Genomic DNA, 45,496 nt, shown 5'->3' with positions numbered 1-45,496 from the left:
GGTCATCTTCATCAAAGGTCGATTTACGACCTTTGGTTGCCCTAAAGGGCAACTACATTCAGTCATTCAAAAATCTTTTCCGTCATCATAAAACGTAAATCGTATTATTCGCCACTATAGTTTTATCATATCATATATGTTTTATACGAAATCCATTTAATGATTAATAAGCTCACCCATCTACGACACGGTGGTGAACGAGCTAAATCTTTTCCGTCATTATAAAATGTAATTTGTCTTAAACAATAAGATATCTACTGCCTGGCAGGGTCTTGACAATGCCCTTGAGTTCGAGTTGGAGCAAGGCAGTGGCGATTTCCCCATTGGAATAGGGCAAATCGGCTAGTATTTCTTCGATGTGGAAGGCTTGGTTTTTGGTATAAGATTCTAAAATGATTTTTTCCAATGTTGTAAACTCGTGAAATAGGCTGGTTTGAACCAAGGAATTTCTTTGGATTTTGTCCCAGGACATAGCTTTTAACAAATCCTGAGCTCCCATGATTAATTGAGCTTTGTGCTCTTTGATCAATTTATTGGGCCCGCTAGAATAGATATCATTGGATCGTCCGGGAAAGGCAAAAATGTCCTTGTGGTAACCAAAGCCCAGATTGGCTGTGATCATGGCACCGCCCCTGGTCTTAGATTCCACAATCAGTAGGGCATCGGACAAGGCGGCAATTATCCTGTTGCGAGCGGGGAAATGATATGATTCAGGAAGGGTGTCGATGCCGAGTTCAGTTATTAGTCCCCCATTCTTCTGCATCTTTTGGGCAATCGATCGATTGATATTGGGATAGATGAGGTCGAGTCCAGTTCCCATCACGGCTATGGTTGAGATTCCATTCTCCAACGCAGACCTATGGGCCATAGTATCGACACCATAGGCCAATCCACTGATGATGACAATGTTCAGTCCCTTTAAGTCTTGAACGAATTTTTCTATATTAAATTTGCCGTAAGTCGTCATTTTCCTAGTACCGACAATGCCTATCATTCTATCGGCGTTGAGGTTCATTTGTCCCTTGGTATACAATACAAGGGGGCTGTCATCAAAGTGTTTAAGTCGATATGGATATTTGCTGTCGAAGTAGGTAACAATCTCGCAATTGTTTTTTTGTGCATAAATCATCTGTTTTTCTGCCCATCTTAAGCCGAATTCAATATTTTTATAGTTGCAAAGTTGTTTCAGTGTTACTGGGATATCTGAGGATTGTGATCTACAGAGTGAAAAAAAATCATGCACGGAACCATATGTTTGAATTATTGCTTTTGCTTTTACAGATCCGATTCCCTTTATTTGAGTTAGGGCAATGAGTTGCTGGACTTGATTTTCCATAACGGGAAAGTTGTTGTGGATGGGGCGGCTCGAAGGTGATTTAAACGAAAATCATCTATAATTAACGGTAATCTTTCGATTTGTTGTCGAGGTATGACGCATTCAGTCATTGTAAAATGCATTTCGTATAAAATACAAAAAAAACTGGTCTTGGACCTAGAAATAAAATATAATAATGAGTAAAAAGTCTAAATATTACGTGGTTTGGGAGGGATTGAATCCAGGCATATACGATTCATGGAGTAAATGTCAAGAAAATATTAAAGGATATCCCAATGCCAAATACAAGTCTTATCCCGATGCTGAGTCAGCTACTTTGGCTTTTAGAGAGGGGTGGAAATCTTCTTTTAAAGCAGAACAAAAGAAAGTCAGCGCCAAGCCCTCGTCGTCTCAAGGTATTATTATGAATAGTATCAGTGTGGATGCGGCAAGTTCGGGCAACCCCGGCAGGGTTGAATATCAAGGAGTTTGGACCCATAATAAGCAGTTGATCTTTCATCAGGGGCCATTTGAGCAGGGTACCAATAATTTGGGAGAATTTCTGGCTTTAGTCCATGCATTGGCTATGTTGGACAAGAAAAAAGCCTATCAAATACCCATATATTCGGACTCGAAGACGGCACAAGCTTGGGTTCGGAATAAGAAGATCAAAACTACTTTGGAGCGTAATAATAAAAATGCAGCCCTATTTGAATTGGTGGATCGAGCGGAAAAGTGGTTGAAAGAGCATGAAGTGCGCAACCCAATATTGAAGTGGGATACGGTCAACTGGGGAGAAATACCAGCTGATTTTGGTCGAAAATAGGATGAAGTTTTCTCTTTATTTTTCTCATAAACTAAAGGTGTTTTATAGTATAATACAAATAGTTTGTTATATTCATCTGTGAATTTCGGGTTAAATACCACGAATATTCTGGATGATGAAAATTTAGAATTATATTGTATTTTGTTAAATACTAAAAATCATCGTATCTTTTACGTCTTGAAATTATAAATAAAATGATGGATTATGGGAAATAAACCTTGGTTAGAAAATTATCCGACTGGAGTGGCGGCGAATATAGATATATCGGCTTACGATAGTTTAAATCAATTTTTAAGCGATAGTTTTAAAAAATACAGTAAACTGACAGCTTATTCCTGTATGGGGAAAGACATGAGCTATCACGAGATAGAGGTTACAGCTACTTATATTGCAGCCTATCTACAGTCTCGAGGCTTGGTCGCTGGGGATAAAGTGGCCTTGGTCATGCCTAATATCTTACAATTTCCCATCGCAGCCTATGGGGTAATAAAGGCGGGAATGGTTTTAGTCAATACCAATCCACTATATACTTCACATGAGATGAAGCATCAGTTTGTAGATTCAGATGCAAAAGCCTTAATTATCCTAGAAAATTTTGCAGCAGAATATGAGAAGATAGCGGCTGAAACCGATATTAGAGTGGTTATCAGGACGAGTATTGGAGAGTTGCTAGGTCTCAAAGGTCATATGGTAAACTTTGTGGTGCGCAAGGTTAAAAAAATGGTTCCCAAATATCAATTAACGAATTCAGTTACCTTTAGTGAAGCTTTGGATGCGGGTAAGAAATTTACTATGCAGCCCGTAAAATCCCATCCCGATGATGTAGTGGTATTACAGTATACCGGTGGTACGACAGGAGTGTCTAAGGGAGCTATGTTGACCAATCGAAACTTGGTGGTCAACGGTTTGCAGGTAAAAGAAATCATGAGTCCATTTTTGGAAGACGGCAAGGAGATTGCCATCTGTCCACTACCTCTATACCATATATTTGCCTTTACGGTAAATTTTATCGCCCTATCCGCCTTGGGTATGAAAAACGTCTTGGTTACCAATGCCAGAGATATTAATTCCCTGGTAAAGGTGTTCAAGAATGAAAAAATATCGGTATTCCCCGGTTTAAATACCTTGTTTAATTCACTGACCAATAATGAGGATTTTAGAAACTGTGATTTTTCCAGTTTGAAAATTACCGTTGGTGGAGGTATGGCCGTGCAAAAAGCAGTAGCTCTGAAGTGGAAGGAAGTCACCGGTTGTGTATTGAGCGAAGGTTATGGTTTGACAGAGGCCAGTCCTGTAGTCTGTGTGAATCCATTTAACGATTCAGCTCGACTGGGAACTATAGGTATTCCCATCCCTTCTACCGATATGCGTATTGTCGATGATGAAGGCAATGTTTTGGGTTTTGATCAGGTGGGAGAAGTCCAGGTCAAGGGAGCTCAGGTAATGAAGGGCTATTATAAAAGACCTGATGAGACGGCTAAAGTACTTCAGGACGGTTGGCTGAAGACGGGAGACATGGGATTGATTGAATCCGATGGTTTCTTTAAAATAGTGGATCGCAAAAAAGATATGATTTTAGTCTCGGGATTCAATGTATATCCCAATGAAATAGAAGATGTGATCGCTATGAATCCAAAGGTTTTGGAGGTAGCTGCCATTGGTGTACCGGATGAACATTCGTCTGAAGTGGTCAAAGTCTTCGTGGTTAAGAAGGATAATAGTCTAACGGAAAAGGAGTTGAAGGAGTTTTGTAAAAAATATTTAACTGGATATAAGAGACCTAAGTATGTAGAATTTAGGAAAGAATTGCCGAAAAGTAATGTTGGGAAGATTTTAAGAAAAGAATTGCGAAGTTAAAACCTCGGGAATGCTTTTTTTAAAGAGGGATGCCAGTATATTTGCACTCTCTAATGTCTGTGTAATGAATAGAAGCTGTGTTTGGTCTGTCATCATTTTGTTGTTTTTTGGAAAACTCGTTTTGGGTCAAGATCTCTCGTCAAAGCTTCAAAAGCTTCCAGGTTTTGTTAATGGACCTAATACCGATGAAATAGCTCCTATCCTTACTTGGGATGGCAATACAATGTATTTCACTAGGATGAAGGATGCCAGGTTCAACAGAACATTGTATTACAATGGAGAGGATTTGTCCAAAATATTGGGTTTTGCGGATTATCTCGAAAAAATACAGGAAGTTTACTTATCTCTGGGCGATAAGAAGCACAGTGAGTTGTATCTATCTCCTTTTAATCAAGATATTTTTATAGCGAAAAAGGTCGATGGAAAGTTTGCTAAGCTCCATCACCCCGATCATCCTCTCAACAATGCCCTACCCAATTCTGTCTGCGCCATAATGCCGGATCAGACTACTTTGGTCCTGCTCAATCAATTCTATGAGAATGGCAGTATGTATAAGGGCTTTTCTTTTGCTGAAAAGGCAAGTGAAAATGAATACGATTTTCCCCAGCCCCTATTTATTTATGGATTTGATGATATGCTGGTGGGACAAGCCAATATTTGTTTGTCTCGAAATGGTGAAATTATGATCATCGCTTTGGCCAAGGAGGGGCAGAACGACACGGATCTGTATTTGTCTACCAGGGTAAATACCAATATTTATAGCCAACCGGAATTACTGCCCGGTCTAGTCAATAGTCCTTATCGAGAGTTTAGTCCAGCCTTAAGTGAAGATGGAAAATTTTTGTTTTTTTCGTCCACTAGAAGTCCAGGAATGCATCAAAGTGATATATATGTATCGCGGCGATTGGACAAAAGCTATCTGCATTGGAGTGAACCTCAAAGATTAAATGAACCGATTAATTCCCCTTCTCATGAAGGCCACCCTTTTGTGGTGGGTAAAAAATTGTATTTTAGTTCTGATCGCGATGGTAGTTGGGATATATTTTCTTATGATTTTAAGGCAGAAATACAAGACGAAATAGTTAAAGAGGAAAAGGCTTTGTCTAATAATTCAACGGAGATAGATGAAAGTGTAGTGAGCCAAAAGGATGATTTGGTCCTGGCGAATCGTTCGGTCAATGTGGAATCCAAACCTGTGGCCCAACCTAAAGAACAAGTCCAAGCTAAGCCCCGTATTAATAAGATTAAATTGAAAGTAGTCGATTCACAAACCCAACAGCCCTTGGCTTCAATCGTACAGATGAGACCTCAGGAAGGCGGACTAAATTTGAATGTTGATGTTGGCGCAGATGGTGTTATATTGGATATTAACGATGCGAGTTTGGTTACTTTTCAAGCCCAATTGGATCAATATATTTCAAAACCAATTACTCAAAATTTGGCCACTTTGTTGCAAAATGCGAAGACCATACCTGAGATTATTGTCCGAGTAGATCCGGTAAAAGTCGACAGTAGAATTACTTTAGACCCAATATATTTCAATAGGGGAAAGGATCGTATATTGTCTGTTTCCTATCCAGAAATTCAACGGTTGGTCGATGTTATGAAAAAGTACAAAAATATTAGCATTTTAATAGAAGGTCATACCGATAATTTTGGTGATGAAGAAGCTCTGCGCGAGTTGTCAGAGAAACGCGCCTATGCTGTTAAAAGATTTTTGGAAAGCCAAGGCGTGTCGAGTGACAGGATGAGAACTATAGGATATGGAAGAGCTAGACCGATTTCAGACAATTCCAATGAATTTAATAAGGCCAAAAATCGACGGGTAGAAATCGTGATTACCAAGACTTAATCGAGGAATTATTACCTTTGAATAAATATTTCTATGATAGCAAAAGTAAGTGAGATCGTTGCCAAGGCAATGTCGGTTGTATTTCATCCCATATTTTTACCACTGTATATATTGGTGATATATTTAATGGCCAATCCCTATCAGTTTGGATATAGCAGTCCTTTTGAAGATGTTGTTTTTTTGGTACAGACTCTCTTTATTTGTGTGATGATGCCATTGATTGCCGTATTTATGATGGCTCGATTAAATCTGGTTTCCTCTATTCATTTGACACAGAGGATGGATCGAATAGGTCCTTATATTGTTACCGCTATATTTTATATATGGTATTATTTAAATATTCAGAATTACGGTGTCGCCCTGATTTTTGAAATTTTTATTTTAGGTAGTTTGATTACCTTGTTTTTGTGTTTTTTTATCAACAATTTCTTTAAAGTCAGTATGCATAGTGCTGGGATAGCCAGCCTCATCGTCAATTTAGCTATTGCTAATCTCGCTTTTGAATATGGAAGTATCACATGGCATCAAGGTGGGCATTTTTATTATTTGCCCTTGGCTTTTGTTTTAGTAGCGACTTTAATAATCGGTTTTTTAGTGGTAATTTCGAGGTTTTATTTAAAGAGTCACAGTTGGCTAGAGCTTTTTGGAGGGTTATTATTGGGCGTTGCTGGACAGATATTTGCGCTAAAATTAGTTTATATCATATAAAAATTAACGAATGAATATTCAAAGGTTACAACAGATTATTGAAAAATCTTGGGAAGACCGATCCACTTTAGAGTCTGCTGAAACATTGGAGGCTATAGAGGCGGTGGTAGAATTATTGGATCAGGGTGCTCTTAGAGTTGCAGAACCACTTGCCGACGGAACTTGGCAGGTCAATGATTGGGTAAAGAAAGCCGTAGTCTTGTATTTTCCTACTCGTAAAATGGAGACCATTGAGGTCGGGCCATTCGAGTTTCACGATAAAATTCCATTGAAGAAAAATTATGCAGAGAAAGGCGTTAGAGTCGTCCCTCATGCTATAGCGAGATATGGATCCTTCCTCGAGCCCGGGACCATTATGATGCCTTCATACGTCAATATAGGTGCCTATGTAGGTGCTGGATCAATGGTAGATACATGGGCCACAGTAGGTTCATGCGCTCAAATAGGTAAAAATGTACACCTCAGTGGTGGTGTAGGTATAGGCGGTGTTTTGGAACCACCTCAAGCGGCTCCAACAATTATTGAAGACAACTGTTTTATCGGATCAAGATGTATCGTTGTCGAAGGAGTAAAGGTAGAAACAGAGGCGGTATTGGGTGCCAATGTCGTACTTACTCAGTCTACTCATATCATCGATGTTACGGGTTCGGAACCTGTTACCTACAGAGGAGTTGTTCCCGCCAGAAGTGTGGTAATACCTGGAACCTATGAGAAAGATTTTCCCGCTGGTAAGTATCAGGTTTCTTGTGCTTTGATCATCGGTAAGAGAAAAGAAAGCACGGATAAAAAGGTGAGTTTGAATAGTGCTTTGAGAGATTTTAATGTAGCAGTTTAAAAATTATTTATATGAAGTATGTAGTATTTTGTATTGTCTTATTTCAATTGGTCGCGTGTTCGGGGAGTAAGAAAATCGTCAAATCTGGAGATGAAAATATTCCCAGCATTGAACAGCGACAATTGGATACAATGGTGGTTACAGCACCTAAATTGGACACTTTGAAGGAGGAGATGCCTGTCGTTCAAACGGAAGAAGTCCCCAATGAATTAGAGGTGTATCGAGCCACTTTTGAAAGAACAATCGATATACTACATACTACTTTAAAGGTAGCCTTTGATTGGGAACGCGAAGCGGTGTTGGGCCAGGCTGAAATTACCCTTAAACCCCTATTTTATGCAACCAATACCATTGTTTTGGATGCCAAAGGTTTTGAAATTCACGATATCAAAGTGAATAATGGCGAGATAGGGATGGACTATACCTACGATGGTCAATTGTTAACCGTGATATTGGACGCGGTTTTAACTCGTCAAAATAAGGTTAAGCTGACCATTGATTATACAGCCTTTCCAGGAGAAACTGGTGGAAGTGCTGCCATTACTTCAGACAAGGGTTTGTTTTTTATCAACGCTGATGGCTCTGAAAATAAACCTCAGCAAATATGGACTCAAGGAGAAACAGAACACAATTCAAAGTGGTTTCCCACAGTAGACAAGCCCAATGAGAGAACAACGGCTGATATCTATATTACGGTACAGGACAAATTCAAGACGCTGTCTAATGGTTTATTGCTCAGTTCCAAGGACGAGGGCAACGGTAAGAGAACCGACCATTGGAAAATGGATCAACCCCATGCACCCTATTTATTTATGTTGGCTGTAGGAGAGTTTGCAGTAGTTGAGGATAGTTGGAATGGTATTCCACTCGGATATTGGGTAGAGCCAGAATTTGAAAAAGATGCCAAAGCCATTTTTGATAATACCCCTGAGATGTTATCGTATTTTTCTGATTTGCTAGGTATTTCATTTCCGTGGCAGAAATACGATCAAATTGTAGTTCGAGATTATGTATCTGGAGCCATGGAAAACACCACTGCTGTTATCTTTGGAGAGTTTGTACAACGTCGGAGCAGAGATTTAATCGACAACAACAACGATAGAATTGTAGCCCACGAACTTTTTCATCATTGGTTTGGTGATTTAGTAACTACAGAGAGTTGGTCTAACTTAACCCTCAATGAAGGTTTTGCCAATTACAGTGAACATTTATGGCGGGCACATAAGTATGGAAAATACGAAGGTCAAGCTCAATTGTTTGAAGAGAAATTTGGATATATTTATTCAACATCTACCGAAATTCATCCCTTAATTGATTTTCAATATGCCGTAGACGAAGACATGTTCGATGCGCATACCTACAACAAAGGGGGAATGGTATTGCATATGTTGCGTCATCATTTGGGTGATGAAGCTTTCTTTGCCGGCTTGAATACCTATCTTACTCAGCATGCTTATTCTTCTGTAGAAGTACACGATTTGCGTTTGGCATTTGAGAAAGTAAGTGGACAGGATTTAAATTGGTTCTTTAACCAGTGGTATTTAGGTGCCGGTCATCCAGAATTGGATATTGAGTATAATTATGATAGTTCGAATCAATCCTTGGAGGTAAATGTAAGTCAGACTCAGGATCCGAATATTTCGGTAGCCATTTTTGAAATTCCCGCCGTATTTGATGTCTATGCCCAAGATGGCAGTAAACAGAGATTTGAGTTTTGGTTGAATCAACGCAATCAGACTTTTACTATTACCGATATCGATAGTGAGCCAGCCGTAGTCAATTTTGATCCGGATCACGTTCAATTGGTGGTGACCAATCAAAATTATTCTGGACTGCAAGCCAGTTTTTTGATCAACCATACCGATCATGTAGCCGATGTATTGTTGAATGCTAGAAATGCTGATCCCATGGCTATCGATGTAGATCGATTATTAAGTCATCCTTCTAAAGATCTTAAATTAATGGCCCTCGATATTGTTTCACCGATGAGCCCAGTTTCTCATAAAGAAAAGGTGATGGAGATGGCAATGAGCGATAAAAATAGTTTTGTGAAAGCTAAGGCTATTGGCGTATTGTCTACCATTGGCACTCCGATGTCGGATGTTAAATTAATGGCTATGGTACAGTCATCATCTCTTCCATATCGAGTGGTTGATGCTGCGCTTAAGGCATTGTACGAGTCCGATGAAGAAAAGGCGATTGAAGTTTTACACACTATAAATATAGAGGAGTCGCCTACATTGGTGGCCAGTGCAGGTAATATATTGAGCCATTCGAGAGATGCAGCCAATTTGCCTTTCTTTGAGAATAATGCTCATAAAATCACAGGAGAAACGGCATTAGATTTTTATGGTGGTTATATGCGTTTGATGTCTGGTATAGAGTACGATAGTGTGGAGTCAAAATGGGATACATTAATTGAAAATATATCATCATCCAGTGATCTTTATACTAAATATGGGGCCATTAAAGGAATAGGAGATGTATTGTCATCGGGAGAGACTTTAGAGATCGGATCAGGAGTTCTAAGGAATTACGCGGCTAAAATTATTTCCACTGTGGATAATCCACAATACAAAGTTTATTTTCAATCGCTGGTAAAGTAAGAGAATATTAAAAGAGGTAAATTTGATGGGGAGTCACTGTAAGGGTGACGGTGAAATTGAAAAAATATTATGGCAGATTTTATAAATGGGTTGAATCCGATTCAAAAACAAGCAGTTACCCAATTTCAGGGGCCTGTTATGGTTGTGGCAGGTCCGGGATCAGGTAAGACAAGAGTACTTACTTTTCGGATAGCTTATATGTTGACTCAGGGGGTAAAGCCTCATGAGATTCTTGCGCTTACTTTTACCAATAAGGCGGCCAAGGAGATGAAGGAGAGGATAGAAAAGGTAACCAACGGTTCTATTAATTCTTTGTGGGCCGGTACTTTTCACTCCTTGTTTGCCAGAATATTGCGGATAGAGGCCAATCATATTGGTTACCCCAGTAATTTTACAATTTACGATTCCGATGATTCAAAGAGTCTGTTGCGGACCTTAATCAAGGAAATGAGTTTGAATAAGGATGCCTATCCTCCTAATCAGGTATTGTCCAAGATTTCGGCGGCCAAAAGCAATTTAATGACGCCGAAGGCCTATGTAATGGACAAGAATAATATGCAGGCGGATCAAATAGCGAATCGTCCTCATTTTCACGAGATTTATAAGAAGTATGTAGATCGATGTAAGGCGGCAGGAGCAATGGATTTTGATGATTTATTGTTTCGACTGTACGAGTTGTTTCAGAAAAAGCCAGAAGTCTTAGATAAGTATCGCGCGCGATTTAAATATCTTATGGTAGATGAGTTTCAGGACACCAATTTCTTGCAATATGCCATTATTCGCAAATTGACCAAGTATGCCAACAGTCCAGAGAATATATGTATTGTTGGGGATGATGCCCAGAGTATATATGGATTTAGGGGGGCGACCATCGATAATATTTTAGACTTTGAAAAAGATTTTTCAAATGTCAAGGTCTTTAAGTTAGAGCAAAATTATCGAAGTACCTTACATATAGTTGCGGCAGCCAATGAGGTTATTGGGTATAATAAGCGGCAGATAAAGAAGGAGATTTGGACGGATCAGCAGGAGGGAGAAAAGATCAAGGTACTCAAAGCGGTGTCAGATGGAGAGGAAGGTAAGCGAGTGGCCGATTTGATACTGGAATATAAGAATAGGCACCATGTGCCCAACAATGAGATCGCTATATTGTATCGGACGAATTCACAGTCAAGGGTTTTTGAAGAACATCTTCGACGGTACAATATCCCATACAGGATTTACGGGGGGCAATCATTCTATCAGCGCAAGGAGATAAAGGACATGATGGCTTATTTCAGATTGGTTATTAATCCCAATGATGAAGAAGCTTTTAAACGGGTAGTCAATTATCCCAAGCGAGGGATAGGGGATACGACCTTAGCCGGAATTTTGTCTTATGCTGCGGCCAATAATATTTCGCTTTTTGAAGCGGCAAAGCAGGCTCCACTCAGTGCGAGAGCTAGAACACAGATCAATAATTTCATATCTATTATTGAGTCCGGTATTGCCAAAAATCAACCTGATGCGGCTTATGCTACTGCTGATTATGTAGCCAATGCCAGTGGCATCATTAAGTCATTGAAGGATGAGAATACGGTGGAGAGTTTGGGTCGATTGGAAAATATTGAAGCATTGCTCAATGGGATCAAGGATTTTGTAGAGGCTGACGAAGTTGTAGAATCCGATGATGAAGAGGAAGTGGATAGAAGTTTGGCTAGTTATGTTCAGAACATAGCGTTATTGACGGATCAGGACAATGAGAATTCGGAATTTGAGCAGGTGACATTAATGTCTGTTCATGCGGCCAAGGGATTGGAGTTTGACGCGGTATTTGTAGTGGGGATGGAGGAGAATTTATTTCCATCGTTTATGTCCATGGAGAATGAACAGGATGTGGATGAGGAGAGGAGGTTGTTTTACGTTGCGATTACGAGGGCACGCAAGTATTTGACTTTGGCATTTGCCACTTCAAGGTATCGATTTGGCAAATTGGTATACAATCGATCCAGTCGATTTCTTGAAGAGTTGTCGGCACAACACCTTGAGAATCCCAATGTATTGCACGGAGTTCCACAGACTACTGTTGCCAGTTCTAGGGCTACGGTCACAGGTATAGGGAAGTCGAGGTCGGCGCCAAAGATGGTGACCAGAACAGCGCCTGCTGATTTCAAGCCATGCAATCCCGATGATATTGAAGTGGGCATGTATGTTTTACATTTAAAATTTGGTAAGGGTAAGGTATTGAATATTGACGGAAAGAATAAGAGCAAGGTCGCTACGATATTTTTCAAGGAAATCGATAGTCCACAACGGCGAATAATGTTAAAATTTGCTAAGCTTCAAATTTTAACCGATGGCGAGTAAAGGAGGTTGGGTATAGAGATTTTGTGTTTTGATTTTTAGTCATGATCAGAATTTAGCGGATTGATTGGGTGGCGATTACGGGATTTGATTTTGTTGTGATGAGGTTGTGGTTTTCGATATAATTAGATCAATTTGTTTATCATGAGGTTAAGGATAGGTAATTCAATTCAATAGTTTTTGTGATGAGAAGCAATTGATGTCGAATGAAATTTCGGTATTGATTTCATTTTTAGTTGAGGAAGCGATATTGGAGATTCGGTTGATGCTGTTGGAAATCGGCGAGAATTTTTGTCATTGAAAAAATTACTCGGTTTTTCAGACTAAAGGCGCTTTAGGCTTATAGGTCACAATGTCTTTGTAAGTTCTCGCTTCATGTTTTATCATCCGTTCTATAAGGTGGAGGAAAATGCCATCTTCCATATCACATCTATTAAGCCTAAAGAAGTATTCGTCTATATAATACTGCAAATGTTCGGCATGTCCGTGAATTCCCCTGAGCCACTGCAATAGCCCACAACCGATACGATAAGACATCACTAGGGGACGTTTCCCTTTATTGGGTTTGAAAGGTTTCATTTTTCCATATACATTTTGTAATGGGGCAAAGCCAGACCATCCCGTCGTTTTTATAGTTGCTGTTTTGTCAATATGATTTAGAAAAATTACGCTCAATTCTTTGGAACTCAGGTTTTTTATTCTGTGACCATATGTGTTGCCTCTACCACTGCCTTTTTTTTCATGAGCAAGAACAGCTAGTTTTTTCTTTACCACCTTTTCTCCATTTTCTATAACATGGTTGATTCCCAGTTCCAATGGCAAAATTTCTACATCGGTGGTTATGGAATAAATCTTTCTACTCCCCATAGCTTGCATGGTCTTTTGTTTAAAAAGCCAACAAGTTTTTTGTCTTAAACCCAGTTTTCGACTGAGTTCCGTAGATGAAATCCCTCGTTTATTGGTCGATACAAAGTAGACAATGGTAAAGGCTTTTAGTAAACTAAATTTCACTTTGTGGAATAAAGTGTTGGCAGTTGGTGATTCAATATATCCACACTTAGTACATCGACGATGGTAATTCTTTACAGTATTACAATATTTTTCGTGCTTACATCGATGGCACTGATATCCATTTTTCCACTTTTTGTTTGATAAGTATTTCAAACAACTTTCATCGTCGGGGAATTTTTTCTGAAAATCAGACAAAGTTAGGCTTTTTGATATTGCTTTCATTTTTTTAAATTTTAAATCAGCTATACTTGAATTGTGTTCTGATGGCTAAGCGCCTCATGCGCCATTGGTCATCCAACGACCCATTCCTCCCCCCTTCCTACATATTTTACCTCCCCTCATTTCCCCTCATCTTCCTCATTCAGCTAATCTTTAGCAAATATTTAGGGGTAGTATTCTCTACGCATTTGTATTCTCTACGAAGTTGACTTCTCAAGATTTAGTTTCTACATCATCCGTCTTAAATTTATGATCAATAGTTTTGATTACTCGTACTCGCTAACATTCTAAATGCATTTGGTATTATACCTTTCTTCTTCATCCCAATAGGCTGAGATCCAATGGTTGAGTTCTCCATCCTGATTTGCTGTGATCTATTGTTTTGTCCATTGATTCGTTCCAACTTCTATATCTTCTCTATGTATGTAGTGAGTATATATCCTCAATCGTTCCTAGTATTCAGTGTCTTATGATCAACAAACATTTCCTGATCATAGGATAATCCTTATCTGACCAACTCAATCTTTTTGCATTCTAATTCCCCCCTATCTTCTATGACCAAAAAATAAATGCCAGAAGGTAAAAAACTCAAATCCAATGTTTTATCTCTATAGCCTATATCTCTTAAGACGATCTGACCGAGATTAGAAACTAGATATATATTGGTGTTTTGAGAAAATGGCCCCCAATCAATTTTTATGTGACCATCACTTGGGTTGGGATATATGGTGATTTTTGAAGATTGAGATTCTGGTTTTAAGTTTTCTGTTCGACTATATATTGTAGGACTATTGACGGAATGAATTTTTAATCGAAAGAAATGTTCATCAGAAGATTTAGGACTGTAATAATACGTGAAATCATGTAAGCCAGACCCATCTTTCATAGCCTCAGTCACAAAAATATCTTCCCATTGATAACCGTTGTTACTGTGTTGTAAATGGTATTGCGCAAATAATTCATCAATATTTAACAGCTGCCAAACCACTTTTATGGCTTTGTCTTGCCATTTGGCCTTAAAGGCCTGTATATATATGGGGAGGCCAGATGACAACATCCTTAAATTTATCTCATCTATAGCCAATTCGTCTCTGCTGCCAGAACCTCCTTCGTCATTTGTCGTCCATCGTAGGTAAATGGACGATGCCGATGGCAATATGGTGTCAATGTCTCCTTGGCGATAAGTCATATTCCAAACAGCAGAGTCGGATTCTGCCTCCGGACTGATATAGTCTAAACTGGGAATGTCGTGATATATTACGTCATCCAATGACCATGAAAATTTGATGTGACTGGATCGATTCTCATTATTATAGGTCCAAATTTGGTAATTGATATTTAATCCATTGACTTCCATTCCCGTGTTGTTAATGGCTCGAAGAATGATTTGGCCCGGGGTGAAATCCCCTCCAGTGGGCTGGAAACCGAAACTGTGATTGTTTGGAGAATGGATAAATGCATAAATACCACCAGTAGTTTTTCCACCTTCAGAAATTCCTCTGGCAAAATCATTTTCCGTAGCCGTCTCTCCGAAATTTAAATCGCCAGCGGTGAAACCCAATATCTTCCATGCGTCTGAATCTAAATTCCCAGGTGAAGGAGCGGGGGCAAAACCACTTCCAGTAAAAGTGTCATTGCATACGCCGTCTAAGGTTTGATCAAAATCAATATTCGCTGTACTATCGATTTGATTGATGGACCACTGGCCGATGACCGGATATGTAAAAAGGAGAATTACAATATGACAAACATATTTAATCTGCTGAATACAACCGATATTTTCATTAAACAACTGCATGTCAATTGTTTTATAAGAGAAAATAAAGGTTTAATTAATTTTTTGGTGAATTTCCAATATAGTGAAAATATGTTGAAGGAGAAAATTTTTTAAATATATTTTTTTGATATAAGTAAAATATTGGCGGTATTATGGTTCATATAGCAAGAACTCTTTTTTCCCAGCCTATCTAGGTCAAGCCGGGATTAAATATGATGTATTTATTCAATTTTATTCTAATTCGGTATGTCATTATAATTAGAAAAGAAGGGATGGATATATTCTTTTAATTCTGATGAGGGTGGCGTTTTTCAATCATATACTACCCTATGTTATTAGGTTGACTTTGTTTTATGTCAGATAAACACGATTTTTTAAATATATTTTATGCAAATTTATCCTTCAATTTTCAAGCGATATAAGAATGAAGCATAAGGTAATATATGTAATGGGAGTGTCTGGTAGTGGAAAAACGACCATCGGTGAAATGGTGGCTGAAGATTTGTCTATCGCTTTTTACGATGGAGACTCCTTTCATTCTAAAGAAAATATTGCAAAAATGAGCGCCGGCCATCCACTTAACGATGACGATAGGGCAGGTTGGTTGTCAAATATTAATGAATTTGTGGTCGATCAACTGCAAAACCACAGTGTTGTGGTCGCTTGCTCTGCCTTAAAAGAATCCTATCGCCATGTACTAAATCACAACATCAGTGAAGAAGATAGAATTTGGATATATTTAGATTGTGATTTTCACCTTATTCGTCAACGAATGGAGGCAAGGTCTCATTTTATGCCGCCTTCACTCTTACAATCTCAATTCGATACCTTGGAAATACCATCGGCCGATCTCCGTATTGATATGAGTCAGTCCTTGGACACTATCCACAAGACATTGAGATCTTTCCTCCAATCCATTTCTTTATAATAAGCTAGAATAGAAGAACTCTATTAATTATTCCGATCTATTAATGCTACTGATATGTAAGCATAGCTAGAATATTTTTTTCAATTTTTTTCAAATATGTTTTGAGAAGAAATTTTTAGCTCTATATTTATCTTTAATTTGACTAAGTCTAAATAAGAATAACAATGAAAATAATTACACCCCTTATCATTTTAATGTTTTTTTCCCTACTATCTTATGGCCAAATTGACCAAGTGAGTCAAGGTGATGGCTACCGATCCAGTGTTTATTACAGCTTATCAACTGGCGAATCTACCAGTGTCGATTATCAACAATGGGATATTGCTTTCCAAGTCAGTAGTCGAGGATTGGCCGTGGCTATCAACGAAGCTGCTTCATCAGCTACTGATGCCCTACCTCCAGTGGCTCTCTACAGTTCTTCTGTAAATGATTTTGATGCAGTATTGGATACCAGTCATATCTTAGATCAACTGTACAATGGTGGTTCATCCTGGTCAGAAGGTGCCTTCAATAGTTTAACCGATACCGCAGATGTTTTTGATTTTGGATGGGGAAGCTATAATCCAGCTAGTCATGATGTCATTGGAAGTCGAGTATTTATTGTAAAACTAAGAAATGGTGAATATCGTAAATGTATGATTGATCTTCTGAGAGGAAGTAAATACTACTTTAGATATGGAGATTTGGAAAGCCAAAATATCGTAGTAGACAGTATCGATAAATCCGATTTTGAAAACAAACAATTTGCTTATTATTCTCTTCAAAATCAACAAGTACTCGACTTGGAACCAGAAGATTGGGATTTAAAGTTTACCAGATATAATACTCCTCTCGACGATGGTCAAGGTGGAATTTTAGACTACAATGTAACTGGGGTATTGTTGCGCGGAGAGTTGGAAGCCATTAAGGTAACCGGCGTTGATCCAGCAACTGTTCCATATAGTGATTACGAAGATCAGTGGTCGTCTAATATTGAAACCATCGGTCACGAATGGAAGTCCTTTAGTCTATCTACCTTCCAGTATGAAGTAGCCGATGATCAAGTGTATTTTATTAAAACGGCTAATGACAGTATTTACCGCTTGCAGTTTATTGACTTTGAGGGATCGTCGACAGGGATATCTACTTTTCAGAAAACCTATGAAACAGTATTAGCTTCTTATCTAGAGAGACCATCTTATATCAACGAATTTAAACTCTACCCCAATCCAATATTACAAGGTCGGGATTTAAATGGGATAATATCCAGTACTAAAACTGTAAAAGAGGCTGAGGTTAGTTTGTACAATGTGCTTGGACAAAGATTATTCCACCAGTCCTTATCATTACAAGTAGGTGACAATCCCTATGTCCTTCCCAGTAATTTCCAACCCGGGTTATATCATTTAGTCTTATCGATGGATGGATCCGCATTCTCGAAAAAACTTATCATTCAATAAATAAAATATTATGAAGGTTAAAATTCTAGCGCTAGCCGGCATTGTAATGCTACTAACTTTTTGCCAAAATTCATCTGATCCACAAAATCAGCTGACTTCGGTACAAGAAAAGAGGATAATATCTCTTAGTGGATTCGTTACAGAATTGCTCTACGATTTGGATTTGGGAAATCAGATTGTCGGAGTTGATGTCACCAGTACATATCCCGATGATGTGAAAAGTTTGCCTCAGTTGGGTCATATTAGTCAAATCAATGCAGAGGGAATAATGTCTTTAAGTCCAGACCTGATATTGGTCGACGCTCAGCAGATGGCACAAAATCCAGTATTTGAACAATTGGCCAATTCTGGAGTGGAAATACTGCCGGTACAAACTCAGTTTACATTGCACAATGCCTATAATGTAGCAGAACAATTATCAGAACATATAGCTATTGACCATGAAAAAATAAAAGAATTAAAACAGCAATTAGATCAAGATAGCGTCAGCCTAAATGATTTCAAAAATCAAATAGAAAAACCAGCAAAAGTATTGTTTATCTATGCTAGAGGGGCAGGTAATCTGATGGTTGCCGGTAAGGAAACTTCTGCCGCTGCTATAATCAAATGTGCTGGAGGAATAAATGCCGTTGAAGAGTTTCAAGGTTTTAGAGCGCTAACTGCGGAATCATTACTGGAATCCAATCCCGATGTTGTCCTGATGTTTGAATCGGGATTGGCCAGTTTTGACAATGTCGAGGGCCTGTCTCAAATCCCAGGTATGTCTCAGACTGCTGCCTTTAAGAACAAGAAGATTATTGCCATGGACGGACATTATTTAACTTCCTTCGGTCCTCGGGTGGGTAAAGCAGCATTGGAATTGTCTCAAAAATTATATTGAAACCACTATTTAAAATGAAGTTCAGCCATCGACAAATATTTATCTCTCTCTGGGGACTGCTAATGGTTACCGTTTTAATCTCCCTCAATATGGGAGCATTTCAGGTAGACCTAAAGTCACTTATGGGACAATCTTCCACAGAATTCCTAGCGTCGAGCCAATACTTTATATTAATGGATATTCGTCTGCCCAGGATAGTATTAGCTGGTCTTACTGGGGCCGGATTGGCAATTACTGGAGCAGCTATTCAAGGAATGTTTAGAAATCCCCTTGCCGATCCCTCTCTTATAGGCGTGACCAGTGGAGCCATGTTGTTTGCGGTTATGTCAATAGTTTTAATGGGGGTAATTCTGCCCTCAATGACGGCTTTTTTTCAGCAATCCATGGTGGCTCTTTTTGCCTTTGCGGGGAGTATGGTATCCATCTATCTCGTCTATTTTTTATCCAAAAAAGCGGGTAGAACCCATATTATGACGATGTTATTGGCCGGTATTGCTATCACAGCCCTTACTAGTGCTATTTCCGGAATTTTTATTTATTTATCTGATGAACAACAATTGCGAGATATTACTTTCTGGAGTTTGGGGAGCTTTGGCGGAGCCACTTGGACTCAAGTTTTTATTGCCGGTCCTATTATCCTAATCGGAATATATAAATTAAATACCTACTGCCATTCTCTCAACGCTATAATGCTGGGCGAGCACGAAGCAGAATATCTGGGCGTTGCTGTGGAAAAAGTCAAGACAGGAGTTATTCTCATATCCTCTCTCATAGTCGGAGTATGTATTGCCATGAGTGGAATTATCGGTTTTGTAGGTTTGGTAATTCCACATTTTATACGCTTAATTAAAGGAGCAGATTATCGATTTCTAATGAAATCGTCAGCCCTAACAGGTGCCATATTTATGATTTTAACCGATGATTTAGCGCGTACCATTATTGCTCCTGCAGAACTGCCTATAGGAATATTGTCGGCTTTGGTAGGGGGGCCATTCTTTTTATGGTTATTGATGCGGTCACAAAAAGAACAGTGGTTATTATGATAACAGTCCAAAAAATAAATGTAGCAATAGCCGGTCATGAAATCATAAGGGATATCTCTTTTGATATCCTTCCCGGCAGATTTACCGTGGTAATCGGGGTTAATGGCGCGGGTAAATCCACCCTGCTCAATACCTTGTCCGGACGGAATAAAAGATTCGATGGCAGGATATTGTGGGATAAACTGCCCCTCCATCAAATGGATATTAAGATCTTGGCTCGTCGAAGAGCGGTATTGTCCCAGCAGTTCTCTCCGGGATTTCCGATGAAGGTATACGATTTGGTGGAAATGGGCATGATGGCTATAAATGAAAAAGTATCTCCTGGGGACAAGAAAAATAAAATCCTCCAAGCCTTGAATGAAGTCGGCATGTTGCGATACAAAGACAGGATGTTCGATACCCTTTCTGGTGGAGAACAAAAACGAGTGCTTTTGGCCAAATGCTTTGTTCAGTTGTCAGACAGTGATCATCATATTAAATATTTATTTCTAGATGAGCCAACCGCTTCTATAGATATTCATCATTCCTATAAGATCTTGCAGTTGGTTAAGGAAAAATGCCATCGTGAAAACTATGGGGTTTTTGCCATATTTCACGATCTCAATCTAGCTGCTCAATTTGCAGATCAAGTCCTGTTGTTAAAGTCTGGGGAACTCGTGTATAGCGGATCTCCTGATCAAATGTTTCAACCCGATATTCTACAGTCGGTATTGGGTATTAATTCCATTGTTCAACCACACCCTATATTGGGATGTCCTCATATCACAACTTTACCATTATGAATAGAATTAAAAATTTAAAAAGTCAATTAGAAGATTTAAAAAAATCAAATCCCAAATTGCGGAACAGAGATTTGGCTGAGAAATTGGGAATTTCAGAAGCTGAATTGTTAACCTTGAATATTGGCGACAAAGTCGTCCTTCTTCGAGATGATTTTAAATCACTTTTGGAAAATATGTACCAAATGGGCAAAATCATGGCTCTGACCCGGAATTCTTCAGTAGTCCATGAACGCAAAGGAATTTATGAAAATGTAACCTTTTACAAAGGTGAGGCCAATATGGGAGTAGCTGTGAATCCCGATATCGATATGCGTTATTTTATGAATGCATGGAAGTATGGATTGGCCGTCGTCATGGTACGTCCCAAGGGCGATGACTTATATTCCTTTCAATTTTTTAATGAAGAAGGGGAAGCTGTCCACAAAATATTTTCAACAGTTCAATCTGATATAACGGCTTATCATTCTCTTGTGGAACAGTACAAAGCAGATGAACAAGAACCGATAGAGATTCAGAAAAGTCAGACCAAGCCCAGTGAAAAGGAAGAGATTGATATTTCTCAAGTCGATGTAGCTGGTTTTCGTGAAGCATGGATAAATCTAGATGATACCCACAGCTTTTTTGGAATGTTGAAATCATTTAATCTCGATCGATTAACGGCATTGTCCATAGCTCCAGAAGGAATGACGCAAAAGGTCTCTAATCAATCTGTGGAGAAAATATGTGCGTTAGCTGCAGAGCGTCAAGTACCGATTATGTGCTTTGTGCACAGCAAAGGTTGTGTCCAGATTCATACCGGACCTATTCGCAACCTAAAAACCTTTGGCGATTGGTTTAATGTCTTGGATCCCGATTTCAATTTACATTTGAAATCATCAGATATCTGTGAAACTTGGGTTGTTCGAAAACCGACCAAAGACGGTATCGTGACTAGTTTAGAGTTGTTCGATAAAGAAGGAAATTTAATTACCTACTTTTTTGGAGCTCGTAAACCAGGTGTTCCGGAATTGGAAGAATGGAGATCCATCGTCGACGACACTATAGTTTCAACCTTGGTAAATCAATAATATGTATGGTCGAGCGACATTGGTATTGGTATTACTCTGTACAATATCGAGAGTAATCGGTCAGGATAGTTTGCATTTTGATTCCATTGCATGGAATCTAAAAATGGACGAATTTGTGGTGACGGCACAGTATCAGCCTACCCATTATTCTCAAGCTATGCACAAAGTAAGTGTGATTGATGGACAAACCATTCAGAAAATGGGCGTATCTAATCTTTCGGAAGTGCTATTGACTCAACTGAATATGCAGGTCAGTACCGATTTGGTATTGGGCAATGGCTTGAAAATGCAGGGGATCGGCGGTGAAAATATATTAATACTTCAAGATGGCATTCCCGTAATTGGAAGATTGGATGGCAATATCGACCTGTCCCAAATTCCGATGACTCGAGTCAAAAGAATAGAAATAGTGCAAGGTGCAATGTCGGCACAATACGGTAGCAATGCATCTGGGGGAGTAATCAATATTATATCGGATCAAAGTACCATAAAGGGACTTAATATTGAATCGCGCAATGTCATAGAATCAGTAGGTGTATTGGACAATGGTTTGGGTATAAGTAAACAATGGGGTAAATGGTATGGCGAGATCAATGGACGTCGATATCATTCACAGTTAGCTTCTAGTGATAGCCTTCGTATCTATGAAGTCATCGACAATGGTGGCATTATTACTAGGACTAAAAAATATCCATGGAATCCTAAATATCAATATTCAGGTGATGGTACTCTAAAATATCAAATCACGGATTCTTCATCCATTCGTTATAAATTTCGCTATTTAAATGAAGAGGTGAAAAATATGGGCGAAGTGCGAAGACCTGTGTATAAACCCTATGCATTTGACGATTACTATTATACCGAGCGAATTGACCATAGTGTCTATTTTTCGGGATATTTGGGGCCAAAATTGTTCTTTACTTCTAATAATGGATACAATTCGTATAATCGAAACTTGGAAACCATTCGAATGGATTTCGATGAAAGTTTGGAGACGACACTGGCAGAGAGTTTGGACACCACCACATATCACAGTTTATTATCTAGAAACTTTGCATCCATTGATTTTTCTGATCGTTGGTCTGGTCAATTGGGACTGGAATATCTATACGAGACGGCTCAAGGCAATCGAATTAAGGCTGATTCAACGAGGGCCAATAAGCAAATTAATTATGGGGGTTGGATCAGTAGTAAATACAAGTTACTCCCTTCTTTAGATGTTCAAGGTCATCTGCGATACGGTTACAATTCTACCTATGATCATCCATTGATTCCGGCTGCTAATTTACTGTGGCGGATAAATCCTCAATGGAATGCAAGGGTGAGTTATGCCCATGGATTTAGAGCCCCCAACCTTAAGGAGATGTTATTTGAATTTATAGATATCAATCACTACATCGTGGGCAATGCGGAATTGGGTGCAGAGCATTCTAAAAATATGTCTCTCGATATTACCGGCCAGATCAGATTGTGGAATCGAAAAACCATGTGGACTACCTCGATTTTCAATAATATCATTGAAAACAAAATTATACTGGCTGAGTTTGATGTCAATCAATATACCTATCAAAATATATCCGAATTTGAGAGCCATGGTCTTAATTCTTCCATGGAAATTGCTTTCTCTGATCGATTTCAATTTCAGTCGGCCGGTAGTTGGACTCGCTTATACAATATATATAGTGATATCTCGGACGCCAATCGATTTACCAATGTATTTGAGTGGCAAAACAATCTAAGTTATCGGATTCCGGGGATTGAATCAGATTTTTATATTTTTCAAAAATGGACGAGTCAACAACAACGGTATTATTTAGGTGAAAATAATGTCGTGGAAGAAGGCCGAATAGGAGGGATGAATATGGTCAATCTATCTGTGAGTAAAAGTTTATTTAATACCTCTCTCTTTTTATCCCTAGGGGTGAAAAATTTACTCGACATTCAATCAATTTCCGTTTCTGGAACCAGCGGTAGCGCTCATTCTTCGACGTCCTCGCAGCAATTGGTGGACTGGGGTAGATCTTATTTTTTTAAATTAAATTATCGATTTACGGTCGATAAAGACTAGTAGTTTGTAAATGTATTTCGTACAAATCAATCTCTTATCTTTAAAGAATTGGCTTGCTTTTGTTTTGACGATAGTAAGTTATCTTTATTTGAAACATTTCGGCCATCTTTTTTGCTCTCCACAATGCCTCATCAGCTTTGGGGCCTTCAAATAATTCGTTGAGAGTAGATTCAAAAAGGGACAGCCAGTGATTGAAGTGTTCTGAGCCAACAGGCAATTGGGCATGTGGACGAAAAGGACTGCCTTGGTAGCTGTGTTCGTTCAGCAAAACGGTTTGCCAAAAGCGGTACATTTTTTCAAGATGGACAGGCCATTGATCTTTTATTCTTTCATTGAAGATAGGGCCTAAAACATCGTCGATTCTTATTTTGTCATAGAAGGTGTTCACTAGGACTTTGACCTCGTCCAGACTTTCAATATCTTTTTTGGGCTGATTCATATTGTAGTGTTCATATCTTAACAACGATAGTGAGATGAGAAAGTTTAATGACTCAATTGTGGTTTAAGTGAAATATTTTCCCATATATATTCGCCTACTTTTTGGCCTTGGATAATGCCTTCCTCTATGGCAGGCATATAGTGGATACCTCCGTAAAGCCTACTGATGGCGGCTTCTTCAGAGGCTTGGAGAAAGGAAGTATATTGGCGGGCAGGGAGGCCGTATTCTTCCTCTACGGTGTCATTGTATGCAAAGTCTGGTCCAAATATTTGGGTCAGTATAATTGCCGATGTTCTGGAAACTACACTATGGCCGCTGGTATGCTCGGGAAATGGAGGAGTTTGTAAAACCGGTTGCCATTGATCGTCAATGTATTTGTTGATATAGGTTTCAGGTCGAATTAGATTGGAACGATATTTTTCATCCCAACAACTGATAAAAGCGTCAAACAAACCGATGGAGACCATAGTGTAGGCTGCGAGGCTTTCTATTATATTGGTCTGTTCTTGTTTGCAAGCCAATTCAGTAATGCCAACCCAATGACCACCGGGAGATATTTTTTTTGAAGCAAACATTACATGGCCGGTCTGATGCATGACGAAGGGATTGCAATCCCAAAAACTGGCGATGGCTATTTTTTCTTCGTTTAGATCTTGCATAACAGTTTGAGCTTCGCGATAAAAGTCACTGTTGGCTTCTATGCTGAATGGCGGTGGGGGAGCTGGCTGAAATTGATCTGGACGTTGCAATACCATGGTTCTAATGTTTCGCCAATGAGGTTCTATGCCATCCATATATGCTGGCGGGGTAGGAACCCATCGGGACGGATCATCGGTTACACTGAATTTGGGATCGGTTCTGGTCTCTGCGTATTGATCTTTAGACATCCATTCAACAATGTGATGGACGACTAGATCTGCATAGGCTTCAGAAGCTTTGAGTACAGAGCTGGGTAATCCCAAATCTTTCCACTCTTGGTGTAATGAAGCTCGATAATCCACCATTTCATGTTCCGAAAAAATCAGTTTCTGGCCCACTTTTGTATAGGCATCGATGGCGGCTACGTAGAGGTCTACATTGGATGTGGTATCCCACGCTGGGATAGGAGTCAATTCCTTCAATTGCCCTGCCAATGATTGATAATCGGTTTCTCCTTGTTGCATGATTTCATAGGCCGCTATCATGGGGTAGGCATAAATGCGAGAGGCTACTGGAGGAGAGAAAATATCGTGGACCATGATGTCGGTCAATTTTTTAACCGATTCAAAAATGTAGCGAGGTTGATGTAATGAAGCTTTATAATCCTGGTCGTTGGATGTACAGCCACATAAAAGAGTAAAGAGAATCAAGAAAACTACATTTTTATATGATGCCATTCTTTGCGGTTTTACCTTCCCATATGGACGAGAAGTACGGATACATCAGCTGGAGAAACCCCAGATATCCTACTTGCTTGACCTATGTTCATCGGTTTTATTTGATTTAATTTTTCTCTAGCTTCAGAAGAAAGTGATGTAATACGCCCATAGTCCATAGTAGGACCTAATACTACCTTCTCCAATCGTTTCAGTTTGTCGGCTTGTTCTTTTTCCTTACCGATATATCCACTGTATTTCATCTCAATTTCAGCTGAAGATATTTTTTCACCGTCAAATTGTTGTAAAAATTCATTGAGAGGGGGCAAGTAGGTTTTGATGGCTTCAAAAGAGACATTGGGACGTAATATTAAAGTAGACAATTTTATCTTTTGACGCAATGGTGTACTGCCAATAGTCTCGAGGTATGGATTAATTAATCCGGGTTCTACACTAAATTGATTGGCAAAGGATTCAATTCCTTTTATAGCCTCAGATTTTTCATTGACCATTTCAATTCGATGGTCCATATTTTTCATGCCCAAGTCGGCCACTTTTTGAGAGAGTCTGATATCGGCATTGTCTTGTCGAAGGAGTATTCTAAATTCCGCTCGACTGGTAAACATTCTATAGGGTTCTTGAGTGCCTTTGTTGACCAAGTCGTCGATCAACACGCCGATATAAGCATCGTAACGGTTGAGGATAAATGGATCTTCTTCATTGATCTTGAGGTGGGCATTGATACCGGCCATTAATCCTTGACCTGCGGCTTCCTCGTATCCTGTAGTTCCATTGATTTGACCTGCAAAAAACAGGTTCTGAATCAATTTAGTCTCCAGAGAAAGTTGCAATTGTTGAGGAGGGAAGTAGTCGTATTCTATGGCGTAGCCAGGGCGAAACATTTTGACATCTTCAAATCCTACTATTTTTTTCAATGCATTGTATTGAACGTTTTCGGGAAGGGAAGACGAAAATCCATTGACATAGATTTCACATGTTGTTCTGCCTTCGGGTTCAATAAAAAGTTGGTGGCGATCTCGCTCTGCAAAACGGTTTATTTTGTCTTCGATGGACGGACAGTATCTCGGACCTATGCCCTGGATTCGACCATTGAACATCGGCGAATCTTTAAATCCCTTTTCCAATTCTGCATGCACTTCTGGGGAGGTATAGGTGACATGGCATGGACGTTGTTCCGTCAATGCTGGAGTGTCGGTATATGAAAAACGACCCGGATTTTCATCCCCTGGTTGTACATCCATTCGATCCCAATGGAGAGACCTGCCATCGACACGGGGAGGAGTTCCGGTTTTCATCCGGCCACTTTCAAAACCCAATTCCCGCAATTGTTCGGTAATGCCTTTCGCTGCTTTTTCACCTGCTCTTCCTCCGCCAAATTTTTTATTGCCAATATGGATAAGGCCGTTGAGGAAGGTTCCGTTGGTTAGAACTACTGATTTGCTGGGTATTTCCAAGCCCAGAGATGTATAAATACCACAGGCTCTACTGTCTTTAACGATAATTCCGGTCACCATTTCCTGCCAAAAATCAATGTTTAGATTCTGTTCTAACATTTCCCGCCATTTTCCAGCAAATTCCATGCGATCACTTTGCGCTCGTGGACTCCACATCGCTGGCCCCTTGGATAGGTTGAGCATTCGAAACTGTATCATAGTATGGTCGGTAACAATACCGGAGTAACCATTCATCGCATCTATTTCACGCACAATCTGACCTTTGGCAATCCCTCCCATGGCTGGATTACATGACATTTGTGCTATGGTATTCATGTTCATGGTTGCCAACAAGACTTTAGATCCCATGTTGGCTGCCGCTACTGCGGCTTCGCATCCGGCGTGACCTCCGCCCACTACTATCACATCGTATTCTGGAAACATCGATTAAAACTTTGATTTAGAACTGCAAAGGTAGGGATTTCTTTAGGTATATAGATACAATTATTTTTCAATTTCCCGAATAATGGGGGATAATTTTACTTTTGTTTTGTGAATAGCTGAGGTTGGATTACAACTTCTTTTTTATCTTTACCCTATGAAATTGGATGAATTTGATCGTCAGATTATGGACATGCTCCAAAAGAATGCACGGATTACCATTAAGGAAATGGCCGCTGTATTGACCTTGTCTGCCACTCCCATCTTTGAACGGATTAAGCGATTGGAAAAAAATGGTCTTATTGACAAATATGTGGCCTTGCTCAATGCCGACCTATTGGGCTATAAGATGGTGGCATTTGTCCAGATTTCTCTCAGTCAACACAATCTCAAAGAGGTGACGGCATTTGTCGATAGAATTACCGTATTTCCAGAAGTCATGGAATGCTATCACACCACGGGGGATTCCGATTTTTTATTGAAAATTTTGGTTAAGGATATGGATCAGTTCAACGATTTTATCCTCAATAAGCTGTCTAATATTGAAAATTTGGGCAAGGTGAAAACTCAGTTTGCACTGTCGACTCGAAAGCGAACGACGGAGATCGATTTATAATTAGACCTTTTTTTTTCTCCGAGATTTCCATCCTTGTGTTTGGGTAGTTGACCTGGTCTTCTCACAATCTTAGGTCGAGTAGGTGAATCTCGAGTCGTTTTATCAATTTCCTTATTTATATCTTATATTTCTGGAATTTTATGGATGATGAATAACATAGAATAAAGGGCTGAAGAGAATTATTTAGGGTGAAATTTTATGGATATTGGGAAAACTCTAGTAAAGGTCAGATAATATTTGGCAAAAGGATTTACATTTGCACATCGGTCTTTATAGGTGTAAAGGCGAGAAGAAAAATTTATGCAAATCAACCAAAAACAAGTTTTAACCAAGGGCATTATCTATGCAGTGGTTGCCGGTGTCCTATGGGGAGTTTCTGCCATCTGCGCTCAGTTTTTGTTTCAATATAGAGAAATAGAACCTCGTTGGTTGGTCAGCGCTCGACTCCTGTTTTCTGGCACTATGTTGATATTGTATTCTAGTATTACTCATGGCAAAGCTGTTTTTGATATATTTAAAACGAGGATGGATACCATCCAGGTTTTTGCCTTTGGTATCTGCGGGATGATGGGAGTTCAATTTATGTATTTTACTGCCATTCAAGCATCCAATGCTGCGACAGCTACGGTATTGCAATACTTAGGGCCGGTATTAATCGCCAGTTATTATGCATTGAGAAGACGTCGATGGCCAGCCGGTAGAGAAAGGATCGCTATAGTTTTGGCCGTTTTAGGTACTTTTCTATTGGTGACCCACGGAGATATTAGTAAACTGTCTATTTCAAAGCCAGCCTTGTTTTGGGGCTTGGGAGGAGCCATGGCCTTGTCCTTTAACTCCATTTTTCCAATATCCCTGCTTCGAAAATTTGAATCGACCATCGTTTTGGGCTGGGCTATGTTTATCGGAGGACTGACCATAAGTTGTTTGATGACTCCTCCTTGGGCTGTGTCAGGTATATGGGATCTGAGTACTTTTATGGCCACAGGTTTTATTCTGGTCTTTGGCAGTTTAATTGCATTTTATTTATATTTAAATGCCATTCATATGATAGGGGCTGAGATTTCCTCACTATTGGCGACGGTGCAGCCGTTATCGGCCACTATATTGGCTGTTTTGGTGATGGGAGTGCCCTTTATTTTAGTGGATTATCTGGGAGCGGCCTGTATTATTACCACTATTGTTATTTTGGCTAGGAAAAAATAAGGTTGAGGTGTATTTTGTGACTGGTCGGTGAAAGAGTACGATTAATTTGTTGATTTTACCTGTCCCAACCCCAGAACACTGCATAGGCTAAAATTGAGAAAGGAAAAGAAGCGAGTTTTGTAGACGATGTGTTGATCGACCTCTTCAAATGAGGGCATGCCTGAAAGTATCCAATCCGCAAAGACAGGTAGACACATTACGATGCCAAAAGCACAAACTGTAATAATGATCCAAGAGACCATTTTAATGCCCCGATGGAAGATTGATAAAACGGCGTTAAGAGCCAGTATGCCAAAAAGCAAGTACCAAACCGTGGTTTCTTCCTGAAAAGATCCCACCAAACTCATCATTAACAATAATGTCAATACAGTCCAAAAATGAAATTTGTTTTTTTTATACAAAGGCTTCATATCGATATTAGGTATAGCTGTCTGATGTAAAGCAAATATCATTCCATTTTCGATTTTACAACATTTATTTTCAGATACTTACACATTTATTGTATCAAATGTTTCTTTTTTTATGTTAAAAATTTAGCATTAAAGGATTTTGTTATTTATTATTACGTGTATATGTTGTTATTGTAGTGAAATTGCTCTAAAGGCAGTATCATTAAATTGGTGAAGTATAAATCGAAAAAAATATACGATAAAAGAAAAAATAGAAGATTTGGATAAAAATTGACATTATTCAATCTCAATCTCAATCTCAATCTCAATCTTTATCCAAATTTCGTCCAGTAACCTGGCATTGTCAGTTAACCAATGACTGAGTGTAGTCATTAGTAACAGTGTTCCTTACTTCGTTTCCAATGCCGAAGCCAAAGGCAGGCGATATAATCGCCATGCCGGAATCAGTACCGCGGTCACACATATACACAATATGGTTACACAAAGCAAGATTTCTTCTTTATTCCAATAGAATATGGGTAATCGGACCTGATATTGATCCCTTAACCAAGGATTGATGGTCATAAATGCGGTGGCAGATAGCAGATAGCCCAAACCAATGCCCAATCCTCCAATGATGAGAGATTCCAAGAGGATGATCTTGATAACCGTACTTCGTCCTCCGCCCAGGATCCGAATAATAGCCATATCTGAGATTCTTTCCTTGATCGTCATCCATTGTGAAATAAAAATACTAATCATAGATATGGCAAAAATCGCCATTGCCAATAGATAGGTGATATCCATTCCACTGCCTATCCATAAATAGAGACGATTGATTTCAATGGCTGGATCAGCCGCCATTATGGTGGTTCGTGCATTGATCTGGCGACCAAAATTTAATACCTGCATATTATGTCCTTTGAATACCAACAATACCGCCGTTATTTCCCGATCTACATGGGTCAATAAATCTTCATTGCTTCGGATGGTTGGGGTTGCATGGTTTAAAGAGTCTCCTTCAATGCCATGATCTATTTTGGTAATGCCTTCGTGCTGGGCCCAAACTGTAGAAGCCAAGGTATATATGAGTTGATCCGTAATATTGCCTTTATGTTGTAGAATACCTACTACCTTTAGTGGGCCACCATCTTCGTGTTCCATTCCTATGTCGCGTATGCCGTGTCCACTGTGAAAGGTGTCGCCAATCTTCAACGACAATTCCTTGGCTACCGTACTGCCGATCACTACACTGTTGTTTTCGGTTAACTCTTGTCCAGAAGCCAGGTTCAATCCATAATGGTTGAAAAAAGCTTCAGTACAGCCTACAATTCGGTATCCTTGGTAATTGTCTCCAAGGGAGATGGGAATGGCGGTTTGAATATAGGGATGGTTAGGGCGCAAATAGGGTTGGGCATCTTGAATGCTAATATTTCCTGTTGGATTATCTATGTGAAATAGATTGCACAACACAGATTGGAGCGGACTTCCCTTGGCACTTAGGATCATTTGGATGCCGGCTAGATTTTCTGAGAAGCGATGTTCTACTTTGTTTTGCAAGCGCAGGCTAAACACCAACAATGCAACGCTCAAGCCAATCAAGAGGGTCGAAAGGATAGGACCCAACGGACGATGAATACTGTTTTTTAAAGCGATATATAATGACTTCATATCAATTGGATGGTTGATGGGAAATAGGGATCTAATCGATGATCGTGACTGGCGACTATGAGTCCAGCATTAATGGCTGCCGATGTGTGAATCAACAATTCTATCACATCGTTACAGTGCCTGTCATCTAGAGCGGAAGTAGGTTCATCGGCTAAGATAAAGGTCGGACGCTGAACCAGAGTCCGAGCTATTGCTGTTCGTTGACGTTCTCCAGTGCTGATATGACCTATTTTTTTATGGGCAATACCGGTTAGATTTAAAGATTGGACTAGGTCCATAATCTCTTTTTTACTCATTTTAGACTGATAGGTTGCCGCCAACTCAATGTTCTCATAAACAGTCAAGGCGTATAGGAAACGCGGCTCTTGAAAAATAAGGCCAAAATGCTGGCTTCTGAAACTGTCTTTATCCTTTATGCTGAGGTTTGAAATATCATTTCCATCTAGCAAGACTTGACCTCGGTGGACGGGGATGATATTGGATAATGCGTAAAGTAGTGAGGACTTTCCGCATCCAGAAGGGCCTTTTAATAAGACCTTATCCCCAGAATTGAGCTCAATATCTGGGTATTTAATTGAATTTTGGTCTTGGTACTGAATAGAAATATCCTTCGTCGTTAGCTTCATAGTCTACAAAACATATTGGTTGGCATCAAATTACCAAATGCTTTTGAAAAAAGCGAAACGAGGAAGGATATTTTACAACACAGGATATGTCTATCAATGTATCAATCTATCCATCAGGGTATATCTTATATTCCTATGGCGCGACCACATAGACATCGAGTTCAGCCAGAAGGGCAAAGAAATTGGGTCCATTCATAGCTACATATCTTATATATCTACCTGTTGAGGGATTTTCAAATTCCACTTTTTGTCCTTCATCAGTGGAATTTAAAATGTCGTAAATTCCATTGTCCGTCCAATTTTCACCATCCTCACTGGTATATATTTGGATAACCGTTTGGCCCCTACTATCTCCACGGCGTCGATGGGACATGATGCCGGTTATGTCGTATTGATTCCCGAGATCGACAGTGATATGATGGGGATAGCCCGGACTTCCTCCCGACCATTGGGTATGCCAGAAGGTTTCCAAATTATTGTCTATAGCTGATAGGGCTTTACCATTGTCTGGGTAGCTGGCATTGCCTTCTGCGGGTTCTTCGGTGTCAAAGTCGATAATTGACCATTCCTCTTTGTTGTCCAACAGTATAGATTGAATGGGAATGGGCAAGTCTAAGGTGTCGTAAAGGCTATAGAAAGTGTCTAAGGCTAGTGGAGCAGGAAGATAATAGGTTCTGTAGTAAGCTTTTGATCCCGGCTGCCAGTCACCAATGGTATAACTACCGGTACTCGATGGCAATAAGATTTTTTGGTTGGCATCCGCACGGTCTACATAATTTAATTCCAATAATATCCCTCCATTGCCTGCAGATCCCCATTCTAATATCAAGCTGTCTTTGTCGCCCAAACTGGTGTTGGTCAGCAATTTGTTGTTAAGGGATTTTTCGTACTTTTCACCATAGGCCGTACCGGTCATTTGAACTACTATGGATTGATTGCCGAAGGCATCCATGTTGCGCACATCAAAAAAGTAGGATTTTTCTTCTAAATTTTCAATAATAATGATTGATGAGTCCAATCTACCGACTGGATTCACTTGGAGTTTGGATTGATTTTCTCCTTGGTTCCATTCGACAACGGTTTCTACTGCGCTACTTGGTGATGGATAATAGGTCTTTAATTGGACTCTATTTCGCCCTGGAACAATCTTCCCTACGGGTTTGGATGTGTAGATGATTTCACCGGGTTCCGTATATTTTTCGTGAAATTGATTGATGTCTGTGCATGAGGTCTCCACCATTAATAGGAGTGCTGCTATATATTTGATATAATTCATTATTCCTTTCATGTTTTTTTATTGTTTTTGTCCCCAAAATGACACTTCACCAAAATGTATAAATCCTGTATTGCCCCATGTTTGTTTTACAACAAATCTGACGTATCTCACAGCTGGGTCGGTTAATTTAAAATTGTAATTATCGCCATTGTCATAATGTATTTGGTCTTCATCCGGTGTCCCGCCTTGAAGAGTGGGTCTACTGGCTTCACAATCACATAGTTTCGTCCATCCATCGAAACTGCCATCAACGGGTTCGGTATTTGTTCCCCAAATTTCCAATTGTCTTGGATTGCCATGAGAATAAAAATAGTTTCGTCTCTGCACAATATTGGCTCGGGATAGCTTGGTTGAACTACCCAAGTCAAGGGTCCACATTTGCGGCCATCCAGTACCTGCCCATGTGTGATTAAAGGTTTCAATGTTGTCGTCATAACCGTGCTCGTATCTCGCACCCCAAGCATCCATTTCGTGATCTCCTTCTAAGATGATTTTATTAAATTCTCTTTTGTTTAGTGCTTCTTCAAACAAGGGAGTGATGGACATAATCAAGGTGTCAGAATAATTGTCCCACCGGTCGCGTACTATAATGCCAAAATCGTTTTCTACAGGGGGAAATCCGCGCAAAGTAAATACTCCAGAATCGATAGCACTGTACACGGTTTCATAGGGTAGGAGATTGCCGGTAGAGTCTCTGGCCAATAATATAAAGGCCAAGGAGGCATTGGTTTCATTTTGCCAACTGTACTGAACACCTCCAAAGTCTGGTATCATTTTCACAGTTTTGAAAGTAGAGTGTACTGGCGGTTCTTCTGGATGAATGGTGGCCGATACCGGTTGACTTTCAATATTGCTTCGATTGACGGTAGTAATGGTAACCTCCTTGGCATCGGTATCTCCAAAGCCCAAGATTTTTAAAGTGTCGTTGTACAATGAACTTCGCTGTTCAGCCACTTTGCCGTCTTTTAAAGTGTAGCTGCCCTTGACATATAGCAAATCCGGAATAGTTGGGAGGTCGTAGGTAATATAGCCCCCTCCAGGAATGTTTTCAACTTCTACCCCAGATACAGGATCTGGGGCTCCATTGTTCTTGTGTATTGCTTCCTTTTCAATTTCTTTACAACCATGTATTGAAATTAAGATGAATGAGAGATAGATGATTCTTGAAATATTCATTTTAATATTTTTTAATGGTTTACCAACCTGGATTTTGAACGAGGTTTGGATTGTTAATAATTTCGGTTTCGCGGATGGGCCATAGGTAGTTTTTGGGTTCAAATTGACTATTCCACAAGGTCTTTATTTGATAAAATTCTAGACCAGGACCGTTAATATTCCACCCTCTGATGGGTTGTGATAAAATATCAGTGGCGGTTTTCCATCTGCGAATGTCCCAAAAACGCTGGCCTTCGAAGGCCAATTCGATGAGTCGCTCTCGCTGGATGATTTCCCTCATCCCGGTTTGGGTAAGTGGTTTGTCCGGTGTCCTCGAGTATGCCGACCATGTTTCTACTACCTTGCCTAACCCCGCTCTTTCTCGGATTTTGTCTATGTATTCATATACTTCTTGATCGGGACTGGATTTGATTTCGTTTAATGCTTCGGCATAGAGCAAGTACAGGTCGCCCAATCGTATAATGGGAAAAGGGTAGGAGTAGTTGATGGCATATGATTCTCCATTGAAATTGTTTTTGGCATCGACCAATTTTTTTACAAAATATCCCGTGCCTGAAAATTCTCCACTATTTCTTTTGGTGGCCAGTTCTCCAGCCCTTACTTGGACGTATCGATAGGTTGGATCTAGCACATATGCTCCTCTGTCGAATGATACTCCGGCGTAGAATCTCGCCTCACGGTTAAAGTGTAGTTTAACCGTTGATTGACCGGGTTCTACATAGTCGGCATCAGCGCTGGTCGCTCTTTGAAATTCAAATCGTTTGTCGTATTCGTATTCGAGATCTTCTTCAATGGGCAGTCCATTTTTTGAATAAAATAATTCCGCCATTCTCAATGTGGCGGCGTAGAATTGAGATACGGGATTGGCAGATTGTACCGATACCAATAGTGGCTGGGCCATGCGCTGGTAGGTATATGAAAAGGTGAAATGGGTAGATCCCCAAATCACTTCTTCGGATTCTCGTTTGGAAATAATGGAACGCAGCATTAATTCTTGCTTAATGGTGTCGTTTAAGTCGGAATTGGTTTCGTATTCGGTTACCAATCTAAATCCATTAGCTTCACAGGCGTCGATAGCTTCTTTGACTGCGGCTGCGGCTCGTTCCCATTTGGCGGCAGAATAATCGGGGTTGAAGAGTTGTCTGCCTTCATTATCTACCAATGCGGAATAATCGGTATTGCCATTGAACAATGGACTGGCAGCCGTCATCAGTAGTCTCGCCTTGATAGAAAGAGCGATGGGAGTAGTGATCCTACCCAATTCTGTAGTGCTGGATTGAATTTGTTCTGGCAAATCAACAATGGCTTCATCAATGAGGTTGACTATATATTCTACGACATCATCTACTGGCTCTCTATAGGTCTTGATTCCTTCTGTAGAGGTGTATATCGGAAGGTTTTCATCCACTATGGGGATGGGGCCATAACTTTTAAACAGCCAAAAGTGATAATAGGCTTTTAAAAACTTGACTTCAGCCGTCCATCTTTTTCTTTCCGTTTCTTGAATATCGTAGGGCCTATCAATGTTTTCTAGAAAAATGTTGCAATCTCTAATTCCCTGGTATAATGGCTTTCCCCGTTCACGGCCATCCCAATAATTAATTAGCGGCTCAATGGTAGACTGAAGATTTTTGGACAGCAAACTTGCTGCGGGATCTCCTTGTTCTTCATTTAACCACACCTCATCGCTGGCCAATAATCCGGGATTGACCCAGGGGTCTCCGAAATTGGGCAAGTAGGAATAGCATGTGGCTAAAAATTTTTGAGTGCTGGCTCTATCGGCAAAGGCATTGTCTAAGGTGGCTACATTGTCTGGGACTACATCTAGATAACTCTTGCAACTGAGAATGACGGCCAGGGCAATAATGCTAAAACTATATTTTAAAATTTTCATCTGAAATATTTTCTTCAATGGTTAAAAGGAAATTTGAGCACCGAAATTAAAGACCCTTTGTACGGGGTAATCGAGGCCATTGCCTCCCATCTCCGGATCCCAAAGTTTGAATTTGCTCCAATGCAATAGATTGGTACCACTTAAGTAAAATCTGATTTCTTTGGTTTTTAGGCGGTCAACCATTTTGCGGGGAAGGCTAAAACCCGCTTCTATCGACTTGAGTCTAAGGAAAGAACCGTCTTGCATAAACCAAGTATTGCGCTGTACATTATTGGCTTCTTGATTGTCTGATAATCGGGGCCAAAAGGCGTATACATCGCGGTTGGATTCCGACCAATAACTATCGGCAATGTCTTGAATAAGAGCATTGTATCCAATCCAATTTTTGGTTTCGTCAGAGTATGTGGCGTCGATGAAGGGAGAAATAAAGGTGGGATCAATCCAGAAAGATGAATTGGCCGATCCCTGGAAGAACATCGATAAATCTACGTTTTTGTATCCCGCTGAAAACCCAAAGCCATATATGATTTCCGGAGTGGTAGGATAGCCAATAGGGACTTGATCCAACCCAGTGATTTTATCGTCTCCGTTGATGTCTCTGTATTTGATATCACCCCCTCTTACCACACTGCCAAATAACTGATCGGGAGATTGAGCTACTTCTTCGTCGTCTACAAAGAGTCGTTCTGCGATATAGCCCCATTGCTGAGTAATCGGAGCCCCTAGTCTAGATAACCACGGAGTAGCTTGATAGTTGGGTTCTTCGAAGCGATCGAATACACCGCGAGCATAAGTGAAATTCGTTCTGGCAATAACCCAGTAATCATTGTTAAAAAAATGTTCAATATCCATTGACAAATCGATGCCACTACTCGATGCTGCCCCTACATTGGCTCTAGTCTGGGCTTGTAATCCCAAGGTAGATAGGTTAATTCGATCCATTAATATATTGTCTCTTTTTTCTGAGAATATATCCCCAATTATGGTAATGGAGTTAAATAAGCCGAGTTCAAATCCGAGGTTCAATTTCTCAGCAGTCTCCCAGGTGATTAAATCATTGGCATAGCGACTGATAGATACGCCTGGTTCATAGATCAAACCATCGGTTCCCCATCGATAACCTCGGCTTTCATTGTTGAGGTTGACATTGGAAAGGTAGAAAAATCGATCTTCTTCTCTTCCAATGGCATCGTTGCCTACTAAGCCAAAGGTCGCTCTCAGTTTCAATTTGTTGACAATGGGTGATAGTGGCTCCCAGAAATCTTCATTGGATACTAACCAGCCCACACCGTAGGAAGGGAAAAATCCAAAGCGTTCATTTTCAGAGAAGCGCTCGGTTCCATTGTATCCAAAATTGAATTCACTAAAATACTTATTGTCGTAGGAATAGGTGAACCTACCAGATACCCCAACGTTTCTCTTGGGTAAGCTGGTTTGTAGATCAGAGTCAAAGTCTGGAGCAAATAAGGATTGACGGGCAATCCCCACCAATAATCCACTAACCCCGTGTTTATCGTTAAATACGCGATTGTAATTAATGGCCATTTCTCCGTAAAAGTTGGACAATAAGGTTTTGTTCCCCGGTACATAATCCAAATATTCTCGTCCTTGGTCTGAGTTCAGTGGCTTGAGAGAATAGCTGTCGGTTCTGCTATTGTATTTGTTGATTTCATAATAAAAAGGAACCGCAGTCCGAGTGATATCAAAAAATGCTTCGCGATAGGTGTTGGCCATCCCTCGTAAATTGAGACCTTCGACTAAACTTCCTAAGTCTTGTTCTATTTGAAACTGAGCCAACATCAAAGAATTGCTGTATTCCTTATATCCTCGGGTCAAGTCCGCATAGGGATTCATAAATCGACCCGTTCCAGAATTTCCATATAGGATATGTTGACGAAATTGATTGGCTTCATCTGGTTCGTAATAAGCTGGGAAGAGGACAGGATTGGATCTGGCTACATTTCTATAAACTTGAGTACCTCCATTGATCGGACCTTGGTAGTCGTCAAAGGTGCCGTGGATTCGTATGGTGGCTACTGTGGATTCGGTTAAATTGATGTCGACATTGGATCGAACGATATATTTTTGTAAGTCGATATTGGAATTAAAATTGTTTCTTTGATCCACTTTTAATGCACCATTGTCTTTGGTTGCAGATGCAGATATATAGTATCGAGCAACTTTTCCACCTCCGCTTAGATTGAAGTTGATACGGTTGTTGAAGGTTCTATCTTTAATGGTTTCTTTAAACCAATCGTTGGCAGGATATACAAATGGATTGGCACCCAAAGCAGTTTGTTCTGTCTTTAGTTGAGAGTAGGGTAGGATGCCGAGTGGATCTCGTGTCCTTATGGCTTCATTGTGTAGGGCCATGTAGGTTAGTGGATCGGCAAAATCGATACGCTGTGTTGGTTCTGACATCGATGATTCAAATCGCACATTGATTCTTGCTATACCTTCTACCCCAGATTTTGTAGTGACCAAAATCACTCCATTGGCACCTCGCGCCCCATAGAGTGAAGTAGCTGTGGCGTCCTTCATTATAGAAAAACTGGCGATGTCGTCTGGGTGCATTCTGGACAGATCATCGGTGGAAAGTTCGATTCCATCAATAAGGATAAGGGGACTTCGATTGTATCCAAATGTAGTGACACCTCGAATAAAAAATTCGGCATTGTCTTGTCCCGGTTCTCCTGATCGTTGATAGGATATGATGCCAGACATTCTTCCAGCCATGGCCGTAGTCAGATTACTCGATGGAACCCTGAGTTCGCTGGGATTAATGGTCGTTACGGAAGCCAGAACACTTTCTTTCTTCTGTTTTCCAAAAGCCACTACAGTTACTCCTTCCAACTCTTCTAGTTTGCTTAACATAACAATATCTATTCTTCGCTGGGCATTTACAGGAACGACTTGTGTTTCCATTCCAATGAAGGAAAACTTTAAGATGCCATCACTGGGTGCGGGGATGGAATATTTCCCATCTATGTCTGAGATTACACCTCCAGATAAACCTTCGACAGTAATGGTTACTCCGGGTAAGCCAATATTGTCTTCATCTACTATAGTCCCCGAAATCGGGATAGAATCTAATAGTTGATGGTGATATTCTGAGGGTAGGGGATAGGCGTTAATATTTACTTGTATTATTATAAAAAATAGTAAAATAACGCAAGACATTACAGGGTAATGAAAGTAAAATCTATTCATAAACCAGGGTTTTAAAAAGTCTTAACAAAAATGAAACGATAAGTTAATAATATTATTCAAAAGTATGTAATTAGTTTTATAATTAGGTAATTTTTAATTGGAAAATTTATTATTAAATAATGGATATAGTGGATATCTCAATAAATGATCTTTTTTAATTGGTTGTATATTTTTAAATATGTCGTATTTAGAGTCTATTTTGAAATAAAATTGTGTTTAAATGGAGTGATTTAAGTGTGGACTTTAATACTTATTTTGTGGAAATATTTTTAATAATAGTAAAGTTTTATGATTTTAAATTTAGTTAGGGTTTTGTTTAAGATTGGGAGATGATTGGTTTTTCAAACAGAACTAGCGGCTTGTTGTTGTATTATGAGCCGTGGTCAAAGAGATGAAGAAAAGACGATGCAGGGAAATCATACAATTTTTGACATTCATTTACTAGGATAAGATTAGACTTAGTATCTTTGCATCTTCTTTTAAATATTTAAAGATAGATTTTCACTATGTATAAATCGTATGATGGGCTCAATCTGCCAGAAATAGATCGGGAAATTCAGGAATTTTGGACAAATGAAAATATTTTCCAAAGAAGTATTGAAGAGAGGGATGAGGATAATAGTTTTGTCTTCTACGAAGGACCTCCATCTGCCAATGGTCAGCCCGGGATTCACCACGTTATGGCTCGAACCATCAAAGATTTATTTTGCCGGTACCAGTCCATGAAGGGCAAACGAGTAGAGCGAAAAGGAGGTTGGGATACCCACGGTCTTCCTGTGGAATTGAGCGTTGAAAAAGAACTCGGAATTACCAAAGACGATATTGGTGTGAAAATCAGTATTGAAGATTATAATGCCAAATGTCGGGAAACCGTCATGAAGTACAAGGATATGTGGGACGACTTAACCCGTAAAATGGGGTATTGGGTTGATCTCGATGATCCATATATTACCTTTAAGAATGAATACATTGAGTCGGTTTGGCATTTGCTGAGACAATTGTACGATAAAGATTTAATCTACAAAGGCTATACTATTCAGCCCTATAGTCCAGCTGCGGGAACTGGTCTTTCTTCCCATGAGCTCAATATGCCGGGATGTTACAAAGACGTGACCGATACCACTGCTGTAGCTCAATTTAAAGTGGTCAAGGATGAGAAATCCAATCCGATATTCGCCGATATGGATGCCGATCAAGATCTGTATTTTTTGGCTTGGACGACAACTCCTTGGACTTTGCCATCCAATACTGCCTTGGCAATGGGGCCAAAGATTGAATATGTGAGGGTTAGAACATTTAACCCCTATACAGGGATAGAAATCAGAGTGGTATTGGCCGAAAAGCTATTGTCTAAATGGTTTAAAGCAGATGGACAAGATGGTGATTTTGAAGCCTATTCACAGGGAGATAAAATCATTCCTTGGTCTATAGAAGAGAGATTTGTCGGTAAAGATTTTGAAGGCATTCAGTACGAACAATTACTGCCCTATGTGCAGGTGGAGGATGGTTTGTCGTTTTTAGTCTTAGTCGATGATTTCGTAACCACAGAGGACGGTACTGGGATAGTACATATAGCGCCCTCTTTTGGAGCCGACGATAGACGAGTAGCCCAAAAATACGGGGTTGGTTCATTGACTTTGGTCGATAAACAAGGTAAATTTTTGCCAGAAATGGGTGAATTTGCCAATCGCTATGTGAAAAACTATGTTGATGAGGCCGATTATGTGTCGGTAGATGTCGATATCGCCATTAAATTGAAAAAAGAAAATAAGGCTTTTAATGTTCAGAAATATGTCCACAGTTATCCACACTGCTGGCGAACAGATAAGCCGATTTTATATTATCCATTAGATTCATGGTTTGTGCGGTCAACGGCTCGCAAAGATCGAATGGTAGAATTGAACAAGACCATTAACTGGAAGCCTAAACACACAGGAGAGGGGCGATTCGGCAATTGGTTGGAGAATCTTCAAGACTGGAATCTATCCCGATCTCGATACTGGGGTATTCCATTGCCGATATGGCGAAATGCCGATGCGACCATCGAAAAATGTATTGGCAGTTTGGAGGAACTAGAAGTTGAAATCACAAAGGCCAATCGAGTTTTGGGGCTAGAGCAAAGCCTGCCTCACGACTTGCATCGTCCATTCATTGACAATATCGTTTTGGTGACTGATGAAGGTGAAGTCATGAATCGCGAAACCGACCTTATCGATGTGTGGTTTGACAGTGGATCCATGCCCTATGCACAATGGCATTATCCCTTCGAAAATCAAGAAAAATTTAAGTCCAACTTTCCAGCAGATTTTATCTCTGAAGGTGTGGATCAAACCAGAGGTTGGTTTTTTACATTGCACGCTATAGCCTCCATGGTTCACGATAAGATAGCATTTAAAAATGTATTGTCTACCGGTCTGGTTTTGGATAAGAATGGCCAAAAAATGTCCAAGCGATTGGGTAATGCAGTGGATCCATTTATCACTTTGAAAGACAAAGGTGCTGATGCCACTCGATGGTATATGATGTCCAATGCCCAGCCTTGGGATAATCTCAAATTTGACTTGGATGGCATCGATGAAATACGTCGTAAATTTTTCGGAACCCTGTATAATACCTATTCATTCTTTGCACTATATGCCAATATTGATGGGTTTAAATACGAAGAAACCGATATAGCCAAAGAGAATCGACCAGAGATTGATCGTTGGATACTGTCTTGTCTACACACTTTGGTCGCTGAAGTAGATCGCAGTTATGCGGATTATGAACCGACCAATGCAGCGCGAAAAATAATGTACTTTGTAGACGACCAGTTATCCAATTGGTATGTGCGACTTTGTCGACGACGTTTTTGGAAGGGGAGTTATTCAGAAGATAAAATAGCCGCTTACCAAACCCTATATACTTGTTTGGAAACCATATCCAAGTTAATGGCTCCTATTGCGCCATTCTTTGCGGATTGGTTGTTTAAAAATCTAAATGATATTAGTCAGAAAGAGGATGCATTGTCGGTACACCTCAGTTTAATTCCAGACTCTGATTCTGCATGGATAGACAAAGATTTAGAAGTGAGAATGGATTATGCCAAACGCATCAGTAGCTTGGTGCTTTCGCTTCGAAAAAGAGAGCAAATTAGAGTGAGACAACCGCTTAATAAGATAATGCTTCCGATATTGGATCCCAATTTTGAGCATTTGGTGTCTCAGGTAGAGGATTTAATATTGGCGGAAGTCAATGTTAAGTCCATAGAATATGTGACCGATACTGCCGGTATAGTTAAAAAGAATATTAAACCAAATTTCAAAACCCTGGGTCGACGACTGGGCAAAAACATGAAACAGGCAGCTCAAGTGATTGGTAGTTTGACCGATGCCGATATTGTGTCAATAGAGCAGTCTGGACAGTATATCTTGAATTTGGGAGAGGAAGAAATGGTGTTGACCCTTGAGGATTTTGTGATTACTTCCGAAGATATCGAAGGTTGGTTGGTGGCCAAAGACGGCGAAATCACAGTGGCTTTAGATATTCACATGGATGATGAGTTGCGATCAGAAGGTATAGCGAGGGAGTTGGTGAATCGGATTCAAAATATAAGGAAACAGGAAGATTTTAATGTGACCGATCGCATCGATATCCGCATCAGCAATCACGAATTGGTAATGCCTGCTGTGGAAAAATTTGGGCAATATATTAAAAACGAAGTGTTGGCCGATGATATTACTCTAGATGGAGGTGTTGAAGGTCAGGAAGTTGAATTGGTTGAGGGCACCTTTATCCATATTTTGTTGAGTAAAAATTGATGTGGCAAAGCTGACACAAGCCCAATGTATCGTTCTGCGTAGAATGAACTATCGGGAGAGTAGCATGATCATCGATGTGTTTTCTCAGCAACACGGTATGGTGGCCTGTATTGTGTCTGGGGTTCGAAAAAAGGGGAGTAAATTGTCACCGGTTTTGTTTACCCCCGGTTATTTGCTGGATATGGTTTACTATGAAAGTGATCCACATAAGTTGTGGCGGATAAAGGAAGTCACTTTGGCCAGTCATTTGCAGCGCACACCCTATGATATATTGAGAGGAAATACGGCACTCTGCATGTGTGAGGTCTTGAAAAAGGTTTTGCCGGTCTACGATGTCAATCCCTCCATGTTTGATTTTATCGAATCCTATATTTATCTCTTAGATGAGGTAGAAAAACCGGCCAATGTATTATTGCATTTTTTGATTCAGCTGTCGGTGCAGTTGGGTTTTGGACCCCATCACTTAGAGGACAATGGAAAGTCGTATTTTGATTTAAAATCCGGTTCTTTTTTACCTCATTCTCCTGGTCATCCTATGTATATCGATCAGAGTTTGACACCGTTGTTTTATGATTTAATAAGGGTGGAAGCGGAAAATTTAGAATCCGTTAAATTGTCGAGGGTTCAGCGTCAGCAATTAACTGATCACGTAATCGATTATATTCGGTTTCACAGTCACGCCTTCGAGCGCATTAAATCTTACGATGTCTTAAAATCTCTATGGTGATTTTGAATTCGCCACTTGGAATTACTTCATTCACAGTAAAATACACGTATGAATAATGTATTTGGTATATATTGTGATGTATTATTACAATAGAAAAACGGTAATTCTATAGGATATTTGAATGGTGAAGAGTGAAAGGGGTAATTTTCTGAGGGCTGATTCTTATATTTCATTTTGAGTAGGGTTGTGTTCCATAAGGATTAGATTAAAATGAATATAGTTGTTTGTATTTTAACATAAAATGCTAAAAAAGTGACGGAATTAGAGCAGTATATAAATGGATATTTTGGTGTCGAACGAAGTAAGTTAAATGCTTTGTCGGAATTATTTGTTTTGACGACATTGGGAAAAGACGAATATTTTTCAGAGATCGGGAAACATTGTTCCAAGTTAAGTTTTATCAAAGAGGGGTATGTGAGAGTTTATAATTATACTGATGGCAAGGATGTTACCCAATGGATTGCTTCCAAGGGTGAATTTATAGCAGATCTATCCAGTTTGGTTTTTAAGACAAGAGGCCGGTGGAATATTCAGGCATTGACATCTTGTGAATTATACACCATAAGTCAAGAGAACTACGATGGGATTGGAGAAATCATTCCCGAATGGGATAAGATAGAAAAACTGTTTATCGCCAAGTGTTTTTTGACTTTGGAAGATCGCGTTTATTCGTTTTTGTCCATGTCGGCAGAGGAAAGGTATAAAATGTTATTTTACCACAAGAGCGAATTGTTTAACCAAGTGCCGTTGCATTATTTGGCTTCTATGCTGGGAATGACGCCAGAAACCTTGAGTAGGATTCGAAGAAAACCCATTAATTGATCTATGTCAAGACAAAATAATTTCATTAGTCTGATTTTTGCATTAAACAAAATCGATAAAGGTTATGGAAATAAAAACTGAGATTATCATCAATGCAAAGCCGAGCGAGGTATGGGAAGTATTCACTGATTTTCAGAACTATCCTCAATGGAATCCTTTTGTAAAGTCGTTGACTGGAGAGGTGAAAGAAGGCAATCAAATAAAAATTGAGTTGCCCGGTATGAATTTCAAGCCTGTGGTTTTGACCTTGGAGGAAAATAAAGAGTTGACTTGGTTGGGGCATTTATGGTTTAAAGGTTTGTTTGATGGAGAGCATTCTTTTCAATTGACCGATAATGGAGATGGGACGACGAAGTTTGAGCAGAGTGAAATTTTTTCTGGTATATTATTGCCCTTATTTAAGAAGAATCTATTGACGACGACGAAAGATGGTTTTGAGGCCATGAATAGGGAATTAAAAGCCAGAGTTGAAAATAGTAAAAAGGATTAAGTAAAGGTTGTCTGATAGGGAATGGGGCTTCGACAAAGCCTCAGTGCAGGGACTTCAAAGATTATCTTGATCATCCTTTTATTTTATTTATACCAAATAGGTTTATAATTGTCGGTTATATTTCGAATTATTATAAATGTAATTCGTATGAACCATCATCTTCATTGGGTTGCATTTCTTCAGAAGTATTGACTTCGTCAGGTATTGGTACGTAGAGACTGGCTATCTCAGCATATGGATAGATAGATAATGTATAGAATACTGCAAATCCAATGATGACCATCCATTTTTTATAGGCAAAGGGGAATAGATTGTGCAAATATTTATAGTTGAGATAGAAAAATATAAAAA

34 protein-coding genes are annotated in these 45,496 nt (G+C 39.6%); 20 read left to right on the top strand and 14 right to left on the bottom strand.

Annotation, left to right across the window (positions count from 1 at the left end):
• Positions 1-238: 238 nt before the first annotated feature.
• Entirely contained in the window at positions 239-1,336 is a 1,098-nt protein-coding gene (dprA, locus tag LVD51_RS13310) for a DNA-processing protein DprA (RefSeq protein WP_236971876.1), read from the bottom strand.
• Positions 1,337-1,511: 175 nt separating this feature from the next.
• Between dprA and LVD51_RS13305 the strand changes: the two genes are divergently transcribed.
• The 7 genes from LVD51_RS13305 (at position 1,512) to LVD51_RS13275 (ending at position 12,345) form a co-directional block, all read left to right on the top strand.
• Positions 1,512-2,141 carry a ribonuclease H1 domain-containing protein gene (locus LVD51_RS13305; RefSeq protein ID WP_236971875.1) on the top strand — a complete coding sequence of 210 codons (630 nt, stop codon included), beginning with the start codon at positions 1,512-1,514 and terminating at the stop codon, positions 2,139-2,141.
• A 204-nt stretch (positions 2,142-2,345) separates the two neighbouring features.
• Entirely contained in the window at positions 2,346-3,998 is a 1,653-nt protein-coding gene (locus LVD51_RS13300) for an AMP-binding protein (protein ID WP_236971874.1), read from the top strand.
• Positions 3,999-4,008: 10 nt separating this feature from the next.
• Entirely contained in the window at positions 4,009-5,850 is a 1,842-nt protein-coding gene (locus LVD51_RS13295) for an OmpA family protein (protein ID WP_236971873.1), read from the top strand.
• 33 nt (positions 5,851-5,883) lie between these two features.
• Positions 5,884-6,558 carry a hypothetical protein gene (locus LVD51_RS13290; protein ID WP_236971872.1) on the top strand — a complete coding sequence of 225 codons (675 nt, stop codon included), beginning with the start codon at positions 5,884-5,886 and terminating at the stop codon, positions 6,556-6,558.
• A gap of 10 nt (positions 6,559-6,568) precedes the next feature.
• The gene (locus tag LVD51_RS13285; RefSeq protein WP_236971871.1) at positions 6,569-7,393 is read left to right on the top strand and encodes a 2,3,4,5-tetrahydropyridine-2,6-dicarboxylate N-succinyltransferase; all 825 of its coding nucleotides are present in this window, start codon (positions 6,569-6,571) and stop codon (positions 7,391-7,393) included.
• 11 nt (positions 7,394-7,404) lie between these two features.
• A complete protein-coding gene (locus LVD51_RS13280; RefSeq protein ID WP_236971870.1) occupies positions 7,405-9,999 on the top strand; it encodes a M1 family aminopeptidase in 2,595 nt (864 codons plus the stop codon).
• A 69-nt stretch (positions 10,000-10,068) separates the two neighbouring features.
• Positions 10,069-12,345: an ATP-dependent helicase gene (locus LVD51_RS13275; protein WP_236971869.1), complete on the top strand. Its 2,277-nt coding sequence runs from the start codon at positions 10,069-10,071 to the stop codon at positions 12,343-12,345.
• Between the two features lie 315 nt (positions 12,346-12,660).
• Here LVD51_RS13275 and LVD51_RS13270 read toward each other — a convergent pair whose 3' ends face one another.
• A complete protein-coding gene (locus LVD51_RS13270; protein WP_236971868.1) occupies positions 12,661-13,575 on the bottom strand; it encodes a transposase in 915 nt (304 codons plus the stop codon).
• Between the two features lie 502 nt (positions 13,576-14,077).
• Positions 14,078-15,370, bottom strand: a complete 1,293-nt coding sequence (locus LVD51_RS13265) for a T9SS type A sorting domain-containing protein (RefSeq protein ID WP_236971867.1) — start codon at positions 15,368-15,370, stop codon at positions 14,078-14,080.
• Positions 15,371-15,773: 403 nt separating this feature from the next.
• Here LVD51_RS13265 and LVD51_RS13260 point away from each other — a divergent pair, with 403 nt between their 5' ends.
• The 7 genes from LVD51_RS13260 to LVD51_RS13230 all read left to right on the top strand — a co-directional run bounded on the left by LVD51_RS13260 (position 15,774) and on the right by LVD51_RS13230 (position 23,556).
• Positions 15,774-16,277, top strand: a complete 504-nt coding sequence (locus tag LVD51_RS13260) for a gluconokinase (protein WP_236971866.1) — start codon at positions 15,774-15,776, stop codon at positions 16,275-16,277.
• Positions 16,278-16,441: 164 nt separating this feature from the next.
• The gene (locus LVD51_RS13255; protein ID WP_236971865.1) at positions 16,442-17,716 is read left to right on the top strand and encodes an HmuY family protein; all 1,275 of its coding nucleotides are present in this window, start codon (positions 16,442-16,444) and stop codon (positions 17,714-17,716) included.
• A 10-nt stretch (positions 17,717-17,726) separates the two neighbouring features.
• Positions 17,727-18,596 (top strand): heme/hemin ABC transporter substrate-binding protein, encoded by an 870-nt coding sequence (locus LVD51_RS13250; protein WP_236971864.1) that lies wholly within the window; start codon positions 17,727-17,729, stop codon positions 18,594-18,596.
• A gap of 14 nt (positions 18,597-18,610) precedes the next feature.
• The gene (locus LVD51_RS13245) at positions 18,611-19,639 is read left to right on the top strand and encodes a FecCD family ABC transporter permease (RefSeq protein ID WP_236971863.1); all 1,029 of its coding nucleotides are present in this window, start codon (positions 18,611-18,613) and stop codon (positions 19,637-19,639) included.
• Positions 19,636-20,421 (top strand): ATP-binding cassette domain-containing protein, encoded by a 786-nt coding sequence (locus LVD51_RS13240; protein ID WP_236971862.1) that lies wholly within the window; start codon positions 19,636-19,638, stop codon positions 20,419-20,421. The genes LVD51_RS13245 and LVD51_RS13240 overlap by 4 nt, the downstream gene beginning before the upstream one ends.
• Complete coding sequence (locus tag LVD51_RS13235) at positions 20,418-21,488, top strand: hemin-degrading factor (protein ID WP_236971861.1); 1,071 nt, start codon at positions 20,418-20,420, stop codon at positions 21,486-21,488. Before LVD51_RS13240 ends, LVD51_RS13235 begins: the two co-directional genes overlap by 4 nt.
• A gap of 1 nt (position 21,489) precedes the next feature.
• Positions 21,490-23,556: a TonB-dependent receptor plug domain-containing protein gene (locus LVD51_RS13230; protein WP_236971860.1), complete on the top strand. Its 2,067-nt coding sequence runs from the start codon at positions 21,490-21,492 to the stop codon at positions 23,554-23,556.
• A gap of 40 nt (positions 23,557-23,596) precedes the next feature.
• On the opposite strand, the gene LVD51_RS13225 is transcribed toward LVD51_RS13230, so the two are convergent.
• The 3 genes from LVD51_RS13225 to mnmG are packed head-to-tail and all read right to left on the bottom strand — an operon-like array spanning position 23,597 to position 27,248.
• Positions 23,597-23,995, bottom strand: coding sequence for a group III truncated hemoglobin (locus LVD51_RS13225; protein WP_236971859.1), 399 nt, complete (start codon positions 23,993-23,995; stop codon positions 23,597-23,599).
• Positions 23,996-24,039: 44 nt separating this feature from the next.
• Positions 24,040-25,371 (bottom strand): vanadium-dependent haloperoxidase, encoded by a 1,332-nt coding sequence (locus LVD51_RS13220; protein ID WP_236971858.1) that lies wholly within the window; start codon positions 25,369-25,371, stop codon positions 24,040-24,042.
• Positions 25,372-25,382: 11 nt separating this feature from the next.
• A complete protein-coding gene (gene mnmG, locus LVD51_RS13215; protein ID WP_236971857.1) occupies positions 25,383-27,248 on the bottom strand; it encodes a tRNA uridine-5-carboxymethylaminomethyl(34) synthesis enzyme MnmG in 1,866 nt (621 codons plus the stop codon).
• Between the two features lie 154 nt (positions 27,249-27,402).
• On the opposite strand from mnmG, the gene LVD51_RS13210 reads away from it, so the two are divergent.
• Together LVD51_RS13210 and LVD51_RS13205 are read left to right on the top strand one after the other, a co-directional pair.
• A complete protein-coding gene (locus tag LVD51_RS13210) occupies positions 27,403-27,861 on the top strand; it encodes an Lrp/AsnC family transcriptional regulator (protein ID WP_236971856.1) in 459 nt (152 codons plus the stop codon).
• 300 nt (positions 27,862-28,161) lie between these two features.
• A complete protein-coding gene (locus LVD51_RS13205; protein ID WP_236971855.1) occupies positions 28,162-29,064 on the top strand; it encodes a DMT family transporter in 903 nt (300 codons plus the stop codon).
• A gap of 41 nt (positions 29,065-29,105) precedes the next feature.
• Here LVD51_RS13205 and LVD51_RS13200 read toward each other — a convergent pair whose 3' ends face one another.
• The 7 genes from LVD51_RS13200 to LVD51_RS13170 all read right to left on the bottom strand — a co-directional run bounded on the left by LVD51_RS13200 (position 29,106) and on the right by LVD51_RS13170 (position 39,306).
• A complete protein-coding gene (locus tag LVD51_RS13200) occupies positions 29,106-29,516 on the bottom strand; it encodes a hypothetical protein (protein WP_236971854.1) in 411 nt (136 codons plus the stop codon).
• A gap of 345 nt (positions 29,517-29,861) precedes the next feature.
• Entirely contained in the window at positions 29,862-31,124 is a 1,263-nt protein-coding gene (locus tag LVD51_RS13195; RefSeq protein ID WP_236971853.1) for an ABC transporter permease, read from the bottom strand.
• A complete protein-coding gene (locus LVD51_RS13190) occupies positions 31,121-31,750 on the bottom strand; it encodes an ABC transporter ATP-binding protein (protein ID WP_236971852.1) in 630 nt (209 codons plus the stop codon). The genes LVD51_RS13195 and LVD51_RS13190 overlap by 4 nt, the downstream gene beginning before the upstream one ends.
• 133 nt (positions 31,751-31,883) lie before the next feature.
• On the bottom strand, positions 31,884-33,038 hold the full coding sequence (locus LVD51_RS13185; RefSeq protein ID WP_236971851.1) for a DUF4998 domain-containing protein: 1,155 nt from the start codon (positions 33,036-33,038) through the stop codon (positions 31,884-31,886).
• A 6-nt stretch (positions 33,039-33,044) separates the two neighbouring features.
• The gene (locus LVD51_RS13180) at positions 33,045-34,202 is read right to left on the bottom strand and encodes a DUF5000 domain-containing lipoprotein (RefSeq protein WP_236971850.1); all 1,158 of its coding nucleotides are present in this window, start codon (positions 34,200-34,202) and stop codon (positions 33,045-33,047) included.
• A gap of 19 nt (positions 34,203-34,221) precedes the next feature.
• Complete coding sequence (locus LVD51_RS13175) at positions 34,222-36,096, bottom strand: RagB/SusD family nutrient uptake outer membrane protein (protein ID WP_236971849.1); 1,875 nt, start codon at positions 36,094-36,096, stop codon at positions 34,222-34,224.
• 21 nt (positions 36,097-36,117) lie between these two features.
• Positions 36,118-39,306: a SusC/RagA family TonB-linked outer membrane protein gene (locus LVD51_RS13170; RefSeq protein ID WP_236971848.1), complete on the bottom strand. Its 3,189-nt coding sequence runs from the start codon at positions 39,304-39,306 to the stop codon at positions 36,118-36,120.
• A 506-nt stretch (positions 39,307-39,812) separates the two neighbouring features.
• Here LVD51_RS13170 and ileS point away from each other — a divergent pair.
• The 4 genes from ileS (at position 39,813) to LVD51_RS13150 (ending at position 45,145) form a co-directional block, all read left to right on the top strand.
• Positions 39,813-43,106 (top strand): isoleucine--tRNA ligase, encoded by a 3,294-nt coding sequence (gene ileS, locus LVD51_RS13165; protein WP_236971847.1) that lies wholly within the window; start codon positions 39,813-39,815, stop codon positions 43,104-43,106.
• Position 43,107: 1 nt separating this feature from the next.
• Complete coding sequence (recO, locus tag LVD51_RS13160) at positions 43,108-43,833, top strand: DNA repair protein RecO (protein ID WP_236971846.1); 726 nt, start codon at positions 43,108-43,110, stop codon at positions 43,831-43,833.
• Positions 43,834-44,085: 252 nt separating this feature from the next.
• Entirely contained in the window at positions 44,086-44,655 is a 570-nt protein-coding gene (locus LVD51_RS13155; RefSeq protein ID WP_236971845.1) for a Crp/Fnr family transcriptional regulator, read from the top strand.
• Positions 44,656-44,719: 64 nt separating this feature from the next.
• Positions 44,720-45,145 carry an SRPBCC domain-containing protein gene (locus tag LVD51_RS13150; RefSeq protein WP_236971844.1) on the top strand — a complete coding sequence of 142 codons (426 nt, stop codon included), beginning with the start codon at positions 44,720-44,722 and terminating at the stop codon, positions 45,143-45,145.
• A 130-nt stretch (positions 45,146-45,275) separates the two neighbouring features.
• On the opposite strand, the gene LVD51_RS13145 is transcribed toward LVD51_RS13150, so the two are convergent.
• Positions 45,276-45,496, bottom strand: a 221-nt coding sequence (locus tag LVD51_RS13145) for a hypothetical protein (protein ID WP_236971843.1), incomplete at its 5' end; no start/stop codon positions are given.

This window comes from Membranihabitans marinus (assembly GCF_021729155.1).
Classification (GTDB): domain Bacteria; phylum Bacteroidota; class Bacteroidia; order Chitinophagales; family Saprospiraceae; genus Membranihabitans; species Membranihabitans marinus.
This window is presented reverse-complemented; position numbering and strand designations above follow the sequence as displayed.

What these genes read in the sequence shown, in the direction of transcription:
- LVD51_RS13225 (WP_236971859.1), bottom strand. Translation starts at nt 23,995, where the DNA reads ATGAATCAGCCCAAAAAAGATATTGAAAGTCTGGACGAGGTCAAAGTC.
- LVD51_RS13180 (WP_236971850.1), bottom strand. Translation starts at nt 34,202, where the DNA reads ATGAATATTTCAAGAATCATCTATCTCTCATTCATCTTAATTTCAATA.
- LVD51_RS13210 (WP_236971856.1), top strand. Translation starts at nt 27,403, where the DNA reads ATGAAATTGGATGAATTTGATCGTCAGATTATGGACATGCTCCAAAAG.
- LVD51_RS13265 (WP_236971867.1), bottom strand. Translation starts at nt 15,370, where the DNA reads ATGCAGTTGTTTAATGAAAATATCGGTTGTATTCAGCAGATTAAATAT.
- LVD51_RS13255 (WP_236971865.1), top strand. Translation starts at nt 16,442, where the DNA reads ATGAAAATAATTACACCCCTTATCATTTTAATGTTTTTTTCCCTACTA.
- LVD51_RS13250 (WP_236971864.1), top strand. Translation starts at nt 17,727, where the DNA reads ATGAAGGTTAAAATTCTAGCGCTAGCCGGCATTGTAATGCTACTAACT.
- LVD51_RS13270 (WP_236971868.1), bottom strand. Translation starts at nt 13,575, where the DNA reads ATGAAAGCAATATCAAAAAGCCTAACTTTGTCTGATTTTCAGAAAAAA.
- LVD51_RS13190 (WP_236971852.1), bottom strand. Translation starts at nt 31,750, where the DNA reads ATGAAGCTAACGACGAAGGATATTTCTATTCAGTACCAAGACCAAAAT.
- LVD51_RS13240 (WP_236971862.1), top strand. Translation starts at nt 19,636, where the DNA reads ATGATAACAGTCCAAAAAATAAATGTAGCAATAGCCGGTCATGAAATC.
- LVD51_RS13305 (WP_236971875.1), top strand. Translation starts at nt 1,512, where the DNA reads ATGAGTAAAAAGTCTAAATATTACGTGGTTTGGGAGGGATTGAATCCA.
- LVD51_RS13220 (WP_236971858.1), bottom strand. Translation starts at nt 25,371, where the DNA reads ATGGCATCATATAAAAATGTAGTTTTCTTGATTCTCTTTACTCTTTTA.
- LVD51_RS13300 (WP_236971874.1), top strand. Translation starts at nt 2,346, where the DNA reads ATGGGAAATAAACCTTGGTTAGAAAATTATCCGACTGGAGTGGCGGCG.
- LVD51_RS13285 (WP_236971871.1), top strand. Translation starts at nt 6,569, where the DNA reads ATGAATATTCAAAGGTTACAACAGATTATTGAAAAATCTTGGGAAGAC.
- LVD51_RS13150 (WP_236971844.1), top strand. Translation starts at nt 44,720, where the DNA reads ATGGAAATAAAAACTGAGATTATCATCAATGCAAAGCCGAGCGAGGTA.
- dprA (WP_236971876.1), bottom strand. Translation starts at nt 1,336, where the DNA reads ATGGAAAATCAAGTCCAGCAACTCATTGCCCTAACTCAAATAAAGGGA.
- LVD51_RS13170 (WP_236971848.1), bottom strand. Translation starts at nt 39,306, where the DNA reads ATGAATAGATTTTACTTTCATTACCCTGTAATGTCTTGCGTTATTTTA.
- LVD51_RS13205 (WP_236971855.1), top strand. Translation starts at nt 28,162, where the DNA reads ATGCAAATCAACCAAAAACAAGTTTTAACCAAGGGCATTATCTATGCA.
- LVD51_RS13200 (WP_236971854.1), bottom strand. Translation starts at nt 29,516, where the DNA reads ATGATATTTGCTTTACATCAGACAGCTATACCTAATATCGATATGAAG.
- LVD51_RS13245 (WP_236971863.1), top strand. Translation starts at nt 18,611, where the DNA reads ATGAAGTTCAGCCATCGACAAATATTTATCTCTCTCTGGGGACTGCTA.
- LVD51_RS13295 (WP_236971873.1), top strand. Translation starts at nt 4,009, where the DNA reads ATGCTTTTTTTAAAGAGGGATGCCAGTATATTTGCACTCTCTAATGTC.
- LVD51_RS13175 (WP_236971849.1), bottom strand. Translation starts at nt 36,096, where the DNA reads ATGAAAATTTTAAAATATAGTTTTAGCATTATTGCCCTGGCCGTCATT.
- LVD51_RS13260 (WP_236971866.1), top strand. Translation starts at nt 15,774, where the DNA reads ATGAAGCATAAGGTAATATATGTAATGGGAGTGTCTGGTAGTGGAAAA.
- LVD51_RS13185 (WP_236971851.1), bottom strand. Translation starts at nt 33,038, where the DNA reads ATGAAAGGAATAATGAATTATATCAAATATATAGCAGCACTCCTATTA.
- LVD51_RS13275 (WP_236971869.1), top strand. Translation starts at nt 10,069, where the DNA reads ATGGCAGATTTTATAAATGGGTTGAATCCGATTCAAAAACAAGCAGTT.
- LVD51_RS13230 (WP_236971860.1), top strand. Translation starts at nt 21,490, where the DNA reads ATGTATGGTCGAGCGACATTGGTATTGGTATTACTCTGTACAATATCG.
- LVD51_RS13195 (WP_236971853.1), bottom strand. Translation starts at nt 31,124, where the DNA reads ATGAAGTCATTATATATCGCTTTAAAAAACAGTATTCATCGTCCGTTG.
- mnmG (WP_236971857.1), bottom strand. Translation starts at nt 27,248, where the DNA reads ATGTTTCCAGAATACGATGTGATAGTAGTGGGCGGAGGTCACGCCGGA.
- LVD51_RS13235 (WP_236971861.1), top strand. Translation starts at nt 20,418, where the DNA reads ATGAATAGAATTAAAAATTTAAAAAGTCAATTAGAAGATTTAAAAAAA.
- LVD51_RS13280 (WP_236971870.1), top strand. Translation starts at nt 7,405, where the DNA reads ATGAAGTATGTAGTATTTTGTATTGTCTTATTTCAATTGGTCGCGTGT.
- LVD51_RS13290 (WP_236971872.1), top strand. Translation starts at nt 5,884, where the DNA reads ATGATAGCAAAAGTAAGTGAGATCGTTGCCAAGGCAATGTCGGTTGTA.
- ileS (WP_236971847.1), top strand. Translation starts at nt 39,813, where the DNA reads ATGTATAAATCGTATGATGGGCTCAATCTGCCAGAAATAGATCGGGAA.